The organism is Pseudoprevotella muciniphila, assembly GCF_003265305.2.
GTDB lineage: Bacteria > Bacteroidota > Bacteroidia > Bacteroidales > Bacteroidaceae > Alloprevotella > Alloprevotella muciniphila.
In genome coordinates, this window is the sequence record NZ_CP033459.1 from 2,709,702 (window position 1) to 2,767,372 (window position 57,671).

Annotated in this window: 44 protein-coding genes (2 of these 44 cut by a window edge); 38 read left to right on the forward strand and 6 right to left on the reverse strand. The window is 44.3% G+C overall.

The features are described 5' to 3' along the window. From C7Y71_RS11010 to C7Y71_RS11120, 23 genes are all read left to right on the forward strand, one after another. On the forward strand, positions 1 to 63 hold the 3' end of the coding sequence (locus C7Y71_RS11010; RefSeq protein ID WP_193215914.1) for a fasciclin domain-containing protein. 3,120 nt of this gene lie to the left of the window's left edge; only the last 63 of its 3,183 coding nucleotides appear in the window; its start codon lies off the left edge, out of view; its stop codon occupies positions 61 to 63. Positions 64 to 71: 8 nt separating this feature from the next. Beyond that, positions 72 to 3,473, forward strand: coding sequence for a SusC/RagA family TonB-linked outer membrane protein (locus tag C7Y71_RS11015; protein ID WP_111898814.1), 3,402 nt, complete (start codon positions 72 to 74; stop codon positions 3,471 to 3,473). Between the two features lie 12 nt (positions 3,474 to 3,485). Continuing rightward, a complete protein-coding gene (locus C7Y71_RS11020) occupies positions 3,486 to 5,357 on the forward strand; it encodes a RagB/SusD family nutrient uptake outer membrane protein (RefSeq protein WP_111898813.1) in 1,872 nt (623 codons plus the stop codon). A 19-nt stretch (positions 5,358 to 5,376) separates the two neighbouring features. Beyond that, positions 5,377 to 7,551 carry a fasciclin domain-containing protein gene (locus C7Y71_RS11025; protein WP_111898812.1) on the forward strand — a complete coding sequence of 725 codons (2,175 nt, stop codon included), beginning with the start codon at positions 5,377 to 5,379 and terminating at the stop codon, positions 7,549 to 7,551. Positions 7,552 to 7,571: 20 nt separating this feature from the next. Beyond that, positions 7,572 to 9,389, forward strand: coding sequence for a hypothetical protein (locus C7Y71_RS11030; RefSeq protein WP_111898811.1), 1,818 nt, complete (start codon positions 7,572 to 7,574; stop codon positions 9,387 to 9,389). A gap of 40 nt (positions 9,390 to 9,429) precedes the next feature. After that, positions 9,430 to 12,822: a SusC/RagA family TonB-linked outer membrane protein gene (locus C7Y71_RS11035; protein WP_111898810.1), complete on the forward strand. Its 3,393-nt coding sequence runs from the start codon at positions 9,430 to 9,432 to the stop codon at positions 12,820 to 12,822. A 74-nt stretch (positions 12,823 to 12,896) separates the two neighbouring features. Continuing rightward, positions 12,897 to 15,137: a RagB/SusD family nutrient uptake outer membrane protein gene (locus C7Y71_RS11040; RefSeq protein WP_111898809.1), complete on the forward strand. Its 2,241-nt coding sequence runs from the start codon at positions 12,897 to 12,899 to the stop codon at positions 15,135 to 15,137. A gap of 272 nt (positions 15,138 to 15,409) precedes the next feature. After that, on the forward strand, positions 15,410 to 16,456 hold the full coding sequence (lpxD, locus tag C7Y71_RS11045) for a UDP-3-O-(3-hydroxymyristoyl)glucosamine N-acyltransferase (protein ID WP_111898808.1): 1,047 nt from the start codon (positions 15,410 to 15,412) through the stop codon (positions 16,454 to 16,456). Positions 16,457 to 16,509: 53 nt separating this feature from the next. After that, positions 16,510 to 17,895, forward strand: a complete 1,386-nt coding sequence (locus C7Y71_RS11050) for a bifunctional UDP-3-O-[3-hydroxymyristoyl] N-acetylglucosamine deacetylase/3-hydroxyacyl-ACP dehydratase (RefSeq protein ID WP_111898807.1) — start codon at positions 16,510 to 16,512, stop codon at positions 17,893 to 17,895. Positions 17,896 to 17,908: 13 nt separating this feature from the next. Then, positions 17,909 to 18,682, forward strand: a complete 774-nt coding sequence (gene lpxA, locus C7Y71_RS11055; protein WP_111898806.1) for an acyl-ACP--UDP-N-acetylglucosamine O-acyltransferase — start codon at positions 17,909 to 17,911, stop codon at positions 18,680 to 18,682. A 49-nt stretch (positions 18,683 to 18,731) separates the two neighbouring features. After that, complete coding sequence (locus C7Y71_RS11060) at positions 18,732 to 19,274, forward strand: IS1096 element passenger TnpR family protein (RefSeq protein WP_111898805.1); 543 nt, start codon at positions 18,732 to 18,734, stop codon at positions 19,272 to 19,274. A 9-nt stretch (positions 19,275 to 19,283) separates the two neighbouring features. After that, positions 19,284 to 20,180: a tRNA (adenosine(37)-N6)-dimethylallyltransferase MiaA gene (gene miaA / locus C7Y71_RS11065; protein WP_111898804.1), complete on the forward strand. Its 897-nt coding sequence runs from the start codon at positions 19,284 to 19,286 to the stop codon at positions 20,178 to 20,180. A 42-nt stretch (positions 20,181 to 20,222) separates the two neighbouring features. Next, positions 20,223 to 22,721, forward strand: coding sequence for a transglycosylase domain-containing protein (locus tag C7Y71_RS11070; protein WP_111898803.1), 2,499 nt, complete (start codon positions 20,223 to 20,225; stop codon positions 22,719 to 22,721). 28 nt (positions 22,722 to 22,749) lie between these two features. Then, entirely contained in the window at positions 22,750 to 23,742 is a 993-nt protein-coding gene (locus C7Y71_RS11075; protein ID WP_111898802.1) for a PhoH family protein, read from the forward strand. Positions 23,743 to 23,772: 30 nt separating this feature from the next. Continuing rightward, positions 23,773 to 24,717 carry a phosphoribosylaminoimidazolesuccinocarboxamide synthase gene (locus C7Y71_RS11080; protein ID WP_111898867.1) on the forward strand — a complete coding sequence of 315 codons (945 nt, stop codon included), beginning with the start codon at positions 23,773 to 23,775 and terminating at the stop codon, positions 24,715 to 24,717. A gap of 22 nt (positions 24,718 to 24,739) precedes the next feature. Continuing rightward, positions 24,740 to 25,282, forward strand: a complete 543-nt coding sequence (locus tag C7Y71_RS11085; RefSeq protein WP_111898801.1) for a DUF4199 domain-containing protein — start codon at positions 24,740 to 24,742, stop codon at positions 25,280 to 25,282. A 23-nt stretch (positions 25,283 to 25,305) separates the two neighbouring features. After that, on the forward strand, positions 25,306 to 26,271 hold the full coding sequence (locus C7Y71_RS11090) for a glycosyltransferase family 2 protein (RefSeq protein ID WP_111898800.1): 966 nt from the start codon (positions 25,306 to 25,308) through the stop codon (positions 26,269 to 26,271). After that, the gene (locus tag C7Y71_RS11095) at positions 26,255 to 26,761 is read left to right on the forward strand and encodes a DUF6452 family protein (protein WP_226943470.1); all 507 of its coding nucleotides are present in this window, start codon (positions 26,255 to 26,257) and stop codon (positions 26,759 to 26,761) included. Before C7Y71_RS11090 ends, C7Y71_RS11095 begins: the two co-directional genes overlap by 17 nt. Next, entirely contained in the window at positions 26,718 to 27,422 is a 705-nt protein-coding gene (locus C7Y71_RS11100; protein WP_146739452.1) for a DUF6048 family protein, read from the forward strand. The genes C7Y71_RS11095 and C7Y71_RS11100 overlap by 44 nt, the downstream gene beginning before the upstream one ends. 43 nt (positions 27,423 to 27,465) lie before the next feature. After that, positions 27,466 to 28,521: an FAD:protein FMN transferase gene (locus C7Y71_RS11105; RefSeq protein ID WP_111898798.1), complete on the forward strand. Its 1,056-nt coding sequence runs from the start codon at positions 27,466 to 27,468 to the stop codon at positions 28,519 to 28,521. An 86-nt stretch (positions 28,522 to 28,607) separates the two neighbouring features. Next, positions 28,608 to 29,240 (forward strand): Crp/Fnr family transcriptional regulator, encoded by a 633-nt coding sequence (locus C7Y71_RS11110; protein ID WP_193215915.1) that lies wholly within the window; start codon positions 28,608 to 28,610, stop codon positions 29,238 to 29,240. 97 nt (positions 29,241 to 29,337) lie between these two features. Beyond that, positions 29,338 to 29,553, forward strand: a complete 216-nt coding sequence (locus C7Y71_RS11115; protein ID WP_111898796.1) for a cation transporter — start codon at positions 29,338 to 29,340, stop codon at positions 29,551 to 29,553. 33 nt (positions 29,554 to 29,586) lie between these two features. Next, positions 29,587 to 31,515 (forward strand): heavy metal translocating P-type ATPase, encoded by a 1,929-nt coding sequence (locus C7Y71_RS11120; RefSeq protein WP_111898795.1) that lies wholly within the window; start codon positions 29,587 to 29,589, stop codon positions 31,513 to 31,515. 84 nt (positions 31,516 to 31,599) lie between these two features. On the opposite strand, the gene gap is transcribed toward C7Y71_RS11120, so the two are convergent. Beyond that, a complete protein-coding gene (gene gap, locus C7Y71_RS11125) occupies positions 31,600 to 32,625 on the reverse strand; it encodes a type I glyceraldehyde-3-phosphate dehydrogenase (protein WP_111898794.1) in 1,026 nt (341 codons plus the stop codon). Between the two features lie 271 nt (positions 32,626 to 32,896). On the opposite strand from gap, the gene mscL reads away from it, so the two are divergent. Beyond that, complete coding sequence (mscL, locus tag C7Y71_RS11130) at positions 32,897 to 33,280, forward strand: large conductance mechanosensitive channel protein MscL (protein ID WP_111898793.1); 384 nt, start codon at positions 32,897 to 32,899, stop codon at positions 33,278 to 33,280. A 96-nt stretch (positions 33,281 to 33,376) separates the two neighbouring features. Here mscL and C7Y71_RS11135 read toward each other — a convergent pair whose 3' ends face one another. Then, complete coding sequence (locus C7Y71_RS11135) at positions 33,377 to 33,805, reverse strand: Hsp20/alpha crystallin family protein (RefSeq protein WP_193215916.1); 429 nt, start codon at positions 33,803 to 33,805, stop codon at positions 33,377 to 33,379. A gap of 236 nt (positions 33,806 to 34,041) precedes the next feature. After that, entirely contained in the window at positions 34,042 to 34,185 is a 144-nt protein-coding gene (locus tag C7Y71_RS11910; RefSeq protein ID WP_193215917.1) for a hypothetical protein, read from the reverse strand. Positions 34,186 to 34,593: 408 nt separating this feature from the next. Between C7Y71_RS11910 and C7Y71_RS11140 the strand changes: the two genes are divergently transcribed. The 14 genes from C7Y71_RS11140 (at position 34,594) to C7Y71_RS11210 (ending at position 54,500) form a co-directional block, all read left to right on the forward strand. After that, entirely contained in the window at positions 34,594 to 35,595 is a 1,002-nt protein-coding gene (locus tag C7Y71_RS11140; protein WP_111898791.1) for a phosphoribosyltransferase, read from the forward strand. A gap of 750 nt (positions 35,596 to 36,345) precedes the next feature. Continuing rightward, positions 36,346 to 37,191 carry an ATPase gene (locus C7Y71_RS11145; protein WP_111898790.1) on the forward strand — a complete coding sequence of 282 codons (846 nt, stop codon included), beginning with the start codon at positions 36,346 to 36,348 and terminating at the stop codon, positions 37,189 to 37,191. 69 nt (positions 37,192 to 37,260) lie between these two features. Next, a complete protein-coding gene (locus C7Y71_RS11150) occupies positions 37,261 to 38,907 on the forward strand; it encodes a diphosphate--fructose-6-phosphate 1-phosphotransferase (RefSeq protein ID WP_111898789.1) in 1,647 nt (548 codons plus the stop codon). Between the two features lie 106 nt (positions 38,908 to 39,013). Then, the gene (locus C7Y71_RS11155) at positions 39,014 to 39,850 is read left to right on the forward strand and encodes a glycoside hydrolase family 25 protein (RefSeq protein ID WP_226943471.1); all 837 of its coding nucleotides are present in this window, start codon (positions 39,014 to 39,016) and stop codon (positions 39,848 to 39,850) included. Continuing rightward, positions 39,840 to 41,621, forward strand: a complete 1,782-nt coding sequence (locus C7Y71_RS12075; RefSeq protein ID WP_226943472.1) for a formylglycine-generating enzyme family protein — start codon at positions 39,840 to 39,842, stop codon at positions 41,619 to 41,621. The genes C7Y71_RS11155 and C7Y71_RS12075 overlap by 11 nt, the downstream gene beginning before the upstream one ends. Positions 41,622 to 41,707: 86 nt before the next feature. Further along, positions 41,708 to 43,057: an adenylosuccinate lyase gene (gene purB / locus C7Y71_RS11170; RefSeq protein WP_111898788.1), complete on the forward strand. Its 1,350-nt coding sequence runs from the start codon at positions 41,708 to 41,710 to the stop codon at positions 43,055 to 43,057. Between the two features lie 146 nt (positions 43,058 to 43,203). Then, a complete protein-coding gene (locus C7Y71_RS11175) occupies positions 43,204 to 44,526 on the forward strand; it encodes a pseudouridine synthase (RefSeq protein ID WP_111898787.1) in 1,323 nt (440 codons plus the stop codon). 26 nt (positions 44,527 to 44,552) lie between these two features. Then, positions 44,553 to 45,947, forward strand: coding sequence for an asparagine--tRNA ligase (gene asnS / locus C7Y71_RS11180; RefSeq protein ID WP_111898786.1), 1,395 nt, complete (start codon positions 44,553 to 44,555; stop codon positions 45,945 to 45,947). 10 nt (positions 45,948 to 45,957) lie between these two features. Beyond that, positions 45,958 to 46,461, forward strand: coding sequence for a DMP19 family protein (locus C7Y71_RS11185; RefSeq protein WP_111898785.1), 504 nt, complete (start codon positions 45,958 to 45,960; stop codon positions 46,459 to 46,461). 23 nt (positions 46,462 to 46,484) lie between these two features. Further along, on the forward strand, positions 46,485 to 46,961 hold the full coding sequence (gene smpB / locus C7Y71_RS11190; RefSeq protein WP_111898784.1) for an SsrA-binding protein SmpB: 477 nt from the start codon (positions 46,485 to 46,487) through the stop codon (positions 46,959 to 46,961). 23 nt (positions 46,962 to 46,984) lie between these two features. Beyond that, positions 46,985 to 49,717, forward strand: a complete 2,733-nt coding sequence (gene metH, locus C7Y71_RS11195; protein ID WP_111898783.1) for a methionine synthase — start codon at positions 46,985 to 46,987, stop codon at positions 49,715 to 49,717. 28 nt (positions 49,718 to 49,745) lie between these two features. Continuing rightward, positions 49,746 to 50,666 (forward strand): hypothetical protein, encoded by a 921-nt coding sequence (locus C7Y71_RS11200; protein ID WP_111898782.1) that lies wholly within the window; start codon positions 49,746 to 49,748, stop codon positions 50,664 to 50,666. A 167-nt stretch (positions 50,667 to 50,833) separates the two neighbouring features. Continuing rightward, positions 50,834 to 53,317, forward strand: a complete 2,484-nt coding sequence (locus tag C7Y71_RS11205) for an SLBB domain-containing protein (RefSeq protein ID WP_226943473.1) — start codon at positions 50,834 to 50,836, stop codon at positions 53,315 to 53,317. 10 nt (positions 53,318 to 53,327) lie between these two features. Next, the gene (locus tag C7Y71_RS11210; protein WP_111898781.1) at positions 53,328 to 54,500 is read left to right on the forward strand and encodes a GumC domain-containing protein; all 1,173 of its coding nucleotides are present in this window, start codon (positions 53,328 to 53,330) and stop codon (positions 54,498 to 54,500) included. Positions 54,501 to 54,514: 14 nt separating this feature from the next. Here the strand turns inward: C7Y71_RS11210 and C7Y71_RS11215 are convergent, their stop codons facing one another. The 3 genes from C7Y71_RS11215 to miaA (C7Y71_RS11225) all read right to left on the reverse strand — a co-directional run. Next, the gene (locus C7Y71_RS11215) at positions 54,515 to 55,468 is read right to left on the reverse strand and encodes a hypothetical protein (RefSeq protein WP_111898780.1); all 954 of its coding nucleotides are present in this window, start codon (positions 55,466 to 55,468) and stop codon (positions 54,515 to 54,517) included. A gap of 163 nt (positions 55,469 to 55,631) precedes the next feature. Continuing rightward, complete coding sequence (locus tag C7Y71_RS11220; RefSeq protein WP_111898779.1) at positions 55,632 to 56,999, reverse strand: Fic family protein; 1,368 nt, start codon at positions 56,997 to 56,999, stop codon at positions 55,632 to 55,634. An 87-nt stretch (positions 57,000 to 57,086) separates the two neighbouring features. Beyond that, positions 57,087 to 57,671, reverse strand: partial view of a tRNA (adenosine(37)-N6)-dimethylallyltransferase MiaA gene (gene miaA / locus C7Y71_RS11225; protein ID WP_111898778.1) — the 3' portion only. 342 nt of this gene lie beyond the right edge of the window; 585 of the gene's 927 nt are visible here — the last part of the coding sequence; the start codon falls outside the window, past its right edge; its stop codon occupies positions 57,087 to 57,089.

Genomic DNA, 57,671 nt, shown 5'->3' on the forward strand with positions numbered 1-57,671 from the left:
GGTGCATGGGCTACTCCAAAGAAAGCAGTAGCGTTCGTAAAGCAGTACAGAATTAGAAAATAGTGCAAATTATGAAGAATATAAAGTTATTATTAACATTTGCCTTTTCTTTGTGTGCCGTAATGGTTTCGGCACAGACGAGAATTTCAGGTCATGTGTTCCATGCAACCGACGGACCTGTAGTAATGGCAACTGTTGTGGAAATTTCACCCGACAATCGTAACATTTCCGCAACACAGACTGATGCGAACGGTGACTTCTCTTTCAATGTCCAAGATCCTGTTAAGAATAAACTTAAAGTTTCTTACATTGGATACCAGACTGTAACAAGAGCGATTGGAACCCAGACGAGTTTCCAAATTGAAATGAAGGACCGCGTTCGTGAAAACACCGGTACAGCTGTGGTAACTGCTGTTCGCAAAGTGAAATCAAACGGTTTGGACATACCGCAACGAGAAATCTCCGTAGCACGTCAGACACTCGATATGGATGACATGGAAGGTCTCTCATTCGAGACGGCAGGTGAGGCTCTGCAAGGACAGATTGCCGGTCTTGACATCGTGATGAACTCAGGTAACCTCGGTGCCGGTACATCAATGCGTCTGCGTGGTGTTTCAACCATCAACGGTAGTCAGGAGCCGCTCATCGTTGTCGACGGATACATCCTTGAAGATTACGACAACGCGGAACTCGACCTCAATAATATGGACAACGATGAGCAGTTTGCAAACCTCTTGCAGATTAATCCCGAAGACATCAAGAAAATTGACGTACTTAAGGACGCGTCTGCAACAGCAATCTGGGGTTCCAGAGGTGCAAATGGTGTAATCGAAATTACGACACGCCGTGGTTCACGTGGCAAGACTCGTGTTAACTTCAGCTATCGCTTCTCAGGTAGCTGGCAACCTGAAGGTATGAAAATGCTCACAGGTAAGGAATACACTATGATGCTACAGCAGGCATACTTCAACCCACAGCAGAGCGACGTTGCTTCCGGTATAGTAGAGTTGATGTATCTGCAGAGCCACCCGGCTTATTATGCCAACTTCAATAAAAACACAGATTGGGTTGATGAAGTAACACAATTCGGACAAACACACAACTTCGGTGTGGCTATCCAAGGTGGTGGTGAAAAAGCTCAATTCCGTGTTTCTGCAAACTACGACCACGAAACAGGTTCTATCATAGCCCAGAAACTCGACCGCTTCACAACACGTCTTGCTTTGGACTACTACGTATCTGACCGTATCAAGTTCTCGACCAACTTCTCTTTGGCATACACAAAGAACCATCAGAACTATACCGGAATCTTGGGGGCAGCTTATAAGGCAATGCCTAATATGTCAGTCTATCGCTATGAATATGACAGAGCAACTGAAACGTACTTCAATACCGGCGAATATTTTATTATGCCAAGAGCATCATCTACTGCCGGACTACTCCTTAATAATAGTGGACTTTCCTCATACTATCTGAGCGACATGGTAAGTAACGGTAACCCGGTTGCAAGTGCTTATCTCGCATGGAGAAACGTTTCTTCATATACTATCACGCCGCAGTTCTCTATCGAGTACAAACTTCTCGGCAAGGAAGACGACGAATTTCAGTTGAACTATACGGGTGAGGTTTATATGAATGCGCAGACACAATCAACAAATGCTTATTATCCGCAATCGTTGACTTATCTCGCATGGAATGGAAATATCAATCAGACTGGTAATTCTGAAGGTAAGAATCTCACTTTTACAACTCGTCACTCTTTCGTTATCCGACCACATTTCAACAACGAAAAGCACTCGCTGCAAGTGTTGCTGCGTGGAGAAATCGGAACGAACAACAGCACGAGTCAGTCGCACTCCTCGTCTGGTATTAACGGAGGTATTACATCGTCCATCGTGAAAGGTTACCTCATGTCGGCTTCTTCCGGTACAGGGAAGGGGCATTGGGCTTCTGCATTGGGCTCTGTTCACTATGCATACGGAGGTAAGTATATGATTGACTTCACCCTCCGTGCCGATGGTAATACAAAATTCGGCAAAGGTGAAAAGTGGGGTTTCTTCCCAGGTATCTCTGGTCGTTGGAATATCAGCGATGAAAAATGGTTCAAACCGCTTAAGAAAGTTGTTAGCATGTTAGGCTTCCGTCCTGGCTATGGTATCAATGGTAACACCAGCGCTATCAGCGAAACATCGCAGTACAACACTTACGGACCTTACGGAAGCTACAACGGAACATCTGGTATTGTTCCAAACAACCTGCGACTCACAACCATCAAGTACGAAAAGACAAAGTCTTGGAACATCGGTGTGAACCTGGGCTTGTTTAACGACATGATCAACTTCGACTTCAATGTATATAACAAAAAGACAACCGACCTGCTCAACTCAGGCGTCAGCATTCCTTCAGTAACCGGTTTCAGCACTCTCAGTGCAGCCAACGTCGGTTCTATGGAAAATGAAGGTTGGGAACTTTTTGTCAATACTGGTCCGCTGTTGAAGAGAGGTAAGTTCCACATGAACCTTCGCTTCAATATCGCACAGAACATCAATACCATCACCAAGATGGATCCCACTGTGCTCGAAGCTGCAAATACTGCATTCTCATATAGCAATGCCAATATGTACATCATGCGCCGAGTGCAAATAGGTAATGCTCTCGGAGGTATCTACGGATTCAGATTCAAAGGTGTCTATGCATACGACTATGACCACAACGGTTACTTCCTCAACGACACCAAGAACCAATACTATGATGCCAAAGGCGAACGCAATACGGCTGCTGCAACGGGCAAGACTGCTCCTATTGCATACGATGCTAACGGAAACATCATCTACGACAAGGCAGGCAACCCGCTGCCGATGTACTTCAACTACGGAGGCCAGAACTATCAGTTCCAGGGTGGTGACGTAATCTACGAAGACATCAACCATGACGGTAACATTGACGACCTCGACATCGTTTATCTCGGTGGTTCTAATCCTAAGTGTAATGGTGGTTTCGGTATCGACTTCACTTACGGACAGTGGCAGTTGCGCACCAACTTCAACTTCCGCATAGGCAACAAGATTATCAACCTTGCCAAAATGAATGCTGAAGCAATGACAACCAACAATAACCAAATGGCTTCCGTAAACTGGAGGTGGAGAAAGAATGGCGACGAAACAGTCATTCCACATGCCATGAACAAGATTGTTGCTACATACAACTCTATGATAAGTGACCGCTATGTAGAAAAGGGAGACTTCTGCCGCTTCAACTATGCACAGTTGTCTTACAGTGTACCATCGTCCAAACTTAAGAAGTATGGTCTGAGCAGCCTCAGAATGTCGCTCTCAGGAAATAACCTTATCTTCTGGACCAAGTATTCTGGTGTTGACCCGGAACATGGTGCAAGTGGATACTCTCCTTGTACGGACAATTCGCAAACACCGCGCTCACGTTCGTTCACATTTAGTTTGAATTTCGGCTTCTAATAATTTGAAATTATGAATTTACAGCATATTAAAAATAAATTCCTGTTGGTGGGCGTACTTGCTTGTGCTGGAGTATTGTCAAGTTGTGACGACTTCCTCACTGTGCTGCCCACGGGCCAAATCACAGAAGAACATTTCTGGCAGGACAAAAACGACTTGGAAAACGTTCGTGCAGGTGCATACAAAAAAATTATCGACCAAACGAATAGTATTTTCTATTGGGGTGAGTTGAGATCCGACAACGTCAAACTGAAAGACCAGTCGAATACAACATTGCTCTATATGCAACAGGGCATTCTGCGCCCAAGTAACAGCAACTATAGTTGGTCCAATTTCTATACCGGCATCAACTATTGTAATAAGGTAATCGAGTACGGAGAAAACATGACAAACGAACCACTCGTTGACCCAAGTTTCGGTAAGTCAGACTATCGTCCTATCGAAGCTGAGATGAAGGCTCTACGTGCATTGTATTACTTCTATCTCGTTCGTGCTTTCCGCGACGTACCTTACGTAACAACGTCGATAAGCACAGACAAAGAAGCAAAAGAAGCATTTTATTATCCATCAAGTGGAGAAGCTATCCTTGGAGAACTGATTAGTCAGCTCGAAGAGGTGAAGGACTATGGAACAATCAACTATGGTTCAAATTCAGAAAACCATGGACGCTTTACCAAACGAAGCATCTATGCTCTTCTCGCCGACCTTTACTTGTGGAGAGGTTGTATGCTTAAGAACTACAGCAAGAAATTCGATATGTCAGGAAACCTGCGTGCCGTGAACCTGAACGATGTTGTCAAACTCAATGAAGAAGGCGACACAATAGGTTATACCACAGTGGATTCAGTTGCTGTGAATGACGAATACTGTAACTCCAAAGCGACTGAATGCTTCCAAATGGCAGCAGAACGCGCACAGTTTGTCATTGATGAGCTGAATAAAGACCGCAAGGAGAATATGGAAAATAACAGAAGTCGTTACAATACGTACGAACAGCAGGATATCTATCCTCTTACACACTGCAACTTCAAAGTAGGGCAGAACGTACAGGATAAAGTCTATTCTACTGTTTGGGGAAACAAAAATTCTTCTGAAAGCATATTCGAGCTGCAATTCGACGGCTCTCAGAACACTTGCGGTACCTACGGATCATATATGTCCAGCTACTCAAGTTCTGTAACGATTGGTAGCATCATTGCTGGCGATATCCTGACTCTTGGATTAGGACAAGACAGACCCACACAAGGTTTTGGTAAGAAAGACCTTCGAATGCTCGAAACCATCTGTTATACAGATGAATTTATCTCTGCTTCAACGCTGCCCATCGTGAAGAACGTTATCAGAGAACTCAATATCAGCGACCTTGAAGACATGGCTGAAGGTTATGCCGGTGACCCAGAATATCGTGTTAGTACCAGCATGGATGCTAACTGGCCAATATACAGATTGAGCGACATGATGATGATTAAGGCCGAAGCTTACGCACGTCTGGGTACTAATCTCGATGAAGGCTATATGCTCTATAATCACCTCTACAACCGCAACAATCCGAACCTGAACGATTCTGTTGCTGTATCAACTGCGTCCGACCTTCTTACAAAAGTGTACATGGAGCGTCAGCGTGAATTCGTAGGCGAAGGCAAGCGTTGGTTCGACATCGTACGTCAGGCCGAAGCTGGCGATTACTATTCAGGGAGTGCAACATCTCTTATGGAAGACCTCGGTGGTTTCATCTCATCTACAAATACATTAAAGAACAGAATGAGAAACATTTGGTCGTTCTATAGTCCGATTGTTCAAAGTGAAATCGACGTACAAGGTGTAGAAGCCGGTGGTCATTTAATACAGAATCCTGTCTGGGATCGTTATACAGAGAAGAAGTAACACTTAATATCCATATAATATGAAAAGACATTTTTTAAGAAATGGAACAGTTTTCCTTGGCTTAGTCTTCATTATGACATTAGGCCTACTAACAAGTTGCTCGGAGGATATTGACGACTCTAACTTTAAGATAAAGGACGAGCCGACAATGACCGACTTCCTCACAGCGAACGACAATCTGTCGCAGATTAAGAAAATATTCGACCGTGTGTTACTTGATAATTCAGATAATGCCGAAGAAGCATCTGCAAGTAATGCTTCGTCAATAACTGCAGTCCTCTCAGCGCGTGGCAATTACACCCTTTTCGCTCCGGACAATGATGCAGTCAATGCTTATCTTGATTCAGTAGCAGGTACTACAGACGTCGATCAGATTTCATACGAGCAAGCCAAACTCATTGCATACAGTTGCTTGATAGATAATGGCAATAACAATGCCTATGAGTCAGCAGAATTCCCTATTCAAGGCACATTCAGTCTCGCAAATTTGAACGACCGCCTCCTTAATTCACTGCAAGACGAGACAACGGCATATATAGTTGGCGGTTCGAAAGTGATTTCAGCAGACCACGAAGTATCGAATGGTTTTGTGCATATAGTAAATAAGGTTATTGCACCTTCCGCAGAATCCGTGAGCGAAATGATACAAGCCGCTGACAATATGAAAATTATGGCAATGCTCCTGGATAAGACAGGGCTCTTCCAAGATTTGATGGAGTCGAGAGACCAAGATTATGAAGATGACCCCACATTGCCTGAAACTCGTTATTGGTCGAGTGTGGCTTATTACGGTAGCAACCATAATTGGGTTATTCCACAAAAGCGCTATCTCGGTTTCACCGGATTTGTTGAAACAGACGATGTCTTCGTTAACGACTGGGGAATAACACCGCCACAGTATGGAGAAAATGGAGAACTGACCAATGCTGATCAAATCTACAATGAAATTGCAAACAAGGTTACATCCATCTTGGGAGGTACTATAACCGACCCGACTTCGGTTGACGACCCCATGCACAAGTTCGTTGCGTACCACTTCATCAAAGGAAAAGTTGCTTACAACAAGTTCGTGCACCACTTCTCAGAGCATAGATACTCATTCGGTACCAACCCGCTTGAGCCACAGGCAGTCAACTACACTGTCGATGTTTGGGACTACTATGCAAGCCTGCCACTCGGTTCAAGTGGATATCGCGGACTCATCAAAGTGCTGCAAGTTCCGACTGGTGAACACGAAATATACCTCAATCGTATATCCAAGTATAGCAATGGCATGGTTAGCGGAACGTACGAAGAACTCTCCACAAGACCTAATGAGCCCGGACAGAATGGTATAAACATTCAAGTGTTCGAGAACAATGGTAAATTCGACAACAATGCAGGAAACGGTTTCTATTATCCAATAGACCACGTCCTCCTTTATGACGAAACAACCAGAACAGCACTTGGAAGTGAACGTATGCGTGTTGATGTAACGACCATGACACCAGAGTTGCTTTCAAACAACTTCAGGGGAAATTGCTATCAAGCATTCCAGAATGGTTACTTTGAGGATATCATGAACGAAACTGAAGGAACAGAAATTTACTACCTGCAAGATGGTGGTAGCGGTAGTTATGGCGACTGGCGCGACTTCCAGGGAGATGAATACCTCTTCTCAGGACAGTACGACTTCGTTCTGCGCCTCCCGCCTGTTCCCACGTCCGGTACTTATGAAATCCGCATGGGTGCATCCAATAATTCACTTCGCGGTATGTGCCAGATCTATTTTGGCGATAGTCCCGACAACACAACAACCGTCGGACTGCCTTTCGACCTCAGGCAAAATGCCGGAGCAAATGTCAAGGAAGGAACATACACCAACCCGACAATACCATTTGTGGCTGACTCTTATTATGAGTACGACGAAGACCAAATGCAGGAAAATGATAAAAACCTGCGAATACAGGGATGGATGAAGGCTCCAAAGTATTTCTGGACAGCGCTCGGAACACAAACGGCAAGGGACTGCGGTAGTGCTAATGAACCTTCCTTAAGAAAAATTGTAACAGTTCAGGATATGGACTATAGGAAGAACTACTACTTACGCTTCAAGTCTGCACTTAAGAAGACTGACTCGCAGTTCTTTGTAGATTATTTTGAAATTGTGCCCAGAGCAATTTATAACGGCACAGAACCCGAAGACATTTGGTAAATCAATAAATAAGTATGAATATGAAAACAAAATATAAAAGTTGGATACTGAAAGGAATTCTCTCCCTGGCTGTACTCTTCGGAGCTTCAGCCTGCACAGAGGATCACTTCGATGTGCTGACAAATCAGGGTCAGGCAGGATCTACTATTTGGGAAAACCTGCAAGCTACACCTGGCCTCGATTCGCTCTGCATGATACTTCAGCGTACACCGGTTATGAAATCATTGACCGACAATAAATCAACAGCCTCGTACGCCAATCTTCTCAACCAGACACAGTCTCTCACATTCTGGGCACCACTCGATGGAACATATAATGCAAAGCACTATCTGGACCTTCTCGATCAGGCTGATGCAGCAGAAACCGAAAGTGAACGACTCGCACTGCGCTACAGGGTAGGAAGGGAGTTTATCCAAAACCACCTTGCGCGATTCAATTACGAATCGAACAAAGGTCTTCAGGAAGTGTTCCTGATGAACTCAAAGGTGTCAGACTACGATGCAGCAAATAAACTCTTCAACAACATACCGCTTGTTGCAGGATTTGAAACCATTCCTTCTTCTAATGGAGCATTGCATATACTGAACGGACGTTCGCCTTTCTTCCAGAATATCAAAGAAATGCTCGAATCGAACTATACTCCGCTCAGCCAACTTGTTGCTGATTATGAGAAAGTGGAATTCGATGAAAACAACAGTGTGCAGGGGGCAATGAACACCGAAGGACAGATGGAATACGTGGATTCTATCTATTCTTCTGCAAATTCCTTCCTTAATGCAACAAGAGCAAGAATTGCTGACGAAGACTCTGTTTATATCGGCATCGTTCCTTCTACACAGACTGCATGGGATAACGTATATGGTAAAGTAAGTAGTTTATACAAATATGCCGATTCTTACTGGTATGGATGGAGTGACGAAAACAAAGAATTCTTATATAAGAATGCAAATGCCAAAACTTTCGACACCGACTCCCTTACAAACTACAATGCGCTTCAAGAAATCATGAAAGGCATGTTTATCAGTGCATCTACACTCGGCGGTGTTGACCTCGACTCTGCAACACTCATTCATAATGCAATCTACGCAGATTCGCTGAGATCTGTGAACGACGTTATCTATTATAACACCAACAAGGGTGGTGCAAACCCGCTTATTGCAGACGTACAACCCACCAGGGCATCTAACGGCTACGTTTTCGAACTCGAAGAATTCGATGTTGACCCAACATATATTTGGGCAGACAAGAAAGAATACAGCATGAGTTCTGACTGGAATATTTCGAAAACAGACAACTGTGCTTATCCAAAAGGTGAACTTGTAACATTGACTACAGATAACAGAAATGATTCCATTGCCGGCGATGTAGAACAAAACAAGTACAGACGTTTCCAGGTTTACGGAAGAAACGTAACGCTGAGAATCTGTATAAAATTGCAGAATGTGTTGAGTACTAAGTATAGACTGAAGGCTGTAATGGCACCTAACTATATCCGTTCCAACGATATACAGTATGAAAGCGATGGCATCACTGAAAAAGAAGTTGTAAGCCGTTTCACTGCAAATGTTTATTACGACAATGACACACGTGTGAATGCAACTCAGGCTACAATCGAAGTGTTGCAGGATTCTGTACGTGAATATGTTATCTTCGACGAACTCAATTTCGACAGATGCTATGCAAATCTTCCGAACGGAGCAAACTCTTTCGCATATTTACAGATTGAAGTGGCTCCCAGATTGCAGAACAGTACAAGAATGTTCGGCTTGAACAACAATGCACTGAATATTGTGAAAGTAATTCTTGAACCTATTCACGAGGATGAAGAAGAAAAGTAAAATTTATTCTCTAAGTGAATCTCTAAAGACATTTTAAGCAATGAAGAATATAAAATTAGATTTAAGGCAGCAGTTCATCCGCATCGGATCGGTGGCATTCTTGTTCGTTGGCGCATTGACCATAAATGCACAAGAGGTCAATTCGGCTGCAGGTCAAGACGTTACTGCAAAAGCGAAGCAGCAATCCGCAACGAAAGAAGTGCAAGGTGCTGTATATGATGCTGCAACGAACAAACCGCTTGCAGGTGCACGCGTAAGGGCTTTGGGAAATAGGCAGTTCTCTGCACTAACTAAAGAAGATGGTACATACACACTCAAAGTGCCTGAATACGTAAATACAATAACCGTTCAGCTACAGGACTACAACGGAACGCAGGTCAGTGTGAAAGGAAACAAGGCAAAGGATGCTTTCCTCTATAAAGGCCTCGTGAACGACTACTATAGCAATGCAACGTCTTTGGTGAACAATCAGAAAATAGAAATCACCAATTCCAGTGCTTTGACAATAGATAACGACATTGAGAACCGCTTGAATGCAAAAATGCGAACCATCTCAAGAGGAGGAATGCCTGCACAAGGAGTAATGATGCTCGTTAACGGTCTTAACTCGCTTAACACAAATGTTATGCCTCTCGTAGTGGTGGATGGCGTCATCTGGGACATGCAGTACGAAAGAACAGGATTGCATCAAGGATTCTACAACAACGTACTCTCAACCATCGACCCCGAAGACATCGCAAGTGTGGAAGTGTTGAAGAACGGTACAGCACTATATGGTGCAAAAGGTGCTAATGGTGTTGTTCTTATCGAAACAAAGAGAGGTAAGAGCATCGTAACAAAGATTAACATTCGTGCATATGGCGGTTTTGAAACACGCCCGTCGAAAGTTAAGATGATGAACGCAGGACAGTTCCGTAACTATGTAACCGAATTCCTCGGTACATCTGAATATGGAGAACGTCTCAGCAAGGCTACAAGCGTTCCTTTCCTCAACGAAGATCCCAATTACCTCTACTACAACATGTACCACAACAACACTGACTGGCAGAAAGATCTCTATCATACAGCTTTCACCCAGAACTACAAAGTGAGTGTTGAAGGTGGTGACGATGTCGCCATGTATAACCTGTCGCTCGGTTATAGCAAGTCGGACGCTACGGCAAAGCATAATGACTTCGACCGCTTGAACATCCGATTCAATACCGATGTAAACCTCTTCAAGAACTTTACGACAGGACTTGACTTCGCATATACAAGAAGTGCATACAACATCCTCGACAACGGATGGGCAGCTGACTATTCCAATAGCAATGTGTCTTCGCCAAATGTACTCGGACTCCTGCAGTCGCCATTCGTGAGCCCATATATGTCGTTTGTTCGTTACGATCAGGCTCTCGGACAGTTGGTGCCGGATGCTTCAACCAGCGTTTACTCAGGTAAAAACTTCGATGAGGCAAACAACCCACTTGCTTTTGCTAAGTCATACGGGTATGCCGGTCTGGCTAACCCATATTGGATACTCCAAAATGGTAATGGGGACAACAAAAACTATCAAGAACAAACTCAGTTCAGTGTGGCTGTTGCTCCAAGATACCAGATTAATAAGAATTTGGTAATTAGCGACAGATTTAGCTATATTCTCAACAGAACGAATGAGAAATACTACCTGCCTACCAATGGTGTGCCTGAAACAGAAGTTGAAGGACTTGGTGGTATCCAGAGTGTAGTACGTTCGCAGTTCGCTAAAGAAACGACGCTCTTCAACGACTTGCGTCTCCAATGGAAGAAAATGTATGGTGTACATGCACTTGACATCTTCGGTGGTGTGAGGATAAGTAGCTACACTTTCACTGACAGCCACCTTGCCGGTTACAACAACGATAACGACAAGATGCCTAATATGGCATACAACCTCGACTATATCGATTATGGTGGTATAGAAGATAAGGCTACCAACATCGCTTGGTATGTTAATGGTAATTACAACTACAAGAACAAGTACTTCCTTAACCTTACTGCAACAATGGAATCTTCTTCTCGTTTCGGAGATAAGGCTGACGGCGGTCTTGAACTCGCTGGAGTGCGTTGGGGTATCTTCCCCTCAATCCAGGCAGGATGGATTATCTCAAATGAAGACTGGTTCAACGTAAACGCCATTAACCACCTGAAACTCTATGCCGGATTTGATGTTAGCGGTAATGACAATGTTGACTACTACAGTAGCCGTACATACTTTGCTAATGTGAAATACATGAGAGAAGCAACCGGTTTGTATCTTGCCAATATCGCCAATCCGAAAATCAAGTGGGAAACCACAAATCGATTTAATATAGGTTTGCAAACCAGTATGCTGCAAAACAGATTGAATGTTGGTGTAAACTACTACTATTCAAAGACCTCAGACTTGCTTACTCGTAAGGCTGTGAGCGACATCACTGGTCTGCAATACATGTGGGCAAACGACGGTGCCATCAAAAACCATGGCGTTGACGTAACAGTGGACGCGGTTATCTATCACCACGGCGATTGGAGCTGGAAAGCAGGTGCTTCGCTGGGACACTATCATAATGAAGTGGACAAACTCGTGAAGACTTCCTTCAACAATATTACCACTTATGCTCTCGATGAAAATGGAGCACATATTGATGGTTCTGCCAAAACAATGGTGGGTTACACATCTGATATTTATGGCAAGAACAATATCCTGACGGCAGAAGGACATGCAGTAGGTGTGTTCTACGGCTATGCATCGAAAGGTGTATTTGCAACAGATGCTGAGGCTGCAAGTGCAGGCAGATATGGATACCTCAGATATCCTACCGGACTGACAGAACAGCCTTATCGCAACTTCAAGGCTGGCGACATACATTTTGTTGACCAAAATGGTGATGGTTGGATTTCAGAAGCCGATATGGTTGTTATTGGCGACCCCAATCCCGACATCTTTGGTAATTTCTATACCACACTCAACTGGAAACGCCTGCAACTTGATGTAAACTTCAAGTATAGTCTTGGAAATGATATCTACAATTTCCAACGTTCACAAATTGAAGGAGAAACCAACACCTGGAACCAAACTACGGCTGTCGTGAACCGTTGGCGTTACGAAGGTCAGGTGACTGATGTTCCACGCACGATGTGTGCAACTAACGATGAGTGGGTCAACAACGAACGATTCTCTGACCGTTGGATTGAGGACGGATCATATCTCAAACTCAAGAAAGTACGCCTCACTTACACTCTCCCGCTCCGATTTAGCTGGTTGCAAGGTGTAGCTGTATGGGGTGAGGCCAACAATGTGTTTACTATCTCTAAGTATCTTGGAAGTGATCCTGAGGTATCAATCTACAATGGTGTGCTATATCAAGGCATCGATGCAGGTATGCTACCTTCTAACAGGAACTTCAACATCGGTTTGACTATTAATCTGTAAAACTTCAGCGCAAGTGTCCTCTCTGAGAGCCTTGCTCCAGAGAGAGACACTTCCTAAAAGAAAAATATTGAACAATGAAAGCAAAATCAATTTTAGGTCTGTTTATATTCCTTCTATCCATGGGGCTCGTCTCTTCTTGTGAAGATATGCTGACTCCTGATATGGATACCTATCAGGACGCTAATGGGCGTACGCTGAAGGATACTGTTAACAACTACTTCGGTATTCTCCGGAGCGTTCAGCAGGTGGCAGAACAGAACACCATACTTGGTGAAGTGCGTGGCGACCTTGTGTCAACAACTTCGTTCACCACTGATTCTATCTCAAAATTGGCAAATTTCGAAAACCTTGCCGATGGCGACAATGATCTGCTCAACCGCGCTGCATACTATTATGTAATTAATCAGTGCAATTTCTACCTGCGCGATGTAGATACTGTCAGCACAAAGAACAATAATTACTATATGCGCAAAGAAGCAGCTCAGGTCATTCTAATCAGAGCATGGGCATATATGCAACTTGTGCAGAATTATGGAAGAGTACCATTCTTTGTTGATGCTGTCGGTACCGCAACATCCGGTTATGAAACAAATCCGCCCGCATGGGCAACGCCAGATAACCTTCTCGACCTCCTTCTTAAAGATGGCGATCTCATGAGAGCTTACGAGTATGAGAAGCAATATGGGTTCCCAAACTATGGCGCAATCAATAATGGACGTAACTCGATAAGTATTGACGCAATGCTCTTCCCCTCTGAAATCATAATCGCAGAATTGTATCTCCTCAGAGGTGCAAACACCGCCGATTATGAAACTGCAGCAAAGTATTACTACGACTATCTTTACAACAGAAACTCAATAAGGAACATGGCGTTTAATCCTGCAAGTTGGGTAAGATTAACACGTGATGGAGAAGATATTTATAATTCTAACGTAAGTGGATACACTTCCGCTTATATGAATATCTCTACTTATTCCAACACTGGTGAAATCAAAGTTCTGACACCATCGGCTGCCAATAAGTCGTTCGGACTTGTGTTGTCAAGAATTCCTAATCTTTATGGTTTCGAAACCAGATCTACGTCAAATACCAGCTCCACTGCCACAACTGATGCAAGTACAGGCTCTGTAAGTCAGGAAAATATCAACACAAGCGGACAGGTAAATGTATCTGCAAACTACAAGTACCGTCAGTTAGCACCATCTAATAGTTACGTAAGTCTTAACGAAAATCAGGCATACGCCATCTCTGATAAAGATAACAAAGACTTGCTCAACTTCCCGGAACAAATCGGTGACGCACGTCTTGTTGCATCTGCACCAAAAGTCAGAACAGATGAAGGCGATTTGCGTTTCGTGCATAAGTTCTGTGCAGGAAATGTAAGTAATGAAGGCTTTGGCAGCCGTTTCAGTTTCCGCTATTGCATACCTATCTTCCGCCTACGCCAGATTTATCTGCACTTCGCTGAAGCTATCAACCGTGCCGGTTTTCCGCACTATGCATTTGCAGTGTTGCGCGATGGTCTCAACCATGAGGCACTTCCTTCATCAATTTCTGTTCAAGTAGATACCTCTTCTGTCGATTTCGACAAGAAAGTCGTTTATTCTGCCTATGTTGTAGATAGTGTAGAAGATGGCGCAAACTACATTCCTGTAGAAGAGTTCAACCGTGCACAAACTAAGGAATATCTCGATTTCTCAGCATCAACCTGGACAAATCGTGGTATTCACGAACTCGGATGCGGTGAATCAACAGACGAAAACTATGTATTCACCTATGACACTCTCGTTGCGCAGCGCATTCTTGATGAAGCAGCACGTTCAGGCTCATCAAAAGCTGAGGCAAGACGCTATGCTAAACGATTGCTCGACGAAGATGCAGAAGAATCTCTCTACGACACTACAGGAACAAGAGATTTTTATCGTGTACGCACCATTGAAATTGATGGAGGAAGAGACACAACTGTTATTGATACCATCACTTGTAGCATTCTTACGCCGAAAGCACAGCCAGTTGACGCAGCATACATGGCTGCACAACAGAATGCCGTAGAAACACTCATCGCTGATGAGGCTGCCCTTGAAACTGCTTTCGAAGGATTCCGTTACTACGACCTCATGCGTATGGCAAGGCATAAGAACAATGATGCAAACCTCGGTGCTGGATATGGTACTTTATGGATGGCATGGCTCATCGGGCGAAGAGACGCAGATCTTAAGCCATACGAAGAACCAACAGTAATTACCAATTCTGCAATCTATTCGAAATTGCAAGACATGAACAACTGGTATCTGGCAAGTCCGGTGTTCAAATAATTACATGAACTAATCTTAGAAAAGAGGTTGTGTCAACATAACGACACAACCTCTTTTGCATTACACATGTTAAATCTTTGTAATAAGTCGCATTTTGTCATGTCAAAAGTCTTTTGTACTTTTACAAACAAATACAATACGCATTTTTTATGTGTAGCATTGAACCAATCAAAAAAAAATATCTTTTTACGCTGTAGTACAATTTATTTTACCGATATTTGCACTAATATAAATTCATAGGGTTATACCCTAAAAAGAGTAAAACTGAAAATATGGAATTTACAGCCCGTCAAATTGCTGACTTTTTACAAGGAACGTTAGAAGGCGACCCGCAAGCCACTGTGAGTACCTTCGCTAAAATAGAAGAAGGGAAACCTGGAGCCATCTCCTTCTTGTCCAATCCGAAATATGCTAATTATCTTTACGAAACTCAGTCGAGCGTAGTACTCATAAATAAAGATTTTAAGCCAGAACAACCTGTCAGAGCCACTATTATTCGAGTAGATAATGCTTATGAATGCGTGGCTCGACTGCTTAAAATGTATGAAATGAGCAAACCTGCCAGAAAAGGCATACACCCAATGGCTTTCGTGTCCGAAACTGCAAAATTAGGCGAAGATTGTTATGTAGGACCCTTTGCTTACATAGGCGAAAATGTAACAGTGGGTAAAGGCACCCAGATTTATCCTCATGCCGTTTTGGAGCAGAATGCAAAAGTAGGAGAGAACTGTCTTATTTATCCTAATGTTTCTGTCTATCATGATTGTGTGGTAGGAAACAGGGTTACATTGCATTCAGGTTGTGTCATCGGTGCGGATGGATTCGGATTTGCGCCTACAGAGGATGGCTATGAGAAAATTCCGCAAATTGGTATAGTTGTCATTGAGGACGATGTTGAAATCGGTGCAAACGCCTGTGTTGATCGTTCCACAATGGGTGCAACCATAGTCCACAAGGATGTAAAGGTTGACAATCTCGTGCAGTTGGCGCACAATACGGAGGTTGGAAGCCATACTGTGCTTTCTGCTCAAACAGGAGTGGCAGGAAGCACCAAAATAGGAGAATGGTGTATGTTCGGTGGGCAAGTCGGTATTACAGGACATGCCAAGATTGCCGACCGCGTACGTGCAGGAGCACAAACCGGTATCGCCGGAAGCATACGTAAGGAGGGAGTCGCACTCTGGGGAACACCGGCTATCGACTATACTCAGGCACAACGCTCCTCTGTCATATTCAAAAAACTTCCCGACTTGTATAAAGAATTAAACACGATGAAAAAGGAACTCGAAGAGTTGAAACAACAGTTGCAAGAAAAATAAAACTCACCATTGTTCCTTGTTCTACAACAATAGAATTTGAAATTTAGATCATAATGTCAAAACAAAGAACTCTTAAAGGAAGCTTCTCGCTCTTTGGTAAAGGATTGCATACAGGGCTCAACCTCACTGCAACACTCAATCCTGCTCCGGAAAATCATGGATATCTGATACAACGCATCGACCTGGAGGGGCAGCCTGTTATAGAAGCAATAGCAGAAAACGTTATTGATACGAGCCGTGGAACCGTAGTGGCAAAAGGAGATGTGAAGTGTAGCACAATAGAACATTGTATGGCTGCACTCTATGCTATGGGCATAGACAACTGTCTCATACAAGTGAATGGTCCCGAAATACCTATTCTTGATGGAAGTTCGGCAGTCTATGTGGAAAACATCAAGCGTGTAGGCATCGTTGAGCAGAATGCACACAAGAACGAGTACGTCATCAAGCATAAGGTTGAATTTGTCGATGAAAAGAGCGGGTCGTCCATCATTATCCTGCCAGATGAGAATTTCTCTATCACAGCGATGATATCTTTCGATTCACAGTTCCTCAACAGCCAGTTTGCCACACTCGACAATATGGAGAATTTCGACAAGGAAATTGCTGCTGCAAGAACTTTTGTCTTTGTAAGAGAAATCGTACCCCTCCTCAAGGCGGGACTCATCAAAGGAGGCGATCTCGACAATGCCATCGTTATCTACGAACATCAAGTTTCGCAGGAAGAACTCGACCAGATGGCGGATTATATGAAAGTGGAGCACAGAGATGCCACAAAACTCGGATATCTGAATGAAAAACCATTGGCATGGCGTAATGAGCCTGCACGACACAAACTTCTCGATATCATAGGCGATATGGCGCTCATTGGCCGCCCCATTCGCGGAAGAATCATAGCCACGCGTCCCGGACATACCATCAACAATAAATTCGCACGCCAAATGAGGCGTGAAATCCGAAAACATGATGTTCAGGCACCCGACTATAACTGCAATAGTGAACCGCTGATAGAAGTCAATCGTATTCGTGAACTCCTGCCGCACCGCTATCCTATGCAACTCGTGGACAAGGTCATCGAAATCGGGGCTAATTATATCGTGGCGATAAAGAATGTAACGTCGAACGAACCTTTCTTCCAAGGACATTTCCCACAAGAACCCGTCATGCCGGGCGTGTTGCAAGTGGAAGCATTGGCACAGGCCGGAGGATTGTATATCCTTAACTCCACTGAAGAACCTGAACGCCACAGCACTTATTTCACGCGCATCAACGATGTGAAATTCAGAAAAAAAGTAGTGCCGGGCGACACACTGATTATCCGTGCAGAACTCGTAGGTCCCTTAAGACATAATCTCGCTACGATGAAAGGATTTATCTTCGTTGGAGAAACAATAGTGATGGAAGCAACCTTTACAGCACAAATTATCAAGAACAAATAAAACGGACACAGATATGATAAGCCCTTTAGCATACGTCAATCCTGAAGCAAAAATTGGGAAAAATGTGGAGATTGGACCTTTCTGCTACATCGACAAGAATGTAGAGATAGGAGATAACAACGTTCTTATGAATAGCGTAACGGTTCTTGATGGAGCACGCATAGGGGAAGGCAATACATTCTTTCCGGGTGCTGTAATCAGTGCCATACCACAGGACCTGAAATTTGCAGGTGAGGAAACTACTGCTGAAATCGGAAACCACAACACCTTCAGAGAAAACGTAACTGTTAACAGAGGCACCGCTGCAAAAGGACGCACGGTAGTAGGTAACAACAATCTTATTATGGAAGGTGCCCATGTGGCTCACGATGTATTCGTTGGCAATGGTTGCATAATAGGAAATACCACAAAACTTGCCGGAGAAGTCATAGTTGATGACTTTGCCATTCTTAGCGCATGCGTACTCGTACACCAATTCTGCAGAATAGGGAGTTATGTAATGGTTGGTGGAGGCTCAAGAACGAGCCAGGATATACCGCCTTTCATTATGGCAGCCAGAGAACCTATCGCATTTGTCGGCTTGAATATAGTTGGACTAAGGCGAAGAGGCTTCGATAAAAACATAATCGATAATATACACAATGCGTACCGCATTCTCTATCAAAATACAAAACTGCAGGCAGAAAGACTCGAACTCATCAAGACTGAAGTACCACAGTCTAAAGAAATAGACTATATCGTGGATTTCGTAAAAACGTCAAAGAGAGGCATCATACAACCTGCATAATAGTAGAACAACTGAAATAATTACTGACACCGATCAATTTCTGAACATTATGGTAATCAAATTGAAAATGGTTTGCGATGAGGTTGAAGGTTTTGTACGTGAATATCTCATCAGCGATGAAGCAACATTTCTCGACTTAAATAAACTCATACTCGAATCGTGCGGATACCCCGATGATCAAATGACATCGTTTTATATCTTGAATGATGAATGGGAACGCGGTGAACAAATCACACGCCAAGATATGGGTAGCGCGGCTGAAGATGACATCTATGTAATGGAGAATCTTAAACTCCGTGAATTTATCGACGACAAAGGCCAAAAACTGGAATTCGTGTTCGACCCATTCTCAGAACGCTCATTCTTCCTCAGTGTGAAAGATGTGCTTACAGGTGTGAAACAGGAAAAACCTGAAATAAAGAGAATAAAAGGAGATGCACCAGTACACATAGCGGAACTCAATTATACGGCACCGGTAAATACGAAGATCACGCCTATAGAAGACTTTGAGGACGATTTCTATGGGGCGGACCAGTTCGATGATGACGATTTGAGCCCTGAAGCATACGAGATAAGTCAGACACCATATTAAGCAAAAGTCTTGCCACGTCTCATCGTAATAATCGGACCAACTGCTGTAGGCAAAACTCAGATAAGCCTCAACATAGCAGAGATGTTTCGATGCCCCATCATCAATGCAGACTCTCGACAAATTTATCGGGATATTCCTATAGGCACGGCTGCACCAACTGCTGAAGAGCAAAAAAGGGTAACGCATTTCTTTGTAGGAAAACTCCCGCTCGATGAGTATTACAGTGCGGCACAGTATGAGGCGGATGTAATGAAACTGTTGCCACGGCTTTTTCAAACGCACGACAATCTTGTGCTCACAGGAGGCTCCATGCTCTACATAGATGCCGTATGTAAGGGACTGGACGATGTGCCCACAGTGGATCAGGAAACAAGACTCCTACTGAAACAAAAACTCCAGGAAGAAGGTCTCGAAAAACTTGTACAGGAATTGCGGCTCCTCGACCCTGCATATTATGATGCATGCGACAAGAACAATCCGAAACGTGTCGTACATGCACTCGAAATATGCTACATGACGGGAAAGCCGTTCTCTTCTTTTCATAGAAATGAAAGAAAGAAACGACCATTCGATATCGTCAAGGTAGGACTGCAACGACAACGTGAAGACCTTTTCAACAGAATAAACGGCAGAGTAGATGTCATGATGCAGCAGGGATGGCTCGATGAGGCAAGGAAAGTCATCCAATACAGGCACTGCAACGCACTGAATACTGTTGGCTATAAAGAACTCTTCAAATATTTAGACAACGAATGGGAAATCAACTTTGCCCTTGAGAAAATAAGACGGAACACGCGAGTATATGCCAAAAAGCAGATGACGTGGTTCAAAAGAGACCCCGAAGTCAGATGGTTCCATCCGGATGAAGAGCAACAGATACTGAACTTCCTGGACAACGCGAAATAACAAATAACAGAAACTAAAAAAGAGAAAAGGGAAAAGATACTTATGTTTCTACTGAAAATACCACTATACCTTTGGAATGCCATAAAAGTAACCTTCGGGTGGTACTTTGGGCTGTATCGCAATGCAGGTTGGCTGAAGAAAATATGGATTGCGTTTATGTCCTTTGTGATGTTTATTGCATTCTACATATTCGCAGTATTGACCAATTTCCTTTGGCTTTTCGGCGATTCACCATCGCTGTCTGAAATCATGGCGCACAAATCGCCAGTAGCGTCAACAATCATAAGCGCAGACGGGCAAACGTTGAGTAAAGTGTTCAACGAAAACAGAACGCTCGTGCCCTACGACTCTATAGCACCAGTATTCTTCGATGCCTTGATTTCAACAGAAGACAAACGCTTCTATTCCCATAATGGTATAGACTTGCAAGGACTTGGGGGAGCAATAAAGGACGCCATCGCAGGTAATTCCCGTGGAGCATCAACCATCACACAGCAACTTGTCAAGAATAAATTCGGCACACGATCCAAGTATGGCACAGGACTTCTCGGAAAGATTCCGGGACTCAGAATTCTCGTGATGAAGAGTAAGGAAATAATTTTGGCTGTGGGACTCGAAATGTACTATTCAAAAGAGGAAATTCTGACCATGTATGCCAATACGGTGGACTTCGGATCAGACGCTTTTGGAATAAATACGGCTGCTAAAACCTATTTCGGCACAACGCCTCTGAAACTGAAAACAGAGGAGGCGGCAGTACTCGTAGGACTGCTTAAAGCCACCAATACTTACAATCCTAACCTGCATCCCGAGAAAAGTCTTGAGCGAAGAAACGTGGTACTTGGCCTTATGCTCGATAATAACAAGATCTCACAATCAGAGTACGACCGGATTATCAGGCAAAAGAAGATAAAGTTACACTTTGAAAAAGAAAACTTACTGAATGGTAACGCACTCTATTTCCGTCAGGCGGTGCTTAATGAGTTGCAGGATAAACTTCCGGGTTACGACCCATACGTTGATGGACTGAAGATACATACGACACTCGACTCACGCATGCAGGAGTATGCAAAGAGAGCCGTATGGCGCAATATGCAGAGCATACAGACAAGCGCCGGAGGTGTTACAGTGCCCGAAAGAAGAATAAAAGAACTTGTTAAGAAAACAAGCGAATACAAGCGCCTTGCAGCGCTCTATCCAGGACAAAGTGACAGTGTAAACTATTATCTTAACAAGAAACATCGCGTGAGGCTCTTTGATTATGGAGCAACTAACCACGAACGGTATGCACAGATGAGCACCGTCGATTCGTTAAGGTATATGCTGAAATTTATGCACATAGGTTTTGTTGCTATAGAACCTACAACCGGGCATGTGAAGGCATATCTGGGCGATGTCGATTACAAAACGTGGCAGTACGACAAAGTCATGGCGCCACATCAGCCTGGCTCAACTTTCAAACTCTTTGTCTATACCACGGCAATGAAACGTGGGAAGACACCTAACGATTCCTATCTCGATGCACCGCTGAGGGTCAATGGTAAGGAATGGCCCCAAAATGCAGGTGGACATTATAGCGGACAATACCTTTCGCTCAGGTCGGCGTTTGCACGAAGTGTGAATACCGTTGCCGCACGTATAGGTCATGAAATGAAGACACCAAACGTGGCTGCAACAGCCCACGATATGGGAATAAAATCAGAACTCAACGAGAACCTCGCCATGTGTCTTGGTGCAAGCGAAGTAACGCCTTTCGAACTTGTCAGCGCATACGGAACTATTGCCAATGGTGGAGAACATGTTGAGCCTGTACTTGTTGATTATGTAGAAGATTCAGAAGGTCGGGTAGTCTATAGGGCATCGCAAGAAAGCACATCGGCAGTGTCTATAGATGTGGCACAAAAAATGAGAACACTCCTCTCGGCTGGTGCGCATGACCCAGGCGGCACTTCGACCAAACTCGGAGGATACATCGGTTCATACGCCACCCAACTCGATTATGGTGGCAAAACAGGTACCACTAACGACAAGGCTGATGCATGGTTCGTGGGAGTAACGCCCAACCTTGTTGCAGGAGCATGGATAGGAGGAGAATACAACTTCGTGCGTGCCGGAGGATATGGAGGTACGATGGTGTTGCCTATCATAGGAGAATTCTTGCAAAGAGTCATGGGAAATCCCGCCATAAATGGAAAATATCTCAGGAAATATGACAGAGGAGGTAAGGCTATATCCACAACAGTGCCTACGAAAGTGATTATTGACCGATCGAGTGATGAATATGGTGTACGCCAAGGTGAAGGAGACGTCATAGTTCCTGATGCAGTACCAGACGGGGCAGGTGAAGATGCAAATGTGGAAAGTAACATCGAGAGCAGACCACCAGAGGTGCATCAAGCACCGGCTGCTAATACCCCGCATCCTTCGTCGCACCCTGTGCCACAACCGCAGCAGAGTCCGGCTCCTGAAAAGAAGAGTAATGCAGCGCCACCAAAACCGGCGGCGAAACCGCAAGAAAACGTGGAGCACCTCTTCGATTGATATCAACAATATAATTAAAAATCATTATATGATTGAACGTCATTTTGTGCTCGAAACTGCCGACCCCATAATATTCTATGGAGCCGGCAATGCCAATTTGAGGATGTTGCGTGCGCTATGCCCAAAACTGCGTATAGTGGCACGCGACAATGTCGTTAAGGTGATAGGCGACGAAGACGAAATGGCAAGTTTTGAGGCAATCTTTGAAGCACTCGAAAAACATTGCACCACGTTCAACCAACTTTCAGAGGAGGATATCCTCGACATAGTGAAAGGCCAACAACCGCGACGTGAAAATTCGGATGTCATAGTCTATACCACAGGTGGGAAACCTATTACGGCACGAAGCGAAAACCAAAGGAAAATAGTGGACGCCTATGCCAAGAACGATATGATCTTTGCAGTAGGGCCAGCAGGAACGGGCAAGACATATACGGCTATAGCACTTGCTGTAAGAGCCTTGAAAAACAAAGAAATACGGCGAGTAGTGCTCAGTCGCCCGGCAGTAGAGGCTGGCGAAAAACTCGGCTTTCTCCCGGGAGATATGAAAGAGAAAGTTGACCCCTATCTGCAACCCCTGTATGACGCATTGCAAGACATGATTCCTGCGGCAAAACTTCAAGAATATATCGAAACAAATGTCATACAGATAGCGCCTCTGGCTTTTATGAGAGGTCGTACGCTCAACGATGCAGTTGTAATTCTCGATGAGGCACAGAATACAACAAAGTCGCAAATAAAAATGTTCCTCACCCGAATGGGGAAGGATACGAAAATGATTGTAACGGGCGACTATACACAAATAGACCTGCCGCCCAGCCAAAGAAGCGGACTGCTCGAGGCGATGAGAATCCTGAAAGATATACAAGGCATTGCATTTATCGAACTCGACAAACGAGATATCGTGCGGCATAAACTCGTAACGCGAATTGTAGAAGCCTACGAACGCGACGAAAAGATGATGCTCGAAAGGCAAATGGAAAAGAAAAATAATAAAAACAATAGGCAGGAGGAGGAATAAACTCTGCCGTCAACTAAGAAAACAATGAATATGAAAGCATTAACGCAAACAGATTTCAACTTCAAAGGTCAGACTAGTATATATCACGGCAAGGTGCGTGATGTGTACAATATCAACAACGAAACGCTCGTTATGGTGGCAACCGACCGTATTTCGGCATTCGATGTGGTGCTGCCCGAAGGCATACCATATAAAGGTCAGGTGCTCAACCAAATAGCAGCAAAGTTTCTCGATGCAACAAAAGATATATGCCCTAATTGGAAACAAGCCACTCCAGACCCAATGGTAACTGTCGGTATGATGTGTGAAGGCTTTCCGCTCGAAATGATTGTACGCGGATATCTCTGTGGCAGTGCATGGCGGGCATATAAAGATGGCATGCGTGAGATATGTGGCGTTCGCCTGCCTGAAGGTATGCGAGAGAACGAACGTTTCCCTGAACCTATAGTCACTCCAACGACAAAAGCAGAACTCGGATTGCACGACGAGAATATCTCAAAAGCACAAATCCTTGAACAAGGACTCGCAACGCCGGAGGAATATGAAATCCTTGAAAAATATGCTATCGAACTCTTCCGCCGTGGAACAGAAATCGCAGCCCAACGTGGACTAATCCTTGTAGATACAAAGTATGAGTTCGGTAAGCGCAACGGCGAAATTGTCCTCATGGACGAAATACATACCCCCGACTCCAGTCGCTACTTTTATAGCGAAGGCTATCAGGAACGCTTCGAAGCAGGAGAGCCCCAGCGTCAACTGTCAAAAGAATTCGTGCGCGAATGGCTGATGGATAATGGCTTCCAAGGCAAGGCGGGACAGACAGTGCCCGAAATGACACCGGAAATAGTGGCAGGCATATCCGAGCGTTATATAGAACTGTATGAGCACATCACAGGCGAAACGTTTGTGCGCGAAGAAGGTCAGAACATAGCAGAGCGAATAGAACGCAATGTAAACAACTATCTCTTAAAGTAGATATAATCAACAAGAATAACCAATGATGCGGGAACTAAATAAATATGCCATGCAGCATGGCATCATTTTCGGACTCTATGGGGTGGTTTCCATCCTTGTACAGAGGTATTCCATCAGTATGACTTGGTTGGGAATTGTAAATTGGGCATTGATTATATATTCGGTTTTCCTGATGATACGTCTGACAAGGAAGTATCGCTCTAAGGTAATGAATCCTCGTCTGGGCTTCTCTTTCGGCAATGCGTATTTGCACAGTCTCTTCACGGCATTCTATTCCATGCTCATCATAGCGGCTGCAACCTATGTATATATGGCATTTATAGATGGCGGTGAATACACGCGTCAAGTGATTGAAGTCATGCAGAAAGAATTTCAGCAGTCTGGAGCACAAGGATTTCCAGGCATGAAAGAATATCTCAAGGAGTTCAAAAATGTAAAACCTGCAGATTATGCACTTTCTGTAATTTACATCAATGTCATTGTGGCGCCTTTGATGTCGCTGATTGTGGCTGCTGTGTGTAAGAAAAATCCAGCATTCGGAGATGCTGAAAATATTCAGAATTAAAACTATCCATAAAACAAGAAACAATGGACAAAGAGTTAAATATATCCGTAGTAGTACCTCTCTACAATGAGGACGAAAGCCTTCCTGAACTCTACGAGTGGATCACTCGGGTGATGAAGGAAAACAATTTTACCTATGAGGTCATTTTCGTCAACGATGGAAGTACAGACAATTCGTGGAATGTAATAGAAGAACTTGCCGGCAAGGATAGTCGTATTCACGGCATTAAGTTCCGTCGGAACTATGGAAAGTCGCCAGCGCTTTTCTGCGGCTTTAAGGAAGCGCAGGGAAGTGTGGTCATTACGATGGATGCCGATTTGCAAGACAGTCCCGATGAAATACCCGAACTCTATCGCATGATAACAGAAGAAGGCTACGACCTCGTCTCAGGCTATAAGCAAAAACGCTATGACCCGCTGTCAAAAACCATTCCTACAAAACTTTTCAATGCCACGGCAAGGAAAGTGAGCGGAATAAAGAACCTGCACGACTTTAATTGCGGTCTGAAAGCCTACAGGAAGGATGTGGTAAAAAATATCGAAGTCTATGGCGAAATGCACAGATATATCCCATATCTTGCAAAAAATGCAGGATTTGATAAGATAGGTGAAAAAGTGGTGCACCATCAGGCTCGTAAGTTTGGGCATACCAAGTTCGGCGGACTGAATCGTTTCGTCAACGGCTATCTCGATCTGCTCTCGCTGAGTTTCCTCAATTCCTTCGGAAAGAAACCCATGCACGTCTTTGGCTTTCTGGGCTCGTTGATGTTTTTCATAGGATTTATTGCGGTCATAATCGTAGGTGCAGTAAAACTCGTGCACCTTTGGAATGGCACACCGGCACCGCTCGTAACCGATTCGCCCTATTTCTACATAGCACTGACCATGATGCTCTTGGGCACACAACTTTTCTTGACAGGCTTCGTGGGAGAACTCATTAGCAGAAATGCAGACAGCAGAAATGAATATCAGATTGAAAAGCAAATCTAAAGCATTAGCCCTTGCCGTCTGTGCCATCTTGGTATCAACCGCCATGTCGCTGACACAGTCCTGCTCAGAAGTGGATTGCCCGCTCGACAATGTTGTGGTGATGACCTGCGGCCTTTACGACGCTAATGGCTCAGAACAGAATCTTACCGACTCGCTCACGGTCATGGCGGCAGGCACAGATTCCATATTGCTTAACGGGGCACAGAATGTCTCTTCATTCGCACTGCCTATGAACTATGTGGCTGATGTCGATACACTGATTTTCAAATTTACCGAAGTGGATGGAACATCATATATTGACACGCTAAGAGTGAGCCATACCAATGAAGCGCACTTTGAATCGTTGGATTGCCCATTGTCATTCTTCCACGAAATTAAAGACGTTGTAACCACACATAATGCAATAGATAGTGTGGCGATAGTTAGGAAACAAGTAAATTATGAAGATGTCGAAAATCTTAAGATTTATCTTGCCAGCCATATTGAGTAGTTGCTTCCTGCTCAGTGCCATGGCTCAGACCGACACCATTCGCTTCAGAGGGGTGCAGTCGCTGCCGGGCAATGTGCCGCCTGATAAAGATGCGCCAAAATTCGCAGGAATGGCGGTTTCCTTCGATTTGGCTGGAGCGGTTATGGCGCTGGCTACGTCATACGGGCAATACGAAGGAGCAATACGTGCAAATTTCAAGCATCGATACTTCCCGGTAGTGGAATTGGGACTTGGCGTGAGTGAAAAGGAGGATGATGGAACAGAGTTGAAGTTCAAGACGTCTGCACCATACGCACGTATAGGTCTTGACTATAATTTTGCAAAAGACTGGCGCACAGGCAATCGCATCTTCGGAGGTGTGAGAGTGGCATACACCAATTTCAAATACGATCTCACTTCGTCAGACATTATCGACCCTGTCTGGAATACACCAGTGCCCATCAACTTCAAAGACGTGAAATCTGATGCCATTTGGGGTGAATTGGTCTTCGGGCTCGAAGCAAAAATATGGAAAATCATACATCTGGGTTGGACAGCAAGATATAAACACCGTTTTCATCAGAAAGTCTCAGAACCCGGACAGGCATGGTATATACCGGGCTTCGGAAAAAATGACTCGCACGTCTTCGGCGCAACATTCAACTTTATCGTAGATATCTGAGAAGTGTAGATACCTGCATCCCAAGTTTCAAATCATAGTACGAATGGACAATCCTCAAAATACCAAGCGACAGCCAAAATCGCTCAGTCCGAAACTTAAATGGACAATCCGTTTGCTGTTCCTTCTTTTCCTCGGCGTTGCATCTTTTTATATCATCAAGCGTCATCAGCAGATGGAAATGCGTACGGCGCAGGGAAAAATATTTGGAACTACCTACATGGTGAAGTATATCTCCAGCGAAGACCTGACTCAAGACATTGTGAAAGAATTGGATGCAGTGAATGCCTCGCTCTCCATCTTCGATGAGAATAGCACTATCTCAAAAATCAATCAGAATATCACCGACACCATCGACGAACACGTCAGGTACGTCTTCAATCTTGCCACACAAGTGTCGCAAGCCACAGATGGTGCATTCGACATCACCGTGGGACCGCTGGTCAATCTCTGGGGGTTTGGTTTCAAAAACCGTGGTAATGTAACTGACGCGCAAATTGATAGCCTCCTCCCTCTGGTGGGCTATAAAATGTACCGAATAGAGGGAAAGTCGGTCGTGAAAGACAATGTTGATATGGTGTTCGACTGCGGTGCCGTAGCAAAAGGCTATGGCGTTGACCGGGTGGCACATGCCCTGCAACAGCATGGCGTGGTGGACTATATGGTAGAAATAGGAGGCGAGGTGGTGGCAAAAGGGCATAAGGACAAGGGGCAACCTTGGGTAATAGGTATTAGCACCCCCTCTGAAAATGCCGTGGCAAACCAGGAAATAGAGGCTAAAATCACACTCAGTAATAAAGCAGTTGCTACAAGCGGAAACTATCTCAACTATTATGAAAAAGACGGTAAACGGTATGCCCACACCATAGATCCCAAGACAGGCCGTCCTGTACAGCATTCGCTACTGTCTGCCACAGTCATTGCTGCTGATTGTGCTACCGCCGATGCTTATGCAACATCCTTCATGGTGATGGGGCCGGAAAAGGCAAGGCAGGTTCTCGCGAAGCACAAAGAATTGCAGGCTTTCTTCATCTGCGATGATGGGAAAGGTGGCACAACAACATGGAGTACAGATGGGTTCAAAAAAATGGTGTCACAATAATAAAGGTGGATTTTATTCATAGTAAGTTTTTTTACTTCCTCAGTTTTTAATCGTTGCAAGCAGACAATTTATATCGACGCTTATTATTGCTCCCGTTTTTTCAGGGGCTGCCGGAACACGATTATTATGAAATTGCTGAAAGAATAAGGCTGTATTTCCGGAATTATGTACAAGGCACCACTATCGTGCGTCAAGGTGATGAATGTGATGCATATCGTTTCGTGCTGCGTGGAGCATTGAAAGTGGAGAGGGAAAACCCTGCGGGAGATTATATGCTTACGGAATGGACGGATAAACCCACACTTATTTGTCCCGAATCGTTGTATGGATTGGATACGGCACACACGAGGTCTTTCTCTGCCGTTTCGAATGTCAGTGTGCTGGAAATTTCAAAAACAGATGTATTCAATGTCTTGATGGAATACACCACATTCCGCCTGAACTATATGAATTACTTCTCGTGGCGACAACAGCAAGCAATGCGAATGGCATGGCAAACCATACCGAGAACACCGCAAAAACGGTTTGTCCAATTTGTTAAAAATCGCTGCCTGAGGCCGGTCGGCAGAAAGCAGTTGCAAATCACGCAGCAAGTCTTGGCGCGCGAAATGGCTGTGGCGCTGCAAGTGTTGCAAGCCATGCTCGAAGAATACAGAAAAGAGCAACTCATTGAAACGTCAAGAGGTATCATAGAAATACCTAACCTCGAAAAACTATGAAAAGAAAAAATGTAGCATAACGCAGCAAAGTAAGATTGCAACTGAGTTGCAACAAACCAGTCGTATCTTTGCAGCGTAAAAAAAATCATAAAAGCAAATGAAAAAGTCTTATAAGATAGAAGTGGATTGTGCCAACTGCGCCAATCTCGTTGAAAATGCTGCCCGAAAAGTGTCAGGCGTGAAAACCCTCACCATCTCTTTCATGACGCAGAAAATGAAAATAGAGTACGAAGATGATGTGCATCCGGAAGAAGTCTTGAAAGAAATCATCCGTGTGGCAAAACGCATAGAGCCTGATTTCAATGTGCTCTGATAAAAAATCTAAACACCAAGGGACTTTATTAAGATGACTTCAAAACAAAAGAAAGTACTCTTCCGGATACTCTTGTCGGCTGTTCTGATGGTGGGTCTCGCCCTACTTCCCGACAAGTCTGTCCTCCCATTCGGTGCTGTAGGGAAGGGCTTGGCCTATTATCTCGCCATCTACTTGATAATAGGCTACGACATCTTGCGCAAAGCGTGTTATGGCATTTTGAACCGCAGGGTGTTCGATGAGAATTTCCTGATGACCGTGGCAACATTAGGTGCTTTCGCCTTGGCGCTTTTCGAAGACAGTGGCGACTATAATGAGGCGATAGCCGTCATGCTGTTCTACCAAGTGGGAGAATTCTTCCAGAGTTATGCCGTAGGAAAAAGCCGAAACAGTATAGCAAAGTTGATGGACATCCGGCCCGACTATGCCAATCTCTGTCAGCCCGACGGAACCATACGGCGTGTTGATCCTGACGATGTGGAAGTGGGGACTGTAATAGTGGTAAACCCAGGCGAGAGGGTGCCGATTGATGGAGTAGTCATAGAAGGTGCGTCCTCGCTCAACACCTCCGCGCTGACAGGCGAATCACTGCCAAAAGAAATTGCCGAAGGAGAAGAAATCATCAGCGGGAGTATCAATATGACAGGTGTTCTGAAAATCCGGACAACAAAAGAGTTCGGAGAATCTACCGTCTCAAAGATTCTTGAAATGGTGGAGGACAGTGCAAGCCATAAGTCGAAATCGGAAGACTTTATAGCCCGTTTTGCCAGAGTCTATACCCCCATCGTCTGTTACAGTGCCTTGGCGCTCGCCATCATACCGCCAATCGTCCGCATCCTCTTCATAGGAAATGGTGCAGAGTGGAGCGTGTGGATATACCGTGCGCTGACATTCCTCGTCATCAGTTGCCCCTGTGCACTTGTTGTAAGCATTCCGCTGTCGTTCTTTGCAGGAATAGGGGGCGCAAGCCGTAGAGGTATTCTGGTGAAGGGAGCAAATATCCTGGAGAACCTGTCAAAAGTAAAAACGGTGCTGTTCGATAAGACAGGTACACTCACTCTCGGAGTCTTTGAAGTTACGGCTATGCACGATAAGGAGGATCATGATAATAATGATGAAGAAGAAAAAGCAAGGCTTTTGGAAATCGCAGCCATTGCCGAATGTGCTTCGTCGCACCCCATCAGCAAAAGTCTGCAACGTGCCTACAACAGACCGATAGACCATAGCCGCGTGAGCGATATAAAGGAAATTGGCGGACAAGGCATAACGGCTGTCGTTGATGGTCAGAAAGTGGCTGTGGGTAATGAGAAACTGATGGAGCAGATGGGTGTTCAATATTGCCATTGCCATACGGCAGGCACCATCGTCCATGTGGCTGTGGAAGGCAAATATGCGGGGCATGTAGTGCTCGGAGATGTCGTAAAACAGCATGCAGCAGAAGCCGTCAAGGCATTAGGTGCCGTAGGAGTTGCCCGTACAGTAGTGCTTACGGGCGATGCTGATGCCGTAGCGAGACAAACGGCTGAAACACTCGGAGTAGGGGAGGTCTATACAGAACTCCTTCCCAACGAAAAGGTAGAAAAAGTGGAAGCCATTATCTCTGAAACGAAAAACGGAAAAGTGGCATTCATTGGCGACGGCATAAACGATGCACCAGTCCTTTCGCGTGCTGATATCGGTATTGCCATGGGCGGTGTGGGGAGCGATGCAGCCATCGAAGCAGCAGACGTGGTACTCATGGACGACGACCCGAGAAAGATAGCCAAGGCGATGCGAATATCCAATAAGTGCATGAACATCGTCTGGCAGAACATCATACTCGCAGTAGGCGTGAAGGTCGTATGTCTCTTCCTTGGCGCATTTGGCATAGCAAACATGTGGCTCGCCATCTTTGCCGATGTAGGAATAATGATTATAGCAGTCCTAAACGCCATAAGAGCCATGTACATAAAGGAACAATAACCCCAAAAACGTCCGGTCTCGGACGTTTAAGCACAAAAAAAGCCGCCCGATTTCGGACGGCTGATTTTTTACCAAAAGGCTGAATTACTTCAACTCTGCAAGGTACTTAATGGTGCGAACCATCTGAGAAGTGTAAGAGTTCTCATTGTCGTACCAAGCAACTACCTGAACGAGTGAGTTGCCGTCGCCAGTCTTTGAAACCATTGTCTGGTTAGCGTCGAAGAGTGAACCGAACTTCATACCGATGATGTCGCTTGAAACGAGTTTCTCTTCTGTGTAACCGAATGATTCGTTGGCAGCAGCCTTCATGGCAGCATTGATGTCTTCTACAGTTACTTCACCCTTTACAACAGCGTGCAGGATAGTTGTAGAACCTGTGGGAGTAGGAACGCGCTGAGCAGCACCAATCAGTTTGCCGTTAAGTTCAGGAATAACGAGGCCGATAGCCTTTGCAGCACCTGTTGAGTTAGGAACGATGTTCTGAGCACCGGCACGAGCGCGCTGTACGTCACCCTTGCGCTGAGGACCGTCGAGAATCATCTGGTCGCCAGTGTAAGCGTGAACGGTAGTCATGATTCCGCTCTGGATAGCAGCGAAATCGTTCAGAGCCTTGGTCATAGGAGCCAAGCAGTTTGTGGTGCAAGAAGCAGCCGAAATAACAGTGTCAGCAGGAGTAAGCGTCTTGTGGTTTACGTTGTAAACGATGGTGGGAAGATCGTTACCTGCAGGAGCAGAGATAACAACTTTCTTAGCACCAGCCTGAATGTGGGCAGAAGCCTTTTCTTTTGATGTGTAGAAACCTGTGCACTCCAATACAACATCTACGTCGAGTTCGCCCCAAGGCAGCTCTGCTGCGTTAGGCTTTGCATAGATAGTGATCTTCTTGCCGTCAACTACGATGTAGTCTTCACCAGCCTCTACAGTGTGCTTGTTCTCGCCGAATTTGCCAGCGAAACCACCCTGAGCGGTGTCATACTTCAACAGGTGAGCCAGCATCTTGGGGCTGGTCAAGTCGTTGATGGCTACTACCTCATAACCTTCAGATTCGAACATCTGACGGAAAGCGAGGCGACCGATACGGCCGAAACCGTTAATTGCTACTTTTGTCATGATTTTTTGATTGTATTAAAAAATGAATATTGTTGGAATTTATTGACCAATTAAAGGTGTTACATCGCATCAGAGATGGAAAAATAAGCAGAAAAACTAAATTTTTATCTCTTGTGCGAAGCAAAATTACAAAATCTTTTTACTTTTGCGGTAGCAAATCATTAAAAATATTCAACATTCGTTGATTTGCAAACTTTTATGCTATCTTGACTTGTCAAGTTTGGCAAAAAAACAAAGCATGGATATGTTAAATTTTAAAAATACATAAATTATGGGATTTATCAAAGAATTTAAGGAATTTGCCATGAAAGGCAATGTCATGGACATGGCTGTCGGTGTAATCATCGGTGGAGCATTCGGAAAAATCGTGTCGAGTTTAGTGGACGACGTTATTATGCCGTTGGTAGGTATGCTGACAGGCGGTGTTGACTTTACTAAACTCTCAGCAAAGATAGGCGAAGCAGAAGTAATGTACGGTAGCTTTATCCAGAATATCATCGACTTCCTCATCATCGCATTCTGTATCTTCCTTATGATTAAGGGCATGAACAAACTCTCACGCAAGAAGGAAGAAGAACCCGAAGCACCCGCAGAACCGTCGAACGAAGAAAAACTCCTCGGCGAAATCCGCGACCTGCTTAAGAAACAGGCATAATAGTCCATAACGGCGCATTATAAAAAAACAGAGTGGGGAATAATCCTCACTCTGTCTTTTTATCCGAATCGGTCATTTGCCTCCAACAGCGTCAGATTATTCAATATCAATCTGGAGTTTCTGAGGCAGTGTCTTCTCTGGCGCCAATTTAGGTATTTCTATGGTAAGAACACCATCGCTGACGCGTGCTGAGATGGCGGCTTTGTCCACATTGTCCGGAAGAATCAGACTTTGCTGGAACTTGGAATAGTTGAATTCGCGGCGCAGGTAGTGCTTCTTCTCATCGCCTTCCTGCTTCTCTTGCTTCTTCTCCATGCTCACCACGAGGTTGTTCTCGTGATCCACATGAATCTGGAAGTCTTCCTTAGTCATGCCTGCTGCAGCCACCTCTACGGTGTAGCCGTTCTCTTTTTCTATCACATTCACTGCGGGAGTGGAATAACTCTGACGGCGAGGATAATTGGTGTCAAAAAACTCATCGAAAAGACTTGGCACCCAGTTGTTGTAATGTCTGATAGTACTCATAATTCTAATCTTTTTTAATTTGTTCTTTGTTTATCTGTTGTCTTGTTTGTCTCTGACCATAAATTTACAAATACCATGCCAAAAAAATAAAGGCCATTTGCAGAACCTTCTACTTAAACTAATTCAGGTATCAGAAGTAAAAGCCCGAAAGGCCGACAGGAACCCCAGTTTTTATGCAATAGCGTGGATGCGTCCCGAAGTACCGCAGGAAGAATCGAAAGCCACAAGCAAATCACTCATGTCACAAAACTCCCCCGGCGGCCGGCACTTTGGGAGTCTTTAGTTATAGGACTGTTCACGGTGTTCACGGTGTTCACAGTGTTCACAGCGTTCACAGCGTTCACAGTGTTCACAGCGTTCACAGCGTTCACGATGTTCATGCGTTCACGGTGTTCACATTCCTAAAGCGTGAACGCGTGAACACTTTGTCTTGATACGGCTGTTTTTTGTGCTATGATTTGAAAGTGTATCAAAAAATAAAGAAGTCGCCTAAGGCGGGAAATCCTTCAGACCTTTTCAAATTATTAAAAAATAATCGTTTTGAAAATCAATTTATTAGGTTTGTGCAGATTTGTGCAATTTCTGCGTGACAGCGCACTCCGTTGGTTTTGATACACTTTCTTACAGTATATAGTATGAATAGGCAAAAATATTATAAATCAAGTATTTACGCTAATCCTCTTTGTTTATTTGTCGCTTTTGTGCTTACAGCGCGCCAATGCTTTTGATCATATTCACTCAGGGCGCTGCCCTCGGGCTATGTGCTTTCAGTGCTATCAGTCTGTTTATTGGACATCAATAAATTAGGGAATGATAAACGTGTTGTCCCCGATTATGGTATTAATATTCGGCAATTTTTATTAGAAATATCAGGAAAAAGAGTATTTTTGTTTCGAAAGTTTATAATTATTAGAAAAGTTAGGAGCCATATGACAAAGAAAATTATTAAATTAACAAAAAGCAAATTGAACGACATAATCAGTGAAGAGGTAAAAAAGGTACTAAAAGAGGGTATTGATATTGACACTAATTCAACACCACATACGGTTGGCTTTAATCCAAACCATCAAGAATATGTTGATACGAATGACCCTTGGAATCCTCAACCAATTTACAACAAAGTCAATGGTTATAATGTTATTTCTGTTTTCATGAGGAAGAAAACAAATGACAAATATGATGCAAATCCTTTATTAAAGGCATTAAAAGGGCATAAAGATTGGGAACTTAAGAACGAACACTATGACATAATGTCTCTATTACGTAGATTTGTGGCTGTTACAAAAGAATTGAATGATAGTTTTGATGTGATAATTACAACTCCGTCAAATAATTCACTTAATAATAGTATATTTAATATAGTTAAAAGAATTATACCTCACTCGACTGCGGTAAAACATTTCTTTACAAAATATGAGGCTAATTATGTTTTTGACTATATGATAGATGATGACCTTATTGCTCAAATGACTAATACAGAAGAAGAATATAAAATTTGTAAAAAAGAAATAGAAAGGTCCATATTGAAAATGAATCGGAAAAACGATGGTATTTTTTCATATAAATACATTGAAGAAAAGTATAGACAATACGTAATTCAGTCAATGTTTATTTCTGATGAAGTAAAAAGTAATTTGGAATTAGCCAATGATATTAATGGCAAAAGAATACTTGTGCTTGATGACACAGTGACAAGCGGTAAGACGATATCTGATTCAGCAGAAGCATTGATGGAAACATTTGACCCAAGTGATATAACGTTTCTTACTTTGTTTAGTCCTTTAACTTAAATAGTTTTTGAATAGACGCAAATATAATTGATAACATTAATCGGGGACAACTTGTCTATCATTCCCATAAATTATTATTCTCTTATTGATTCACATGAATTATCACTGATACTTTATAGTTTATAGTTTATAGTTTATAGTTGACAGTTTATAGTTGCTGTTCGGCAGTTGTTCACGCTTCAGGTGTATTTGAACACCCAATATTATATATAAATATATTGATATTCTGTTTGTTAAGTAGATTTTTTTGTTCAGGTGTTCACGCGTTCACGCTTTAGGAATGTGAACACCGTGAACGCATGAACACCGTGAACGCCATGAACACCGTGAACACCATGAACGCTATTAGAAACAAAGACAATGAAGGCAGGTAAATATCGACCCGCATTGATACGTCTTTTCTTCCTTTTTAGGGCGTTTTTCTTTAAGGTCGTTCTATAAATTAGGCTTGTGTGATTTGATAAGAAAACATCAAAACTAATCATAACTTAAAAATCTGATTTATAGAATTAGTGTCGCTCGAACTTGCCCGCTTGCAAGCAAGAATTCGTGGTTAAAAATCTGCAGGTACAAACTTTTTATGCAAATTAGCAAACGTAGTTGCAATTTAGACTCGTAATTGAAACTACGTGAACCTACAATCTTGATTTTCTGACAGATTTTCAGTTGGATTTCTAATTTATGCAGCGCCCCTAAATTACATTCCACCCGAAAAATGTAAATTTGCAGTCATATTGAAAAAGCAAAGGAATGAAAACAATTCTCATAGCCGATAGCGGTAGCACAAAGACTAACTGGACATTATGTCGAAACAATCAGGACACGTTAAGGCTACAAACACAGGGCATCAATCCTTACCAACTCTCTGAAAGTCAGATAAAAGATATATTGTACGGCGAACTCCTTCCGCAGTTGGACGGCGCGCAAGTGGACGAAGTGTATTTCTATGGTGCAGGTCAGCGCGATGAAATGCGCGGCATGACGACGAGGCTGCTGAAGGAGGTTCTTACAGCGTCCGTTGTAGAGGTGCATTCGGATTTGATAGGGGCGGCACGCGCCCTATGCGGAAAAGACGAAGGCATAGCCTGCATACTCGGCACGGGTGCCAATAGTTGTGTGTTCGACGGCAAAGAGATTACCTGGCAGGTATCGCCACTCGGCTTTATTCTTGGTGATGAAGGAAGTGGGGCAGTGATAGGGAAACGACTCGTGGGAGATGTGCTGAAAGCCCAACTGCCGGACGATATCTGCAAAGCATTCTTCGAAGAAACACCGCACACCGCTGACGACATCATCCGCAACGTCTATCGCAACACGTTTCCCAACCGCTTCCTTGCGCAGTACACCCACTTCGTCAGTCGTCATATCACACATCCGGCAGTAGAAGAACTCGTTACGACAGAGTTTGAGCGTTTCTTCAAGCGTAACATAGCCAATTACAATCGACCTGACCTCGCAGTGAATTTCGTGGGCAGTGTGGCAGAAGTATTCCTGCCGCAACTCCGGCAGGCTGCCGAACGGTGCGGATTCCGCGTCGGCAAGGTCATGAAAGACCCTATGGAAGCCCTTGTTGGCTATCATTTGCAAAATCGTTAATGCCCCTTTACTATTTGCAAGAAAAATCGTAACTTTGCGCAAAATTTAAAACCTAACACAAAAACCAATATGAAAAAAAGTGCTCTCCAAATTGCACGTGAGGCTTATCAGCCCAAACTTCCGCTCGGTCTCCGCGGAAATGTAAGTGTGAAAGAAGGTGAACCCACACAGAGTGTGGCAGACCAGGAAGAAATCAAAAAACTCTTCCCTAACACATACGGTCTTCCACTTGTAGAGTTCGTACCAAGCGAAGAAAAGAAAGACTATGCCCCCATCAATGTCGGTGTTATCCTCAGTGGTGGTCAGGCTCCCGGCGGACACAATGTGATTTGTGGTATCTTTGACATGCTCAAGAAGCAGAATCCCGAAAGCAAACTCTATGGTTTCCTTATGGGGCCTGGCGGTCTCGTTGACCATGACTACAAGGAACTCACAGCCGACATCATCGACGAATACCGCAACACGGGCGGTTTCGACCTCATCGGATCCGGTCGTACAAAACTGGAACTTGAAGGTCAGTTTGAGAAAGGTCTTGAAATCCTCAAGCAACTCAATATCACAGCCCTCGTGATAATCGGTGGCGACGACAGCAATACCAATGCTTGTGTGCTTGCTGAGTATTATGCCGCAAAGAATGCCGGCGTGCAGGTTATCGGTTGCCCCAAGACCATCGATGGCGACTTGAAAAACGAACAGATTGAAACCAGTTTCGGATTCGACACGGCTTGCAAAACCTACGCAGAAGTAATCGGCAACATTCAGCGCGATGCCAACAGTGCCCGCAAATACTGGCACTTCATCAAACTGATGGGACGTTCTGCCAGCCACATTGCTCTCGAATGCGCACTGCAGTGCCAACCTAACGTGTGCATCGTGAGCGAAGAAGTAGAAGCCAAAGAACAAACTCTCGACGAAATCGTTGAATACATTGCAGGCGTGGTTGCCAAGCGTGCTGCTGCAGGCAACAATTTCGGTACCATCCTTATTCCCGAAGGTCTTATAGAGTTCGTTCCAGCCATCAAGAAACTCATTGCCGAACTCAACGACCTCCTCGCAGAGCATGCTGCAGAGGTGGATGGTCTCGACGTGGCAGATATCCGCGAATGGCTCTGCAAGAACCTTACACCCGCAAATGCTGCCACATTCAAGAGCCTGCCCGAAGGTGTAGGCAACCAACTCGCGCTCGAACGCGACCCACACGGTAACGTACAGGTATCGCTCATCGAAACAGAAAAACTCCTCAGCGAGATGGTGGGCAAGAAACTCGCAGAATGGAAGAAGGAAGGTAAGTATGTTGGTAAATTCGCCCCATTGCACCACTTCTTTGGCTACGAAGGCCGCTGCGCTGCACCGTCCAACTATGATGCTGACTATTGCTATGCACTCGGTTCAAGTGCTGCACAACTCATTGCAAACGGCAAAACAGGCTATATGGCAATCGTAAAGAACACAACTGCACCCGCAGAAAACTGGGTGGCAGGCGGTGTGCCTATCACGATGATGCTCAACATGGAACGCCGTTCAGGTGCTATGAAGCCTGTAATTAAGAAAGCGCTCGTGCGCCTCGACGGAGCACCTTTCAAGACCTTCGCTGCTCAGCGCGAAGAATGGGCTGAAAACACTTGCTTCATCTATCCCGGACCAATCCAGTATTTCGGTCCGTCAGAGGTGTGCGACCGCACAACAGTTACGCTCGCTCTTGAACAGAACGCATAAAAATATCTGCATAGATTGTTAGACCAAAAGAAACAGGCATGGGAACACCCAGGCTTGTTTCTTTAGGTTTTTCAAAAATAAGTCTTTCAAACAAAGGCTGTATAAGATGAAAAAGAAATGTTGGACAGATATGGCACCTTTCGATGGCTTGCAAAATGATGCAAGACTCGGATTATGGCTGCAAAAAGACGGCAAACGTGCCAAATCGGCAAAGGTCGTTGCAGCAGTTGCCGTGCTGTATCTTGTCGCACAATTCTTTTTTGTCGCACCCTACGACAGGCTGTGGCAGGCCATCTACAATAATATCGGCATTCCCGACGGCTATTCCATTCGAGGTGTGGATGTCAGCCATCACCAAGGCGCCATAAATTGGGAAAAACTCAGTAGGGCAATAATCAAGGACGAACCTGTAAGTTTTGTCTTTATCAAAGCCACGGAGGGTGTCTCTGTCTCAGACGATGATTTTAAGCACAACTTTGAGCAAGCCAAGAAGTATGGTATTCTCAGGGGGGCTTATCATTTCTTTTCGCCCACCGTACCGGCTGCAAAACAGGCTGATCATTTTATAAAAACAGCCCAACTACAGCCAGGCGATCTGGCACCGGTGCTCGATATAGAGGAAGTGGGCGACCTCTCAGATGAAGCCGTCAGAACAGAAGCCTTGATATGGCTGAAAGCAGTAGAGAAGAAATATGGCGTGAAGCCTATCCTCTACACATACCTTAAGATGAAGGAAGAATACTTCAGTACACCCGAATTCGATGATTATCATTTCTGGCTGGCACACTATTATTTACCCGAGATAAGATATAAAGGGAAGTGGAAATTCTGGCAACATACCGACAGGGGACGCCTTCCCGGAATAAAGGGAAGTGTAGATCTGAATGTCTACAATGGCTCTATGTATAACCTGCGTGAACACACCATACAGCATGTTAACTGACAAGGCTTCAGGCATTTACAGAATAAAAAACAACATAGCAATCCTCGCTGTGTTGACATTGTTTCTGTGCCCGCTGTTTTCGAGAGCACAACTGCACGATGTGTCCTTTAACGTAGGAGGAAGCACCTTTACAATGGTGGCTGTGAAAGGCGGAACGTTTCAGATGGGAGCAAGGCTTGATATCGATGAAGAGGCTGACGATGACGAATTGCCGGCACATACTGTTGAAGTTGGCGACTTTCTCATCGGGCGCCACGAGGTTACACAAAGCCTTTGGACCGCTGTGATGGGCAGCAACCCTTCTTATTTTCAGGACGGACGACGACCTGTGGAGTGTGTGTCATGGGAGGACTGCATGACGTTTATCTCGCGTTTGAACGCAATGACAGGCAAAAACTTCCGGTTGCCGACAGAAGCGGAATGGGAATATGCAGCAAAAGGCGGACATTATGCCAACGCATCATGCTATAGCGGCTCGGATGACATCAGCGACGTGGCATGGTGGGCAGGAAATGCAGGCAATGCTTTAGGAGGAGGGCACCCCGATTATGGTACTCATTCAGTCGGAAGTAAATATGGCAATCAGTTAGGCATTTACGACATGACAGGAAATGTTGACGAATGGTGTTCGGACAAGTATGATGCTGACTATTACAGACATTCCGCAAAAAAAAATCCACGAGGCACACACGAAGGCACCGAATATGTGGTGCGGGGAGGGGGATGGAACTATGCGGCAAAGTCGTGCCGTGTAACGAACCGCGACTCTAATTTCCCGAATTACAGCAACAACAACCTCGGACTGCGTTTGGTGCTCGATGCAGATTGTCTCACTGCTGATACTGATGCTGATACTGATGCCGATGCTGATGCTGATGCAGAAGATTCAGATAGCATAAGAGAAGAAACAGAAAATCTGCAGACCTCGTACGATTGGCAAGAAACCTATGATGATGAAGAGGAAGATGCAGTAGTCGCCCCTGTTTTGCAAACTCATGAGCCTGAAACAAAGAATACGAAAGAAAATCTTGCTGTACGTGCCGTACGCGACCGTGAAGTGAATGTGAAAGGCATAAGGTTTACCATGAAAGCAGTAGGGGGAGGAAACTTTACCCAAGGCGCTACCTCCGACCAAGGCGGTGCGTGCGAGAACGACGAAAAACCCGCGCACAAAGTCTTTTTGCGAAGTTTCTTGATAGGAGAGACAGAGGTAACACAAGAACTCTGGCAGATAGTCATGGGGAGTAACCCGTCGCGTTTCGTAGGGATAAATCGCCCGGTGGAACGTGTGTCGTGGAACGCATGTCAGGTATTCATACAAAAACTCAATGCTCTCACCGGTCTCAGATTTCGTCTGCCCACAGAAGCAGAATGGGAATATGCTGCACGCGGAGGAAACAAGTCCCGACAGACGAAATATGCAGGTTCAAACGACCTGTCAAACATCGCCTGGTGGCAGACGAACAGTGGAAGTAGCACCCATCAGGTGGCACAAAAACAACCTAACGAGTTAGGACTCTACGATATGAGCGGAAATGTGTGGGAATGGTGCAACGACAGATACGCAGAAAAGTATTATTCAATGCTTGTGGAGGGTACAGATGGCATGATATCCAATCCCGAAGGACCTAAAACAGGAACAAACCGCGTATGCCGGGGAGGCGGATGGTTCTTCGGACCCACCTTCTGCCGAAATGCCTTCCGGTTCAATTTCAACCCTGCCGACTCATCATACTATATAGGACTGCGTCTGGCACTCGATGCAGAATGATGCCTCAAAATAGGTTTCTCCAACTGAATTATTTTATGTAACTTTGCACCCTAAGAGAAAAGACATTAGAAAAAGAAAGACCAAACATGGAACTGAATGAACTGACAGCCGTCTCTCCGATTGACGGACGCTACCACAATAAAACCAAAAGACTTTCAGATTATTTCTCGGAAAAGGCATTGATGCGGTACCGTGTCAAGGTGGAGATAGAGTATTTTATATGGCTCTGCAATATGCCACTGCCACAACTACAGGGCGTCAATACGGACAACTTCGCCAAACTGCGTTTTCTCTATGAGAATTTCTCCGATGAAGATGCACGCCGAGTGAAGGAAATAGAAAGTGTAACGAACCACGATGTCAAGGCAATAGAGTATTACATCAAAGAGAACCTCGACAAAATCGGCGGCTTCGAACAGCAAAAGGAATTTGTGCACTTCGGGCTGACCAGTCAGGACATTAACAACACGTCGTTCCCAATGATGCTGAAAGATGCCATCGTCAATGTGTACCTGCCTTTGCTCGATGAAATCCTGCAGCAACTTAAAGACTACGAAGTGGAATGGCACGACGTCCCCATGCTGGCACGTACTCACGGACAACCTGCGTCGCCCACACGACTTGGCAAGGAAATTGCAGTGTATCGCTATCGGCTCGAAGAAGCCAGGAGAATGCTTGTGTCTGTTCAGGTAACAGCAAAATTCGGTGGTGCAACAGGTAATTTCAACGCTCACCATGTGGCATATCCGGAAATAAACTGGAAAGAAGTGGCAAATCAGTTTGTTGAGGAGGCTTTGGAGTTGCAGCGCGAGCAATTCACAACGCAAATCAGCAACTATGACGCACTGGCAGCAGTGTTTGACGCTATGAAACGTATCCATACGATTCTCATAGACCTCGACAGGGATTTCTGGCAGTATATCTCAGAAGAGTATTTCAAGCAGAAAATCAAGAAAGGAGAGGTGGGATCAAGTGCCATGCCGCATAAGGTGAACCCCATCGATTTTGAAAATTCGGAAGGCAACCTCGGCATAGCCAATGCCATACTTGAGCATCTAAGCCGAAAACTTCCCGTGAGCCGACTGCAACGCGATTTGACTGACTCAACTGTAATTCGCAACATAGGTGTGCCTATGGGACATGCAGTCATAGCTTTCGAGAGCACACTGAAGGGATTGCGGAAACTCGTTCTCAATGAAGCAGCAATTCTTGCCGACTTGGACAACCAGTGGGCAGTGGTGGCAGAAGCCATTCAGACCATTCTGCGCCGCGAAGGATACCCCAATCCCTACGAAACGCTGAAACAACTCACACGCACCAATACTCACGTCACGGAAGAGAGCATACATGCATTCATAGAAACCCTCAACGTGAGCGATAGCGTGAAAGAAGAACTTAGACAAATATCGCCACGCACATACGTGGGTATCTATTGATTATTGAAGACCTCATATAAAATTGAAGATAAGACAAATAAAAAGCAAAAAGATTATTAACTGACAAAAAAGAGTGTTTTTTTACGGAAATTGAAGAAATTTATTTTTGAATTAGCCGAGAGGCTATAATAAAAGAAAAAAAGAAAATGGCAGAATTTGACGATTTTGAAAAAACTGATTGGCGGTCGGGAGATGCCGAATCAGGTAGAGATCAAGACGCGTTCTCTTCACGAAACTATGAAGGGGACAATGGTACGTTCAGAAATTCAGGACAGCGCCCCTATCGCCCAAGGTTCAATAACAATGGTGGAGAAAACCGCCCGTACAGACCGCGCTTTAATGCTAATGGCGAACAGGGCGAATACGATAATCAGCGCCCCTATCGTCCAAGATTTAACCCTAATGGACAAAGAAACAACGATGGTTATGGTCAGCGCCCCTATCGTCCAAGGTTTAATCCGTCCGACGGAAGGAATACAGGCGGTGATGACTATAGTCCACGCCCATATCGTCCCCGTTTCAATCAGAATGGTGAACAGAATAACATGGGCTATAGCAATCGTGGAGTATATAGCAATAATCGCGGAGGTTATGGCAATCGTGGCAACTATGGTGCACAGAATAGTTATGGTGGCCGTGGCGGTTATAATGGTTATGGACAACGTAACTTACAAAAGCGCCGCCCGGCAAACAATGTGCGCCCTCTGCCAAAGCGCCGCACAGCCTTCCAGGAGAAGGTGGAAGATCCTGATGCACCAATACGCTTGAACAAGTATCTTGCCAATTCGGGCGTTTGTTCACGCCGTGATGCGGACAAGTATATAGAGGCAGGCGTCGTAACGGTAAATGGTGCCACCGTGACAGAACTTGGAACAAAGGTGCAAAGAACGGACGAAGTTCGTTTCCACGATCAACTCGTTAAGCCGGAACTCAAGATTTACGTGCTTCTTAACAAACCGAAAGGCTATGTAACGACAAGCGAAGACCCGCAAAACCGCAAAACCGTGATGGACCTCGTGCGTAATGCATGTCCTGAGCGAATCTATCCTGTGGGGCGTCTCGATAGGAATACAACTGGTGTGATGCTTCTGACCAATGATGGTGAGATGGCTTCAAAACTGACACATCCCAAATTTGAGAAAAAGAAAATCTATCATGTGTTCCTCGACCAGAACCTCTCGGCTGCTGACATGCAGAAAATAGCAGAAGGCATCATGCTCGAAGACGGAGAAATCAAAGCAGACGAAATACAGTATGCGCATCCCACAGACAAAAAGCAAGTGGGCATAGAGATACATAGCGGAAAGAATCGTATCGTTCGCCGTATCTTCGACGCACTCGGCTATCATGTTACAAAACTCGACCGTGTCTATTTTGCAGGTCTGACTAAGAAGAGATTACGTCGCGGAGATTGGCGCTATCTCACGGAAGAAGAAGTCAACTTCCTGCGTATGGGCTCTTTTGAATAACAAATCATACAAATCCGTTTTCTAAGATGAAAAGAATTAAAATAATCGATGTCCTTAAGTCGCAGGACTTTGGTCAATCCGTAAACGTAAAAGGCTGGGTAAGAACAAAACGCGGCTCGAAAGCAGTTAACTTCATTGCGTTAAACGATGGTTCTACAATCAAGAACGTGCAGATCGTGGCAGACGTGGAGAAGTTTGATGCAGAATTGCTCAAGCAGATAACAACTGGTGCCTGTCTTTCTGTCGTAGGTACACTTGTGCAAAGTCAGGGAGCAGGTCAGACGAGCGAAATTCAAGCCACGGAAATACAGGTGCTCGGACTTTGTGATGCCGAATACCCAATGCAGAAGAAAGGACAGACTTTTGAATATATGCGTCAACATGCGCACATGCGTCTGCGTACAAATACGTTCGGTGCAGTGATGCGTATCCGCCACAACATGGCTATTGCCATACATAAGTTCTTCCACGACCACGGATTCTTCTATTTCCATACACCAATCATCACGGCAAGCGACTGCGAAGGTGCCGGCGAGATGTTCCAAGTTACAACGAAGAACCTCTACGACTTGAAAATGGATGAAGAAGGCAAAATAGACTACAGCGACGACTTCTTCGGAAAAATGACAAGTCTGACGGTAAGCGGACAACTTGAAGGTGAACTCGGTGCAACGGCTCTTGGTGCAATCTATACCTTTGGTCCAACTTTCCGTGCAGAGAACAGCAACACACCACGACATCTTGCAGAGTTCTGGATGATTGAACCGGAAGTGGCATTCAACGACATCAACGATAACATGGACCTCGCAGAGGAATTTATCAAGTATTGTGTGCAGTGGGCACTCGATAATTGTCAGGACGACCTTGAATTCCTGAATAAGATGATTGACAAAACATTGCTCGAACGCTTGCATTTCGTCGTTGAACACGATTTCGTCCGTCTCAAATACACCGAAGGTATCAGAATCTTGGAAGAAGCCGTAGAGAAAGGTCATAAATTTGAGTTCCCCGTGTCATGGGGTATGGATTTGGCAAGTGAGCATGAACGCTATCTCGTAGAGCAGCATTTCAAGAAACCTGTGATTCTGACCGATTATCCGAAAGAAATTAAAGCCTTCTACATGAAGCAGAACGACGACGGAAAGACTGTACGCGCTATGGACGTGCTTTTCCCGCAAATCGGAGAAATAATAGGTGGCAGTGAGCGTGAGGATAGTTATGAAAAACTGATGGCGAGAGTAGAAGAACTCGATATTCCGATGAAGGATATGTGGTGGTATCTCGACACACGCCGTTTCGGTACTTGTCCGCACTCTGGATTTGGACTTGGTTTCGAACGACTTATTCTCTTCGTTACAGGTATGCAGAATATACGCGATGTCATACCGTTCCCAAGGACTCCAAAAACGGCTGAATTCTAAACTATAAGACATGCGAATTGTCATAAAAGACAGCGAACTGCAAAAGGCGGCTCAAGAAGGTATGGATGCCTTCTTGAGCGTCTTTGTTAAAGCAATAGAGAGAGAGATTGATGGCAAACTCACAGAGGAAAAGATGGCAGATATGCCGTCGGAATACATCACACTTTGGGCTTTCCATCTGCTGCATGAAGAGGTGATGGACGGAGGGTTTGTACAACTCATTGTCAACAGAAACGGCCCATTTATCTTCTTCAACCCCTTTGCCAAGGTCATGAGGCTGTGGGGACTGAAAGACCTCTCAAAACTCCTCTATCGTGGACGAGAACTGTTTGAAAAATATCGCGACCAATTAGAGGGCGATTTTACTGACGAAGAATTTATGGCATTGTACGAAACGATGCCGGAATTCGACGACCTCGATGATGAATTTGTGCTCGAAGAGGAAAGTTATGTGGAACGCATAGCCATCTACATCGATGAGCATATTGAAGATTTCGCGGACATTGAAAAATAACTGCGCTAAAAGGATTTGATGCAATGGCAAAGAAAAAGGCACTCAAAAGCAAAACCATAAACATAAAAAACAAAAGGGCAGAGTTCGATTATCAAATCATCGATCAATACACTGCAGGCATCGTTCTCTATGGCACAGAAATAAAAAGCATACGAGAGGGTAAGGCGAGCCTTGTGGATACGTATTGCTACATCAATGGCGGTGAAATCTTTGTCAAGAATATGTATATTGCCGAATATGCATTCGGCTCTTTCAGAAACCATGCCACACGCAGGGAACGCAAACTTTTGCTCAACAAGAAGGAAATCAGGTCGCTCGAAAACGATACAAAATCACCCGGTTTGACAATAGTGCCACTTTTGCTCTATATCGACGATAACGGACGTGCCAAAATGGATATAGCCTTATGTCGAGGAAAGAAACAGTACGACAAACGTGCTGCCATGAAAGAAAAGGACGCCAAGCGCGAACTTTCAAGAACGTTCCATAAAGAATATTAAGCCTTTCCAACAAAGAGTTTGATATGCAAACGCTCGAACAGATAATTAAAAATCGCATCCTTATCCTTGATGGTGCAATGGGTACGATGATACAGAAATTTTCTCTTTCTGAGGAAGATTTCCGTGGTGAGCGGTTTGCTGATTTACCTGGACAACAGAAAGGCAATAACGATTTACTTGTTCTGACACGCCCTGATGTTATCTCTGAAATCCACCGACGTTATCTAAGAGCCGGAGCCGATATTATAGAAACCAACTCTTTCAATTCTCAAAGAGTTTCTATGTCTGATTACCATTGCGAGCACCTGTGTCGTGAACTTAATTTGGCTGCAGCAAAGTTGGCAAAACAATGTGCCGAAGATTTTTCCACAGAAGAAAAGCCACGCTTTGTAGCCGGCTCCGTAGGTCCGACCAACCGAATGCTTTCGATGAGTCCCGACGTAGAAGACCCCGCTCTCCGCAGCATTACTTTCGATGAGATGGAAGCGGCATTTGAAGAGCAAATACAGGCTTTGATTGATGGAGGCGTGGATGCTGTTCTCATTGAAACCATATTCGACACGCTCAATACAAAAGCGGCATTATATGCTGCCGAGGAAGTGATGAAAAGAACGCGGCGCGTACCGGTAATGTTGTCTGTAACGATTGCAGACAAGGCAGGACGTACCCTTAGCGGACAGAATATTCAGGCATTCCTTGCTTCTGTGGCGCGACCTGAAATTTTTTCCGTAGGACTGAATTGTTCATTTGGTGCAAGGGACATGAAACCCTTCCTGATGGAGTTGGCAAACGATGCGCCGTACTACGTGAGTTGCTATCCGAATGCAGGTCTTCCAAATAGTCTTGGGCAATATGACCAGAAGCCGGAGGATATGGCAGAACAGGTTAGCGAATTTGTAGAAGAACAACTCGTTAACATTATCGGTGGGTGCTGTGGAACAACAGATGCATTTATAGCACAATATCCCAAACTTGTCGAAGGCAAGGCGCCCAGAGTACCAAAGTCGCGGCCTGTCAATATGCAACTTGCAGGTCTTGATAGGTATGAACTGCGTCCAAACAGCAATTTTGCCAATGTGGGAGAGCGGTGCAATGTTGCAGGATCGAGAAAATTCCTGCGCCTTATCAATGAGAAAAAGTATGACGAGGCGGTGCAGATAGCCATGAAGCAAGTAGAGGATGGCGCGCAGGTCATAGACATCAATATGGACGATGGCTTGTTGGATGCAGAAAAGGAAATGACACATTTTCTCAATTTGCTCGCTGCTGAACCAACTGTGGCAAGAATTCCGTTTATGATAGATTCTTCCAAATGGAATGTCATACGTGCTGCTTTGAAGTGTGTTCAGGGAAAATGTATCGTCAATTCCATCTCTCTGAAAGAAGGTGAGGAAAAGTTTGTGGAGAAAGCATCTGAGATTCTGCGCTATGGTGCGGCTACTGTTGTCATGGCATTTGATGAACAAGGGCAAGCCACAACTTACGAGCGAAGAATAGAAATCTGCAGCAGGGCATACAAAATACTTACGGAGAAACTGCATTTCCCACCGCAGGACATCATCTTCGATCCAAACGTCTTATCGGTCTGTTCAGGCATACCCGAGCACGACAGATATGCTCTCGACTTCATAAACGCCACGAAATGGATTCGCAACAATTTGCCTCATGTGCATATTAGTGGTGGTGTGAGCAACCTCTCGTTCTCTTTCAGAGGAAATAACTACATACGCGAAGCAATGCATGCAGTTTTCCTATATCATGCCATCAATGCAGGAATGGACATGGGTATAGTTAATCCGGCTACCAGTGTGCTCTATTCAGACATACCTGCAGAACGGCTGAAAATCATAGAAGATGCTCTCTTGTGCAGAACCTCTGATGCGGCTGAAAAATTGCTGAATCTCGCACAAGAAACGCTCTCCGAAAAACTGCAATCAAAAGCAGACGACAAAGCGGACAATTATGCCGCCATGACACCTCAACAACGTCTTGCCGACGACTTAAGAAAAGGTGTTGAGACGCACCTCGAAGAAAATATCAATATACTTCTGGGAGAGTATCCCCATGCAATCAATATCATCGAAGGACCGCTGATGGATGGCATGAATAAAGTTGGTGAACTCTTCGGTGCAGGGAAGATGTTTCTTCCGCAAGTCATAAAGACGGCGAGAACGATGAAAAAGGCAGTGGAAATACTAAAGCCACACATAGAGGCGGAAAAGGAAGAGGGAGCAAGTTCAAATGGAAAGGTGCTCATAGCCACAGTGAAAGGTGATGTACACGATATAGGAAAAAACATCGTCTCGGTGGTGCTCGGTTGCAACAATTATGAAATAATCGATCTCGGAGTGATGACGCCGGCTGAAACTATAGTGGAGGCAGTGCTGAATAACCATGTCGATCTCATAGGTCTGAGTGGACTTATCACACCTTCGCTCGATGAAATGGTTAACACCGTAAGAGCACTGAAAGAAGCAAATATCTCAATACCCGTAGCAGTGGGAGGCGCAACAACAAGCGAGATGCATACGGCACTGAAAATAGCAACGGAGTATGACGGACCTGTGCTTTGGGTGAAGGATGCCAGTCAGATGGCTATTGTTGCTGCAAAACTTATGCAAGAGCAAAGTCGTGATAAACTTGTTTCAGAAATCTGTCAGCGGTATGAAACACTTCGGCGAGAATACGAAACAAGTCAGACAGAAACGACATCCCTCGAACAGGCAAGAAGAGGGAAACTGAATCTGTTTGAATAATTAAAGAGTTGATTTTAAGGATGTCAGAATGAAAAGATTTATTTATATCATTTTTTTCTTTTTGTTTGCTATTGTGAGCACTTCCCAGACGCTTGGCATAGCCGATGGTGCCATGACTACTGATGGAGAAGCCGTGAAAAGAAGTGGTATGACGTTCTCAAAAGAAATTTTGGCACAAACTGCAGATACAATAGTGATGGGTCTTGACACGCTGGAAAAGTATAATCAGCGTTTAGTCAGAATAAAAATTGACGATAATATGCCGCTTTCAGAACTCGACACCCTTGTTTCTTTGCTCAATAAAAGACAGTTCACTGTCATTATGGCACTTCAAGATACCATAGATGCCCTCGTGCAATTGAAACAATTCGCCGACAGAGTAAACGGGCTGTCAGGTGTGGACTATAAAGATGCAGGATGTGTCGCTATGTGGCAAATACCATTAAAAGCACCATCTGCTGCAGAAACCGTCAATCAAGTCAAGCATTTCAGGAATGAACCTTTGGTAGCATTGGTTGTGGATGTTAAGGGCATGGAGAAATTAGAATGGGAAGTCATGAAAATCAATCCTGATGCAGTCGTATTAGATATTGACCCTCTGAAGGAAGGCTGGATAACTTTTGAGAACGAACGAAAAGCCCTGCCCAGTGTGTTTCTGAAATTAACTGCAATGATTGACAATGCATCAAGAGTCGCTGCAGATAATGGCATACCAGTACTCATCAATATCGAAGGCTTCCCGCGCGACAATGGATTCAGAAAACCGGACAGCGATTACAATTCGCGTCTTGGGCTATGGAATTACATAAAGAGCAAATTGGATGAAGTACCGCAACTGTGGGGAGTAACGATAGGGCAATGGATGGGAAAAGGAAACTTTACAGAAGCCACGACATCTAATGCCATCTACGCATCAGACTGCTCTCTGCTTGAACAAATGGCGCAGTAATTCCAAAGCGCCTAATTTGCAGACATTTCATTATGCTGCGATATTGATAGGAAAATTGCAATTTTTTCACTACTTTTGCGTTATAGAAAAAGAAATAAAAGCAACGAAAAATGAAACGGCAGAGACTTTGAGTTATCTTGCCGTGACATCAATAATATAAAAATCTTATGACAAGAACATACTTAAGGGCATTAGCACTGTTTGTTTTCGCCATGATGTTGGGTAACAACACGTTACAGGCACAATCCTCTATGACCGACACCCAGGTGATGGAGTTTATCGTAAGTGAAAACCAGAGGGGGGCTTCCAGAAGTGAAATAGTTACCAAACTCATGGAGCGTGGCGTTTCCATTGAAACAATCAGGCGTGTACGAAATAAGTATGAAAAGCAGCAAAGTAAGGCTCTGCCAGGAGCCAAGAACATCACAACGCAAAATAACAGCCGCCTCAGAAAACCTAACGGAGAAAAGAAAGAAGAACCTAAAAAACAGCCCCCATACAAAACCAGAAATACACAATATAGGGACGCAGAAGAAGAAAGGGACGACTATTATTCTGAACTCGAACGATTTGTGCCCGACACCATCGACTACTATATGCAGGACGATGAACAAGAAGAGAAAAAAGGGGAAAAGAAAATCTTTGGACGTAATATCTTCAACCGAAAGAATCTGTCTTTCGAGCCTAATATGAATATCGCAACGCCTGCCGACTACAGGCTCGGTCCCGGCGATGCAGTCTATGTAGATATTTACGGAGCATCTCAAAAAACCTTCGAAAGCACAGTGTCACCCGATGGATACATCAACCTCGAAGGCTATGGACCTATCTCGGTCAATGGACTTACAGTCAGCCAAGCCACAGCCAGATTGAAGAACACACTGGGGAGGCGTTATCAAAGTAGCCAGTTAAGAGTGTCCGTAGGGCAGACGAAAACCATCTCTGTGAATGTTTTTGGTGAAGTGAAATCCCCGGGAACATATACACTTTCGGCCTTTGCCACAGTGTTCCATGCGCTTTATTTGGCAGGTGGTACAACAGAAATAGGTTCTCTCCGCAGTATCAAAGTTTATCGACACAATAACTTGATTTCCACAGTTGACGTTTATGATTACATCCTCAACGGCAAACTCACGGGTAATGTGAAATTGCAGTCGGGTGATGTCATCACAGTACAAACCTACGACTGTCTCGTGCAAATCGCAGGAAAAGTGAAGCGCCCAATGTGGTATGAAATGAAGTCTGGCGAAAGTGTAGCCACACTCCTCAAATATGCCGGAGGATTCTCTGGTGAAGCATACGAAGACAATGTCAGTGTCATACGCAAGAAGGGGGGCATGTATTCTGTTTACAGTGTCGATAAGTATTCAAGAAGTGCCTTCCGTGTGGCAGACGGCGACTCTGTGTATGTTGACAGTACACTGAACAGATATTCCAATATGGTGGAAATCAAGGGCGAGGTGAACCGCCCGGGATACTATCAGATGGATGGAAGTATCGCTACCGTGAGCCAACTCATTGAAAAGGCAGGAGGATTGACGGACTATGCCTTAAAGCAGAGAGGACTGATGCATCGAAGAAAGGCAGACCGCTCGCTCGAGGCCAAGAGTTTCGATGTGGAGGCTTTGATGAATCACGAGGTGGAGGATATCATTTTGAAGAATGAAGACGTAATCTTCATTCCGTCATTGAAGGATATGCAGGAGGAGAGAACGGTAAGAATAGAGGGCGAGGTGGTTTATCCCGGTGTTTACGACTATATTGAAAATACATCTCTCGAAGACTTTGTGCTTCAGGCAGGAGGCCTCAAGGATGCGGCTTCAACTGTTAAAATTGATGTTTCGCGTCGTATAAGAAATCATTCGGCAAAAAAGGCAGACAATCAGATAGCACAGTGGTTCAGTTTTGAACTGAAAGATGGTTTTGTGGTGGATGGAACGGCAGGTTTTATTCTTCAGCCTTTCGACGAAGTGTATGTCAGAAGAAGCCCGGGCTACATAGAGCAGGAGCATGTGTCTGTGGATGGTGAAATAGCATTTGCCGGTGTTTACACCCTGACAAAGAAAACACAGCGGCTCAGCGACCTTATAGAAGTTGCAGGTGGACTGACAAGCGAGGGATATGCACATGGAGCACGTCTTGAAAGAGTAATGACATACTCCGAGCGGTTGAATTACCAGAACCTGATGAACCTTATCATAACTGACTCTCTTGACCTTGCGAGACTGCAATTAGGAGACACACGTCCGGTTGGTATAAGTCTCGACAAGGCGCTGGAAAATCCGGGAAGTGAGTATGACCTCGTATTGCGAAATGGAGACAGACTCATCATACCGCAATACTCCAACACAGTGAGCATTAACGGACAGGTGCTTTATCCGAACACTGTGAATTATAAAAGTGGTGCAACGCTCAGTTATTACATCAATCAAGCCGGTGGTTTCAATAACTACGCTAAGAAGTCGAAAGTGTTTGCCGTTAACATGAACGGCACTGTAACAAGAATAAGAAGTTCGCGCGACATTGAACCAGGAACACAAATCTTTGTTCCGTCGAAAGCAAACAAAAAGGGACTCTCTGTGAGCGAATTCATTGGACTTGGAACAATGGGAGCAAGCGTGGCGGCGATAATAGCCTCAATACTAAAATAATTCTATTGGAATGGAACAAAACGAAATAAAAACAGATCAGCAAAATTCTTCTGTTCAAGACGTTGAGGCAGGAAAAGAGCAAATGAGTAAGCCAACTGAAAATGCAACAGGGAAGGAGAAAAAGTCTGTGCTGACAGGAAAAATAAACCTTGGACTGATTTTTTCTACAATATGGCGAAATCGCTATAAATATATCATTCCTTTCGTTGTGGTAGGTGTATTGTCGTGCCTTTTGGTGGTTACAATGCCAAAGGTGTACAAAGTAACCGTGATGCTTGCGCCAGAATACAACAGTTCCGAATCTTCAAGCCTCGGAGGATTGGGGAGTCTGGCTTCAATGGCAGGTATAAACCTTTCAAGTCTCAATTCGCAAGATGCTATCACACCGAGTTTCTATCCCGATTTGATGAATTCCATGGAGTTTGTTTCAGGGCTTTTCGACGTGAAAGTTACAACGCAGGATGGCAGTTTTACCGGAGCACTGTCTAAATATTTTACAACAAAGCAGAAGGCGTCGTGGATAGATCAGCAGTTGGGAAAACTAAAGCGCGATGACAATATCTCTGATGTGCGAAACAAAGTGCGTACGTCTAACGGGAGCGACAAAATCAATCCATTTGCGTTAAGCAAGAAAGAATACGAATTGGCGCAAGCCATTATGGGCAGCATAACCTGCACCGTAGATAAGAAAACAGATGTCATCACCATCACCACTCAAACACAAGACCCGCTCGTAACAGCGCTCTTGGCTGATACAATAAAAGAGCGCCTGCAAGTCTTTATTACGCAATATCGAACGAGCAAGGCGAGAAACGACTTAAAAAATGCGCAAAACCTTTGTGAACGGGCGCATCAAGACTACATCAAGAAGCAGAAGGAATATGCCACGTTCGTAGATGCAAACCAAGACCTCGTGCTCGAAAGTTTTAAAGCAAAAGAAGAAAACTTGGAGAACGAAATGCAAATAGCCTATACCACCTATAGCGGATTAAAGCAGCAGGTACAACTTCATAAAGCAAAAGTTGAGGCCAGAACTCCTGCTTTCACAACCCTCCAAAATGCTTCTGTACCAACTAAATCAGCAGGACCGAAGCGTTCCATCATTATCGTAGTAGCAGAACTCATCACATTCCTCATCACAACCATCTTTGTCCTGATTTTCGACAAGAATGTGAAACTTTAGAGGATGGCAATAAATCAATCTTTGGCTTGTTTTATCGCTTCCTTGAATTGTTCGTTATGTTTGAATAGTAACCCATCTCTATAGTTGATGCGGTTATTAAGCATACACATATTCCAAATGTCTTTCGTTGCCGAAAGAATATGTTCTATACTTACATCCGTAGGTATCTCATTATTTTTATTGAGATAATTACAGAGGTACTGCTCTGATGGATTGCCAATTCCCAAAAGTTCACAAATAAGCCATGAGATAGACTCCGCTTCAAATTCTTTGGCAGCATGGGGGAGAATTCTTACTTTCCATGGCTTCCATCCACGAGGATAGAGAAGGTGTTGGCAGTAAAGGTGTCCTAATTCGTGGCAAATGCTTCCAAACGTTTCACCCCTCTTTGCCTTTGAGTTTACACTAAGTAGGTATTCGGCTTGCCATTCAATACAACAATCTCTGCCATAAGGAATACGAATGACATGTGAATTCGTTTGGAGCAATTCAATTTTTGCAGCAAAACTTGCGCCAGCAACAAACGATTCTATAGCTATGCCATGAAAGCAAAGTTGATCCATCAAATGTAGCAACTGCTGTCCTGATACATCATGCTTTGTTTTGTAAGGTGCAGCCAATTCTTCTAATATATCCTCGTCAGTTTTCCAAAACAGAGTGGATTTCAACGGATAGGTATCGTTTATCTCAAAAAGGAAATCTACAGGACCGAATGGAACCAACACTATAACAGGTCTTGCATTCGGTTTTATACCACGATCGTACTTTCTACGCCATTCTTTTTCCGAAAGAACATACTTAGCTCCTGGCCTTTGAGTCTCAACCAACATAGCATTATATGGTGCAAGATGACGGAAACGGATACAAGCGTCCATCACTGCCTTAAAGTTTATGCTCTGGCGGTATTCCTTTACATTCCGCCAGAGTGCATCAAGGTTACTCTCAGTTATGTTGTAATTCGGCTGCATATTATCCACAGATTATATCATTCCCCTTACTCTTTTAATCATAAGTTTCTATTATATGAAACACAAATCATTTATTGTCCCTACAGAACGATCAAAGCCGTTTTGGACAACGATAGAGTGCTATATTGTTTTTTTGTTAAGGTCATATAAGTCTAAATGTAGCTTAGAGTTTTTTCAGTGTGTCAAGCAAGTCGTCTTTGAATTGTCGGACGATAGCTTTTCTTTCCTCTGTTGTAGGATATGCGCCGTATGCAAAATTCTTATTCAAGATGCCATCAACGAAGTAATGATCTTCAAAGAATGTAACATAGAATTTCTTCTTAAAATTCAGTTGATTATGCTTTGGATGCATAGGATTTATTATCTCGCATACATACCACATTGATTTTGAATTCTTGACATATTCAAGAAGTTGAGGGTCAGTTGTTTTTCTTTGAACGTTATTGACTTGTAAACCCTCTTTATAGTCTTGTGTCTTTGAAAGGTAATTGCTTCTTATAGACTGAGTGAAGTGGAAGACTTCGTTAACAGCCTTTATGGCTTTTTCAAATTTTTCAACTAATGGGAAATACACAAATTCCAACACATTCCATACCTCTTCCTCGCTGAATCGTGTTTGGGATTGTTCTGTTGCAAAGTCTTGCTTCTTTTGACGCTCCAATATCTTCAGTTCTTTTATGAAGTCTTCATCTTCTTCGATACTTTGACCTTTTGCGGCACGGATGCAGGTGTTCAGAGATCTTTCCATACACATTTCTATGTAGCTCACGAATGGACGAATCTGTTCTATAGTGGCTTGTGCGCCTTCTGATGGTGCAGTACCTACAAATCCATCACAGGTACTCAGCGCATTCAAATAGTTTTCCTTGTCACTGCTTTTAACAACAATCATGGGATAATCGTGCTTGGCAAGGATATAATTTACCAACAGACGTGCTATGCGACCATTGCCATCCTCAAAGGGGTGGATGCGGATATAGCGGTAGTGGAATAGGGCACACATCTCAGCGAGTGTGTATTTTCCTGACTCTTCCGCCTCCCTATACCAATTAATCAAGTCTGTCATCAGTGAGGGAGTTTCTTCTGGCGAGGCATATTCAAATCGTTCGCCAGTTTGGGTAATGACACTGTTTGGCCGCGTTTTATAAACACCTGCATGTACGGTGTAAGAAAATGATTGTCCACCAGGAAGATTCTTATACACCTTATAGTCTTCACGAAGAATTGTCTTATGAAGTTGGCGGATAAAGGTCTCTGTTAATGGGTATTCAGAAGATGCTTGTTTTTCCATCATCTTCAGTCCCACATTGCTTGCCTTCATGTCTTCCAAGTCTTTCATGTTGGCAGCATCAACCACCTTTCCAAAGAGAAGAAGCAGCTCTGTTTGTCCGTATGTCAGCGTGTTGCCCTCCAAATGATTGCTGTTGTAATTGAACTCCAGCATAAATTTCTGGTGGAGGCGGTTTGCGTCTTCTTCGCGAATCGGTTGCAGTGACTTCCACTCGTTGTATAATGCTTCTATCTTTGTCATATCTTGTATGTTTTTAATTCAATTTTCAATTTTTCTTTCTTCGCAAGGAGATAGTTTTAACTCCTACTCACCAGCCTTGCCAAGTTTTTATTCTTGAGAAATAGCAAGTGCCATTATTTGTTCTATTTTTTCTTCAGTGCTGAGCGACTCTTTTATCCAATGAATCTTTACACCCCGTCGTTCCATACCTCGGAACCATGTCATCTGACGCTTCGCAAATTGGTGAATGGCTATTTCCAATTGTCTGAACATCTCATCATGGCTCAACTGACCAATGACATGAAGTGTAAGGTATTTGTATTCTAAACCATAGTAAATTAAGTCTTCTGCAGCGATACCGCTGTCGAGCAGCCTGCGAATTTCATCAAGCATGCCTTCCTCCAGCCGTTGCTTCAGACGGCGGCTGATGCGCTCACGGCGAACGTCGCGATCAACGTCGATACCTATGTTAAGACTGTTGAGTTGAGGGAAACTTCGTAGGTCGAGAGGCTCTCTCAGATAGTGCTCTTCAATCTCTATGGCGCGTATGGCACGTTGAGGACTGTCTATGTCTGTTGTGTTGTGGAGTGTCTTATATCTTTTGAGAATTTCTGTAAGTTCTTCAATACTCTTGTCAGCCAGTTCTTCACGCAGGGTAGGGTTAGGAGGAACCGGAGAAAGGCGATAACTCCT

Coding starts and splice junctions, on each gene's coding strand:
- C7Y71_RS11015 (WP_111898814.1), top strand. CDS start 72: ATGAAGAATATAAAGTTATTATTAACATTTGCCTTTTCTTTGTGTGCC.
- C7Y71_RS11020 (WP_111898813.1), top strand. CDS start 3,486: ATGAATTTACAGCATATTAAAAATAAATTCCTGTTGGTGGGCGTACTT.
- C7Y71_RS11025 (WP_111898812.1), top strand. CDS start 5,377: ATGAAAAGACATTTTTTAAGAAATGGAACAGTTTTCCTTGGCTTAGTC.
- C7Y71_RS11030 (WP_111898811.1), top strand. CDS start 7,572: ATGAAAACAAAATATAAAAGTTGGATACTGAAAGGAATTCTCTCCCTG.
- C7Y71_RS11035 (WP_111898810.1), top strand. CDS start 9,430: ATGAAGAATATAAAATTAGATTTAAGGCAGCAGTTCATCCGCATCGGA.
- C7Y71_RS11040 (WP_111898809.1), top strand. CDS start 12,897: ATGAAAGCAAAATCAATTTTAGGTCTGTTTATATTCCTTCTATCCATG.
- lpxD (WP_111898808.1), top strand. CDS start 15,410: ATGGAATTTACAGCCCGTCAAATTGCTGACTTTTTACAAGGAACGTTA.
- C7Y71_RS11050 (WP_111898807.1), top strand. CDS start 16,510: ATGTCAAAACAAAGAACTCTTAAAGGAAGCTTCTCGCTCTTTGGTAAA.
- lpxA (WP_111898806.1), top strand. CDS start 17,909: ATGATAAGCCCTTTAGCATACGTCAATCCTGAAGCAAAAATTGGGAAA.
- C7Y71_RS11060 (WP_111898805.1), top strand. CDS start 18,732: ATGGTAATCAAATTGAAAATGGTTTGCGATGAGGTTGAAGGTTTTGTA.
- C7Y71_RS11070 (WP_111898803.1), top strand. CDS start 20,223: ATGTTTCTACTGAAAATACCACTATACCTTTGGAATGCCATAAAAGTA.
- C7Y71_RS11075 (WP_111898802.1), top strand. CDS start 22,750: ATGATTGAACGTCATTTTGTGCTCGAAACTGCCGACCCCATAATATTC.
- C7Y71_RS11080 (WP_111898867.1), top strand. CDS start 23,773: ATGAAAGCATTAACGCAAACAGATTTCAACTTCAAAGGTCAGACTAGT.
- C7Y71_RS11085 (WP_111898801.1), top strand. CDS start 24,740: ATGATGCGGGAACTAAATAAATATGCCATGCAGCATGGCATCATTTTC.
- C7Y71_RS11090 (WP_111898800.1), top strand. CDS start 25,306: ATGGACAAAGAGTTAAATATATCCGTAGTAGTACCTCTCTACAATGAG.
- C7Y71_RS11100 (WP_146739452.1), top strand. CDS start 26,718: ATGTCGAAAATCTTAAGATTTATCTTGCCAGCCATATTGAGTAGTTGC.
- C7Y71_RS11105 (WP_111898798.1), top strand. CDS start 27,466: ATGGACAATCCTCAAAATACCAAGCGACAGCCAAAATCGCTCAGTCCG.
- C7Y71_RS11115 (WP_111898796.1), top strand. CDS start 29,338: ATGAAAAAGTCTTATAAGATAGAAGTGGATTGTGCCAACTGCGCCAAT.
- C7Y71_RS11120 (WP_111898795.1), top strand. CDS start 29,587: ATGACTTCAAAACAAAAGAAAGTACTCTTCCGGATACTCTTGTCGGCT.
- gap (WP_111898794.1), bottom strand. CDS start 32,625: ATGACAAAAGTAGCAATTAACGGTTTCGGCCGTATCGGTCGCCTCGCT.
- mscL (WP_111898793.1), top strand. CDS start 32,897: ATGGGATTTATCAAAGAATTTAAGGAATTTGCCATGAAAGGCAATGTC.
- C7Y71_RS11135 (WP_193215916.1), bottom strand. CDS start 33,805: ATGAGTACTATCAGACATTACAACAACTGGGTGCCAAGTCTTTTCGAT.
- C7Y71_RS11910 (WP_193215917.1), bottom strand. CDS start 34,185: ATGAACATCGTGAACGCTGTGAACGCTGTGAACACTGTGAACGCTGTG.
- C7Y71_RS11145 (WP_111898790.1), top strand. CDS start 36,346: ATGAAAACAATTCTCATAGCCGATAGCGGTAGCACAAAGACTAACTGG.
- C7Y71_RS11150 (WP_111898789.1), top strand. CDS start 37,261: ATGAAAAAAAGTGCTCTCCAAATTGCACGTGAGGCTTATCAGCCCAAA.
- C7Y71_RS11155 (WP_226943471.1), top strand. CDS start 39,014: ATGAAAAAGAAATGTTGGACAGATATGGCACCTTTCGATGGCTTGCAA.
- C7Y71_RS12075 (WP_226943472.1), top strand. CDS start 39,840: ATGTTAACTGACAAGGCTTCAGGCATTTACAGAATAAAAAACAACATA.
- purB (WP_111898788.1), top strand. CDS start 41,708: ATGGAACTGAATGAACTGACAGCCGTCTCTCCGATTGACGGACGCTAC.
- C7Y71_RS11175 (WP_111898787.1), top strand. CDS start 43,204: ATGGCAGAATTTGACGATTTTGAAAAAACTGATTGGCGGTCGGGAGAT.
- asnS (WP_111898786.1), top strand. CDS start 44,553: ATGAAAAGAATTAAAATAATCGATGTCCTTAAGTCGCAGGACTTTGGT.
- C7Y71_RS11185 (WP_111898785.1), top strand. CDS start 45,958: ATGCGAATTGTCATAAAAGACAGCGAACTGCAAAAGGCGGCTCAAGAA.
- smpB (WP_111898784.1), top strand. CDS start 46,485: ATGGCAAAGAAAAAGGCACTCAAAAGCAAAACCATAAACATAAAAAAC.
- metH (WP_111898783.1), top strand. CDS start 46,985: ATGCAAACGCTCGAACAGATAATTAAAAATCGCATCCTTATCCTTGAT.
- C7Y71_RS11200 (WP_111898782.1), top strand. CDS start 49,746: ATGAAAAGATTTATTTATATCATTTTTTTCTTTTTGTTTGCTATTGTG.
- C7Y71_RS11205 (WP_226943473.1), top strand. CDS start 50,834: ATGACAAGAACATACTTAAGGGCATTAGCACTGTTTGTTTTCGCCATG.
- C7Y71_RS11210 (WP_111898781.1), top strand. CDS start 53,328: ATGGAACAAAACGAAATAAAAACAGATCAGCAAAATTCTTCTGTTCAA.
- C7Y71_RS11215 (WP_111898780.1), bottom strand. CDS start 55,468: ATGCAGCCGAATTACAACATAACTGAGAGTAACCTTGATGCACTCTGG.
- C7Y71_RS11220 (WP_111898779.1), bottom strand. CDS start 56,999: ATGACAAAGATAGAAGCATTATACAACGAGTGGAAGTCACTGCAACCG.